Below are 56,981 nucleotides of genomic sequence, written 5' to 3' on the forward strand. Positions count from 1 at the left end.
GTGCGCCTCGGGTGTACGCGGGTCCGGGCCGCCCCAGGAGACCCGGTGGTCGCGTTCGCCGCCGAAGCCGGTCTGGCGGGAGGTGTCCGCCTGCCAGGCGGTCGCGGGCCTGGGCCGGCCGGGGGCGACGTCCGCCTCACCCGTGCCTGCCCCGGCTTCCCCGCCGGGGGCGTCCGACGCTTCGACCTCGTCGAGGTACATCGGCCCGGTCTCGTCCACCGGGGCCTGCCGCTGCGGGGCGGCGTCCGCCGTCGGGGCGAGCGGCGCCGCCGGAGTCGTCTCGCCCTGCTGGGGCGCGGGCCGGCTGGTGCCGGGGACCCACGAAGCGCCGTTCCAGTACCGGACGTATCCGGGAATGGACGGGTCGGGGTAGTACCCCTCGCGGGGGCTTTCGTCACCGGGTGCCGGGGTTGGGGCGCTCATCACCGTGGTCCCGTATCTCTTCGAGGCCTCAGGCCGGCCGACCGTCGGGGGGTGCGTCGCAGATCTGGTCACCCACCCCCCGACGGACGGCCGACCTCAATACAAGGGTCCACATCTATCAGACCGCCGAGCACCCCCGGGCCGGTCCTGTCGTTTGGACCACTTTCAGGGTCCAGGGAAGTTTTTCTGGGAAGTCGCGTCATAGACGTCCGTGAGGGCGCTCTCTCCTTGTGCGGACCGGTCACGGGACCGGGCCCTACGAGCATCGGAAGGTCGTGCACCCTCATGCAGAACGCCGTGGAACGCGAACTGGAAGTGAAGCTGGTCCTGTCGCCCGAGCGGTCCGTCCCCGTACCCGCGCGCCTCTCCTACTTCACGGACGACCCGTACGCCGTGCACATCACCTTCCACATCGGCTCCGAGTCGCCCGTGCACTGGACGTTCGCCCGCGAGCTGCTGGTGGAGGGGGTGTTCCGGCCGTGCGGGCACGGGGACGTACGGATCTGGCCGACCAGGGTCGAGGACCGGGGCGTCATCTGCGTCGCGCTCACCTCACCCGACGGCAACGCCCTCCTGGAGGTGCCGTCGGGCGCCGTGTCCGCGTGGGTGGAGCGCACCCTGCGGGTGGTCCCGCCGGGAACCGAGAGTTCGCTGCTCGGACTGGACGGCGCCCTCGCCGAGTTGCTCACCCCGCTGCCTGCGGACGACCTGTGGCTGAGCGACCCCTGGTCCCAGGACGAGCCGCAGGACGGGGAGGCCTGAGCGGTGGCGTGGGCGGTCGTCAGAACAACTTGCCGGGGTTGAGCAGCCCGAGCGGGTCGAAGGCGGCCTTGATGCCGCGCTGCAACTCGACCCCGACCTCGCCCAGTTCGCGGGCGAGCCACTCCTTCTTCAGGACGCCGACCCCGTGTTCGCCGGTGATGGTGCCGCCCAGTTCGAGGCCGAGCGCCATGATCTCGTCGAAGGACTCGCGGGCCCTGCGGGACTCGTCGGCGTCGGTGTGGTCGAAGCAGACGACGGGGTGGGTGTTGCCGTCGCCCGCGTGGGCGCACACACCGATGGTGAGCCCGAACTTCTCGGCGACGGCGGCGGTGCCCTCGATCATCGCGCCGAGCTGCGAGCGCGGCACGCACACGTCGTCGATCATCGTGGCGGACTTGACGGTCTCCAGAGCGGGGAGGGACATCCTGCGGGCCTGGAGCAGGAGTTCGGACTCGGCCGCGTCGTCGGCGGGCACGACCTCGGTGGCCCCGGCCGCTGTGCACAGTTCCCCGACGGCGGCCAGGTCGGCCGCCGGGTCGGGCGTGTCGAAGGCGCAGAGCAGCAGCGCCTCGGTGGTCTCGGGGAGCCCCATGGAGGCCATCGCGTTGACGGCACGCACAGTCGTACGGTCCATCAGTTCGAGGAGTGACGGAGTGTGCCCGCGCTCCATGATCCGGCACACCGCGTCGCAGGCCGCCGCCGCCGACGGGAACTCGGCGGCGAGCACGAGCTGCTGCGGCGGCTGGGGCCGCAGCGCGAGGACGGCCTTCACGACGATGCCGAGGCTGCCCTCAGAACCGACGAAGAGCCGGGTGAGGTCGTATCCGGCGACACCCTTCGCGGTGCGGCGTCCGGTGTTCAGCAGCCGCCCGTCGGCCAGGACGACCTCCAGGCCCAGGACGTATTCGGCGGTGACGCCGTACTTCACGCAGCACAGCCCGCCGGACGCGGTACCGATGTTGCCACCGATCGTGCACATCTCCCAGCTCGACGGATCCGGCGGGTAGTACAGCCCGTGCTCGTTGACCGCACGGGAGAGCGTGGCGTTGACGACGCCCGGCTCGACGACCGCGATCCGGTCCACCGGACTGATCTCCAGGATCCGGTCCATCTTCACCAGGGAGAGCACGATGCAGCCGTCGGAGGCGTTGGCCGCGCCCGAGAGTCCGGTCCTCGCGCCCTGGGGGACGACGGGGACCCGCAGGGCGGTGGCGGTCCTCATGACGTGCTGGACCTCCTCGACCGTGCGCGGGAGCACCACGACGGCGGGGGCACCGGCGTCGCAGAAGCTCGCCATGTCGTGGGCGTACGAGGCGGTGACGTCCGGGTCCGTGATCAGCGCCTCGGCAGGGAGACCTGCGCGCAGTCGTTCGAGAAGGGGATCCATGATCCAAGCGTGGCACCCGGGGCCAATGGTGTGAACCCGTCTGCGTCACCCATCGCGGAGCGCGATGTGATCTTCATACTGACGCAGAGTGATGACCATGGATGCCAAGCCGCAGCAGAACCCGGAGCCACTCCCCTCCACCCTGCCGCCCCAGGGTGCGACGTCCGTCCCACCGCCCCCCGCGCCGATGCGCACGACGCTGCGCCGGGCGGCGTTCGGCGCGGTGGCGGGAGCCGTGCTCGTGGCCGGTGCGGTGATCGCCGTACCGGACCACGACGAGGTGGCCGCACCGCCCACGCCGGGGCCCGTGGCCCGGGCCGAGGCCGCGGCGGCGGCGGGTTCCCCGGCGTCCCTGTCCGACCTGACGGCCCTCATCGGCGACCGGCAGAAGTGGGTCGAGACGCACCCCGCGGACGCCCCGTCCTGGGCGGTGCTCGGCACGGCGTACGTGGAGTGGGGCCGACGGTCCGCGGACACGGCGTACTACGCCCGGGCCGAGCAGGCCCTCCAGCGTTCGCTGGCCGCGCAGCCGGGTGAACGAGGGAACGTGCAGGCCTGGGTGGGGCTCGGGACGCTCGCCAACGCCCGTAACGACTTCCTCGCCGCGAAGAAGTGGGGCGAGACGGTCCGCACGCGGCAGCCGAAGGACTGGACGGCGTACCCGGTGCTGATCGACGCCTACAACGGCCTCGGCGAGTACGCGGCGGCGGCCAAGGCCACGGAGAAGTTCGGCACCCTGCGCAAGGGCGCCCCCGCCCTGGCCAGGACGTCCGACATGTACCGCAACCAGGGCTGGCGCGAGGACGCCCTGGCCACCGCCCAGGAGGCGGCGGACCACGCCGGCACGCCGGCCGCGAAGGCGGCGGCCCTGCACCGCCTCGGGGACCTCGCAGGTGAGCGCGGGGAGCCGGCGGAGGCCCTCGCGCAGTACGACGCCGCCCTGCGCACCGACCGCGGCCACCTCGCCTCCCTCGCGGGACGGGCCCGCGCCCTGGCGGCCCTGGACCGCACGGACGAGGCGCTGGCGGACTACAGGACGGTGACGACGAAGCTCCCCCGCCCCGAGTACGTGCTCGAACTGGCGGAGCTGTACGAGTCCCTGGACCTGGACGGCGACGCGCGCACCCAGTACACGGAGCTCCGCGACCTCCTCACCCGGGCGAGAACGGCCGGGGTCGACGAGTCCCTGACCGAGGCCCGGTTCGAGGCCGACCACGGTGACCCGGAGGCGGCGGTGGAGCTGATGCGCACCGAGTGGGCGGCGCAGCGCCGCAGCGCGGCGGTGTCCGACACCCTGGCCTGGTCGCTGCACCGGGCGGGCCGGAGCGAGGAGGCCATGCAGTACGCGGAGCGGGCGGTGGAGACCGGCGTACGGGATGCCGCGTACGCCTACCACCTGGGCGTGATCGAGAGTGCGCTCGGCCAGGACGGCCCGGCCCGCGTTCATCTGGAGGAGGCCCTCCGCACGAACCCGGACTTCTCCCCCCTGGCCGCCCCGCTGGCGCAGGAGGCCCTGGACGCGCTGGGTGAGCCGGCGGCGGGCGGCCCCGCGGCGGTGCAGCCGCCCGAAGCGGAGCCCGCGCAGGAGCCCGGGAAGCCGGAGGGGGCCGGGAACGAGCCCCGGACGGAACCCTCGCCGGAGCCCTCGCCGGAAGCCGACAAGGAAGCCGACCAGGAGGCCGCGAAGGGTGCCGGGGAAGCCGCCCGGCCGGAGCCCGCACCGTCGGCTTCGGCCTCGGCTGCTACGAGGGCGAAGCCCGGCGCCGCCGCGACGACCCCGTAACCGCACGCCGAAGGGGCCCTACTCCTGCCAGGAGTAGGGCCCCTTCGGCGTTGTGGCTACAGGTTGCCGCGCTTCTCCTGCTCGCGCTCGATCGCCTCGAACAGGGCCTTGAAGTTGCCCTTGCCGAAGCCCATCGAGCCGTGCCGCTCGATCATCTCGAAGAAGACCGTCGGGCGGTCCTGGACCGGCTTGGTGAAGATCTGCAGCAGGTAGCCGTCCTCGTCGCGGTCGACGAGGATCTTCAGCTCGCGCAGCGTCTCCACGGGCACGCGGGTCTCGCCCGCCCATTCCCCCAGGGTGTCGTAGTACGAGTCCGGGGTGTCCAGGAACTGCACGCCGGCCGCCCGCATCGCCTTCACGGACGCGACGATGTCGTTCGTGGCGAGCGCGATGTGCTGGACGCCGGCGCCGCCGTAGAACTCCAGGTACTCGTCGATCTGCGACTTCTTCTTCGCGATCGCGGGCTCGTTGATGGGGAACTTGACCTTCAGCGTGCCGTCGGCGACGACCTTCGACATCAGGGCGGAGTACTCGGTGGCGATGTCGTCGCCGACGAACTCCTTCATGTTGGTGAAGCCCATGACCTTGTTGTAGAAGGTCACCCACTCGTTCATCCGGCCGAGCTCGACGTTGCCGACGCAGTGGTCGATGGCCTGGAAGGTGCGCTTGGCCGCCGGCTCGACGATCGGGTCCGCCGCCGTGTAGCCGGGGAGGTAGGGCCCGTCGTAGCCGCCGCGCTCGACCAGCGTGTGGCGGGTCTTCCCGTACGTCGCGATGGCGGCCAGGACGACCGTGCCGTGCTCGTCCTTGACCTCGTACGGCTCGGTGATGCCCCGCGCGCCGTGTTCGACGGCGTACTCGTAGGCCGCGCGGGCGTCGGGGACCTCGATGGCGAGGTCAACCACGCCGTCGCCGTGGGCGTGCACGTGGTCGGCGAGGAAGGTGCCCCACTCGGTGGACGCCTTGATGACGGAGGTGAGGACGAAGCGGGCGGAGCCGTTGGTCAGGACGTAACTCGCGGTCTCACGGCTGCCGTTCTCCGGTCCGGAGTAGGCGACGAGCTTCATGCCGAAGGCGGTGGAGTAGTAGTGCGCCGCCTGCTTGGCGTTGCCCACAGCGAAGACCACCGCGTCCATTCCCTTGACCGGGAAGGGATCGGCCTGCCGGGCGGTGTCGGGGGTGGTGTGCACAGTCTCAGTCATGTCCGAAGGTTCCCGCCGCTCCGCAAGGTGCGCAACAGTTCGCGGATCCACTGGTCAATCTGTACACCCGGACGCCAGGATGGGCGGGCTGTCCGTACAGGCTGACCATGGGGAGACGGATCATGGCGATCGATCGACTGGACGGCCGGCTCATCGTGCTGCTGGCCCGGGAGCCCCGTATCGGTGTGCTCGAGGCGTCACGGCGTCTCGGGGTGGCGCGCGGGACGGTGCAGGCGAGGCTGGACCGTCTTCAGTCCAATGGCGTCATCCGCGGCTTCGGCCCGGACGTGGACCCGGCGGCGCTCGGCTACCCCGTCACAGCGTTCGCCACGCTGGAGATCAAGCAGGGGCAAGGCACTGACGTACGAGCCCATTTGAGCAGCGTGCCGGAGGTGCTGGAACTGCACACGACGACCGGTCACGGGGACATGCTCTGCCGGCTCGTGGCCCGCTCGAACGCCGATCTCCAGCGGGTGATCGACCTGGTCCTCGGCTTTGATGGCATCGTCCGGGCCTCCACGGCGATCGTCATGGAAAATCCGGTGCCCCTGCGTATTATCCCGCTGATTGAGCAGGCTGCAGAGGACACCGACTGAGCCGAGGGAGCAACATGTGAACTTCTGGGAGTATTTGGGCACGAGGCACCAGCAGTTGCTCACGGACGCGTTCCAGCACGTCAGCGCCGTCTTCCAGTGCATGGTCATCGCCACAGTCCTCGGTGTTTTGATCGGTGTCGTCAGTTACCGCAGCGGCTGGGGCGGTGCCCTGGCGATCACCTCCACCTCCGCGATCCTGACCATCCCGTCACTCGCGGCGATCGGTCTGCTGATCCCGCTGGTCGGCCTCGGGGTCCCGCCCACCGTGATCATCCTGACCCTGTACGGGCTGCTGCCCATCGTCCGTAACTGCATCGTCGGGCTGCGCGGGGTCGACCCCTCCCTCGTCGACGCGGCGAAGGGCATCGGGATGTCCCGCACGAGGCGGCTGCTCAAGGTGGAACTGCCGCTCGCGTGGCCGCCCATCCTCACCGGCATCCGGGTCGCCACCCAGATGCTGATGGGCATCGCCGCCATCGCCGCGTACGCCTCGGGTCCCGGTCTCGGAAACGAGATCTTCCGCGGACTCGCCTCACTCGGAAGCGCCAACGCCATCAATCAGGTCCTCGCCGGCACGATCGGCATCGTCATCCTCGCCCTGCTCTTCGACGCCGCGTACGTACTGCTCGGGCGGCTCACCATCCCTAGGGGGATCCGTGCCTGAGACCGCCACCGGGTCGACGGAGTCGGCCCCGCCCCGCCCTGCCACCTCGGGCGCGACGATCCAGCTGGAGAACCTCAGCAAGTCCTACCCCGGGAACCCCAATCCCGCCGTGGACAACGTGTCCATGGACATCAAAGCCGGTGAGACCGTGATTCTCGTGGGCCCCTCGGGCTGCGGGAAGTCCACCACGCTCAAGATGATCAACCGTCTGATCGAGCCGACGTCCGGGCGGATCAGGATCAACGACGAGGACGTCACCGACATGGACCCGGTGAAGCTGCGCCGCAAGATCGGTTACGCCATCCAGTCCTCCGGTCTCTTCCCGCACATGACGGTCGCGGAGAACATCGCCCTCGTCCCGAAGATGACCGGCTGGTCGAAGTCCGGGGTGAAGGACCGGGTCGAGGAGATGCTCGATCTGGTCGGTCTCGACCCCCGGGAGTTCCACGGCCGGTACCCGCGCCAGCTCTCCGGCGGCCAGCAGCAGCGTGTGGGCGTGGCCCGGGCACTGGCCGCGGACCCGCCGGTGCTGCTGATGGACGAGCCGTTCGGGGCGGTCGACCCGATCACCCGCGATCACCTCCAGGACGAGCTGATCCGGCTCCAGCACGAGCTGCACAAGACGATCGTCTTCGTCACCCACGACTTCGACGAGGCCATCAAGCTGGGCGACCGGATCGCGGTGCTGCGGGAGCGGTCGCACATCGCGCAGTTCGACACCCCCGAGGCCATCCTGACCAACCCGACGGACGACTTCGTCTCGGGGTTCGTGGGGGCGGGCGCGGCCCTGAAGCGGCTCAACCTCACCCGCGTACGGGACGTGGGGATCGCCGACTTCCCCACGGTGACCGTCGAGGACCCGCTCCAGTCGATCTTCAACAAGCTGCGCGAAGGCCAGCACAACGAGCTGCTGATGCTGGACCGCCGCAACCGTCCGTACAAGTGGCTGCGGCGCGGCGACCTGATGCGGGCCAAGGGCTCGCTCGCCAGGGCCGGGCAGCTGGTGCACGACACGGTGACCCGGGACGCGACGCTGCACGACGCGCTGGAGGCGGTGCTGACCGACAGCGGCGGCCGGGTCGCCGTGACGGGACGGCGCGGTGAGTTCATCGGCGTCGTCGACATGCACACGCTGCTGAATTCCGTGCAGGAGCTCCTGGAGGCCGACCGGCTCGCCGCGATGGAGCACCGGCACGACCTGGAGGAGTCCCGGTCCCACCAGACGGACCAGGAGCTCGAAGGCGGTGGCAGCGGGCTATGACCCCCAGCCGTCAAGCATCCCCGAAGGACGCACGGCCACCCGGCGAGCACGACGTCCAGGGCCATGCCTTCCGTGACGAGGAGTCGGAACCCAGCCCGCCGCCCTCGGGCCCGGCGCGCAGGGTCACCTGGCAGAAGCTCGTGCTGGTGCCGGCCGTCCTCGCGGTCGTCCTGGTCGCGACCTATCTGTGGATCACCAACGTCGACCTCGACTCCGTCGCGGAGAACTCCCTGGCCGGCGACACCGTGCAGCTGCGCTGGTGGCAGCACGTCAAGCTGACCGCGATCTCCACCTTCTGGGTGCTGATCATCGCCATCCCGATCGGCATCGCGCTGACCCGTCGCGGGCTGAAGAAGGCCGCCCCCTGGGTCACGGCCCTGGCCAACATCGGTCAGGCGACGCCCGCGATCGGATTGCTGGCACTGCTGGTGATCTGGCTGGGCATCGGCCCGTCGACGGCGATCATCGGGATGGTGATCTACGCGGTGCTGCCGGTGCTCTCCAACACGGTGGCGGGACTGAACGCGATCGAGCCGACGCTCGTGGAGGCCTCCCGGGGGATCGGGATGTCGGCCATGGGCACCCTCACCCGGGTCGAACTGCCGCTCGCCGTCCCGCTGATCCTGGCGGGCGTACGCACCGCCCTGGTCCTCAACGTGGGCACGGCGACCCTGGCGACCTTCGGTGGCGGCGGCGGGCTGGGCGACCTGATCACATCGGGTATCCAGACGCAGCGCATGCCCGTGCTGGTGCTCGGTTCCGTACTGACGGTGGTGCTGGCACTGCTCGTGGACTGGCTGGCGTCGCTGGTCGAACTGTGGCTGACGCCGCGCGGACTGGAGGAAGCGTGAGGGTACGTACGGGCCTGGCATCGGCGGCCGCGCTCGCCCTCCTGCTCACGGGGTGCGGGCTGAAGAGCGGATCGCCGCTGGTGGACGAGGTGGAACCGGGGTCGGTCGGACAGGGGCAGCCGCTCAAGGGCGCGTCGCTGACGGTGACCTCGAAGAACTTCAGCGAGAACATCATCCTCGGGCACATCATGGGCCTGCTCTTCAAGGCGGCAGGCGCCGAGGTCCTGGACCGGACGAACCTGCCGGGGTCGATCAGCGCGCGCGAGGCGGTCGTCAAGGGCGAGGCCGACGCCCTGTACGACTACACGGGCACGGCATGGATCACCTATCTGGGCCATGCCGAGCCGGTCGTCGACCCGCAGAAGCAGTACGAGGTAGTTCGCGACGAGGACAAGGGCAACGGGGTGACCTGGCTCCCGCCGTCCACTCTCGACAACACGTACGCCCTGGCCATCAGCAAGAAGAACAACGCCAAGTACAAGCTGAAGACGCTCTCGGACGTGGCGGCGCTGGCCAAGAAGGACCCGAAGGCCGTGACGATCTGCGTGGAGAACGAGTTCGCCTCGCGCGACGACGGGCTCCCCGGCATGCAGAAGAAGTACGGGATGAAGCTTCCGGCCGCGAGCATCCAGAAGATGGACGCCGGGATCATCTACACGCAGGTGTCGGAGTCCAACTCCTGCCTGCTCGGCGAGGTGTACACCACCGACGGGCGCATCAAGGCGATGAATCTGGACGTCATGGAGGACGACAAGCAGTTCTTCCCCAACTACAACGCCGCACCCGCCATCCACTCGGCGACCCTGAAGAAGTACCCGGAGATCGCCGGAATCCTGGCCCCGGTCACCGAGAAGCTGACGACACCGCTCGCGCAGGAGCTCAATTCCAAGGTGGACGTGGACGGGCAGGACCCGCACGAGGTGGCGAAGGACTGGCTGGTGGAGGAGGGGTTCATCCAGGTGGGCTGAGCAGAACCAGGAGTTCCAAAGAAGTCGTTGCAAAAACGTGTTGCAAAGCAGTCTTTGCAACTCTATGGTCATGGCATGCCACCGAACGAGCCCGAAGACCGGCCGCTCCCGTACGCCGACGACCCGAAGATCCACCACGTCAACGCCCGCACCCTGCGCGGCCTCGCCCACCCGCTGCGCATCCGGCTGCTGAACACCCTGAGGGAGTTCGGCCCCGCCACTGCCTCTGGACTCGCCGAACGGCTCGGCGAGTCCAGCGGGGCCACCAGCTACCACCTGCGGCAGCTCGCGTCGTACGGCTTCGTCGAGGACGACCCGGAGCGCGGCAAAGGGCGCGAGCGGTGGTGGAAGGCCGTCCACGCGGGCACGATCTTCGGGCGCAGTGAGAATTTCCTGCAGCACCCCGACCCCGAGGTGCGCGGAGCCATCGGAGTCGTGCTCCACGAGGTGGCGACCACTCATGCCCAGGAGCTGAGCACCTGGCTCGGGACGATGCACGAATGGCCCGAGGCGTGGCGTCAGGCGTTCGACCTCAGTGACTTCAAGCTGCGACTCACCCCTGAACTCTCCATGGAGCTCGCGGAGAAGCTGCAGGAACTGGTGAACAGCTACCGAGGCCGCGTCCCCGACGACGCCGAGGGGTCGGCCGTCGTCCGCACCCACCTGCACATGTTCCCGCGTCCCACCGACTGAGGGGATCATCGTCATGCACAGCGACGTCCACTTCCTGCTGCACACCTACCGTGCCGCCGAACTCCGCCGTGAGGCGGCGGAGTTCTCCCCCGCACGACCCGGACTGCGCCACCGGATGGGCTGGACCATGGTCGAGCTGGGCCTCCGGCTGGCCCAGAGCACGCCTCCCCCGGCCCGCGCCGTACGAACGGCCTGACGGTGGACGGGGGGAAACAGCCGCGGGACCGCACGCCGCTCACCGCGGTCCTGGCGGCCAACTCGATATCCACGGCGGGCACTTCGCTCACCCTCATCGGCGTGCCGTGGTTCGTCCTGGAGACCACGGGGAGCGCCGGCCGGGCCGGTGTCGTCGCCTTCTGCGCGACCCTGCCGATCGTCGTCGCCGCCCTGATCGGCGGCCCCGTCATCGACCGGATCGGCCGGCGCCGGGTCTCCGTCGCCTCCGACACGGTCTGCGGCGCCGCCGTCGCCGCCATTCCGCTGCTGCACTACGCGGGAGCGCTCCACTTCTGGATGCTGTGCGCGCTGATGGCGCTGAACGGACTGGTTCACACGCCCGGGAACACGGCGCGCTACGTCCTGGTCCCGGACCTCGCCGAGCACGCGGGCACCACGCTCGCCCGCGCCGCCAGCCTCTTCGACGCGGTGTCGCGGGGCGCCCGCATGGTCGGCGCGGCACTGGCGGGCGTACTGATCGCCTTCGCCGGCGCCGAGACCGTGCTCCTACTGGACGCCGCCACGTTCGCGCTGTCCGCCCTGCTGGTCGCGGCGGGCGTGCGAGGCATCCGCGCGGCCGAGCCGAGCAAGGCCGCGGTCCCCGTGTCACTGCGCACCTACCGCGCCGAGCTGCGGGAGGGCTACGCCTACCTGCTGGGAAACCGGCTGCTGCTCGCCGTGGTCGTCATGGTGATGTTCATGAACGGCACCGACCAGGGCTGGAACGCCGTCCTGCTCCCCGTGCACGCCGAGGGCGAGCTGGGCGGGGCCACCGATCTGGGGATGCTGACCGCACTGTTCGGAGCGGGCGGACTGACCGGCGCCCTGCTGTACGGGGCGGTGGGGCACCGCTTCTCGCGGCGGGCAGTGTTCACGGTGTGTGTGGTGCTGTGCGGCGCCCCGAGATTCGTGGTCGCCGCACTGACCGGGTCCGCTCTGCCGCTCGCGGTCACGATGGCGCTGGGCGGCATCGCGGGCGGCATGCTCAACCCGATCCTGACGACGGTGACGTACGAACGCGTCCCCGAGGAGCTGCGCAGCAGGGTCTCGGGGGCCCTCACGGCGGGCTGTGAGCTCGCCATGCCGGTGGGCGGGCTGGCGGCGGGCCTGCTGGTCGAGGGGATGGGCGCGACGGGGGCACTGCTGGCGATGGGCGGGGTGTACTTCCTGGCGACGCTGAGTCCGCTGGTCTTTCCCGCGTGGCGCACCATGGAGGGCCCGGAGCCGCAGGTCAGCAGCCCGGAACCTTGCCCCCCTCGTCCAGGGCCCGTAGCGAGGACACCGCGCTCTTCAGCGTCGTGACGGAGATCAGCCGCAGGCCGTCGGGCCGCTCGGCCTTCGCCTGCTTGCACTCGGCCTTCGGCACCAGGAAGACGGTCGCGCCGTCCCGCCGGGCGGCCTGCGTCTTGAGGCTGACCCCGCCGACCGCGCCGACCGTGCCGTCGGCCTCGATCGTCCCCGTACCGGCGATGGTGCGGCCGCCGGTCAGGTTGCCTCCGGAGCCGTTGTCGGAGAATTTGTCGATGATGCCGAGAGAGAAGAACAGGCCCGCGCTCGGCCCGCCGACATCGGCGAGGTGCAGGGTGATGTCCACCGAGCCGGGGTTCATGTCCAGGTAGTTCAGGGCCGCGTCGACTGCGACGTTCTGCGACTCCTTCATGTCCTGGAGGTTGTGCTGCTCGATCTCCTTCTCGGAGTCGCCGGTCGGATAGACGGAGTCCCGAGGCATGACCGCCCGGTCCGTCCTGAACCAGCTGTCCACCACGTCCCCGACGCCGACGTCGGCAGTCGGCGACGTCGCGAGGATCGTGGTCATCAGCAGCTTGCCGTCGGTGGGGTGGGTCGGCGCGCCCTTGACCGTGATGACCGGTGTCCCCTTGTCGTCCCCGAGGACGTCCGCGGTGGTGCCGGGCTGCGCCACGGTGAACGGCAGCGGCGCGAAGGCGGCCGTACCGAACAGGGCGAGGACGGGCAGCGCGCAGAAGGCGAGAAGGCGGGGGCGAGAGAGACGAATGGCCACCCGCCCAATCTATCCGCCGCGCACCTCAGGCTCCGACCGCCCCGGCGCCACAGGGGCGGTCGGGCCCGCACCGCGGGGCTCGTACCGACGCACCGCGGGTGCCCCTGCTGACCTCGCACTGACGCAGCGCGGGCGCCCGTGCTGACGCAGCGCGGGCGCTCGTCCTGACGCACCGCGGGCGCCCGTGCTACCGCAGCGCGTCAGCGACCTCACGAGCCGCGTCGAGGACCCTCGGCCCGACCCGTTCCGGTACGGCGTCCGCGAGCATGACCACACCCACGCTGCCCTCCACGCCCGATACCCCGACCAGCGGCGCCGCCGCCCCGCAGGCACCGGCTTCGAGCTCGCCCTGTGTGAGGGTGTAGCCCGGGTGGTCGACCGTCTTCTGCCGGGCGGTGAGGATCGCCCGGCCCGCGGCACCCCTGTCCAGGGCGTGACGGAAGCCGGCCCGGTAGGCCACGTGGTAGTCGGTCCAGGTCGGCTCGACCACGGCGACCGCGAGCGCGTCCGACCCGTCGACGAGCGTGAGGTGGGCGGTGGCCCCTATGTCCTCGGCCAGGGAACGCAGCGCGGGCAGCGCCGCCTCCCTGACGAGCGGGTGCACCTGACGGCCAAGGCGCAGCACGCCCAGACCCACTCGGGCCCGGCCGCCCAGATCACGCCGGACGAGCGCGTGCTGTTCCAGGGTGGCGAGCAGTCGGTAGACCACGGTGCGGTTGACGCCGAGTTTGTTCGACAACTCGGTGACGGTCAGGCCGTGATCGGTATCGGCGAGCAGTTTGAGGACACGCAGTCCCCGGTCGAGCGTCTGAGAAGTCTCCGCGGTCACGACGCCCTCTCCCTCGTGGTGAGCGGGGCGGTTGTCTCTCCGGGATGCCGACGCCGGTCCCACGGCGACGCACCGAGAGGCCGCCGACTGGCCATGGCACCGGCTGCGCTCCGCGGCCACACTGCCACGGGGCGTTCATGTTTCGGGGACATTAGCGAGAGGGTCCGCTCAGCGGAAGCCCTCGTCCAGAATCCGGTCTCCCTCCGGAGTCGCACGACATAACCGCCGGTCAGCGGGAGACCGTCCGGAACGCGAACATCTACGCGCGTTCAAGTCGGGTGACGCCTCGGCAACGCTGCGTACATGACGCGTGAACGATTGTTAACACACCGTGAAATAAATGTCGCAAAAAATTCCCGCCCGCAGCGCCCGCGGTACTGTCACGCGCCCCTCGGGGAATGGCGAGCGCCCCTCGCGGAACCGCCCGCCGACGCCCGGCGTCCGGCCCGGATCACACCGCGGCCCCGGTGCACGGGCGGCGTGATCCGCGCGTGCGCCGGGGCCTTCGGAAGCAGGAATCACCGCATCCGGGTGGCCCACTCCTGAACCTTCTTGATCCGGTCCTGGATCTGCCCGGCGGTCGCCTCCGCGCTGGGCGGGCCTCCGCACACCCTCCGCAGCTCGGTGTGGATCACACCGTGCGGCTTGCCGCTCTGATGCGTGTACGCCGACACCATCGTGTTGAGCTGCTTGCGCAGCTCCAGCAGCTTCTTGTGCGTGACCACCGGCCGGTTCTCGGCCGCCTTCTCCAGCAGGTCCGCCTCTTCCGCCGGCTTCTGCCTGCTGTGCGCGATCTGCCGGGTCTGCCGCTTCTGGAGCAGCAGCTGCACCTGGTCGGGTTCGAGGAGGCCGGGGATGCCCAGGTAGTCCTGCTCCTCCTCGCTGCCCGGGTGCGCCTGCATGCCGAATTCCGCGCCGTCGTAGAGCACCCGGTCGAAGACCGCGTCGGACTCCAGAGCCTCGAAGGGCAGCTGCTCCTCGGTCTCCTCGTCCTCCAGCTTCTCCGCGTCCGCGAGGAGCTGGTCCTCCTCGGCGAACGGGTTCTCCTCGTCGCTGCCCTTCTTGGGCTTGTCGAGCACGTGGTCGCGCTCGACCTCCATCTCGTTCGCGAAGTCGAGGAGCATCGGGATGGTCGGCACGAAGACGGAGGCGGTCTCGCCCCGGCGCCGCGACCGCACGAAACGGCCTACGGCCTGGGCGAAGAAGAGCGGCGTCGAGATGGTCGTGGCGTACACGCCGACCGCGAGGCGCGGGACGTCGACACCCTCCGACACCATCCGGACCGCGACCATCCAGCGCGACTCGTCCTGGCTGAACTTGTCGATCTTCTTCGACGCAGCCTTCTCGTCGGAGAGGACCACGGCCGGGGACTCGCCCGTCACCTTCTTCAGGATCTTGGCGTACGCGCGCGCCGACTCCTGGTCCGTCGCGATGACGAGCCCGCCCGCGTCCGGAATCCCCTTGCGCACCTCGGTGAGCCGCTTGTCGGCGGCGGCCAGCACGTTGGGGATCCACTCGCCGGTGGGCGCGAGCGCGGTGCGCCATGCCTGCCCGATGGCGTCCTTGGTCATCGGCTCGCCGAGCCGGGCGGCGATCTCGTCCCCGGCCTTGGTGCGCCAGCGCATGTTGCCGCTGTAACTGAGGAAGATCACGGGGCGGACGACCCCGTCGGCGAGGGCGTTGCCGTAGCCGTAGGTGTAGTCGGCCGAGGAGCGGCGGATGCCGTCGTTGCCCTCCTCGTACGCGACGAAGGGGATCGGATTGGTGTCCGACCGGAAGGGCGTACCGGTGAGCGCGAGCCGTCGCGTCGCCGGGTCGAACGCCTCCTGGCAGGCCTCGCCCCAGGACTTCGAGTCACCGGCGTGGTGGATCTCGTCGAGGATCACGAGCGTCTTGCGCTGCTCGCACCGGTTGCGGTGCAGCATGGGGCGCACACCGACACCGGCGTACGTGATCGCGACCCCGTGGTACTCCTTGCTCACGGGGCCGGCGCTGTAGTCCGGGTCGAGCTTGATGCCTATGCGGGCCGCGGCCTCCGCCCACTGCTTCTTGAGGTGCTCGGTGGGCGCCACGACGGTGATCTGCTGCACCACGTGGTGGTGCAGCAGCCATGAGGCGAGGGTCAGCGCGAAGGTGGTCTTCCCGGCGCCGGGTGTCGCGACCGCGAGGAAGTCGCGCGGCTGCTCCTGGATGTACTTCTCCATGGCACCCTGCTGCCAGGCGCGCAGCTTCCCGGCCGTCCCCCAGGGGGCGCGGCCGGGAAAGGCGGGTGAGAGGTGGTGGGAGGCGGTAGTAGTCACGGTCTCCGGTTCGGGGCACTCGGGTACGTGGGCGGCTGCCGATACGACAACCGGGCCACCCTACCGGCGGGCGGCGCGGAACCCGCCCTGGACGACGCCGCCCCGGAGGATAATGCGACAGCTGTCACACCTCGGCGACGACACCACGATCCCCTACCGAGATTGCACCCGACTCGCGACCCACACCCCCACCAGCGCCACCGCCGCCATCGGCAGGAACACCACCGTGAAGGCCCCGGGATGCGCCGTGGCCGTACCGCTTTCCACGGCCCCGTGGGCGGCCTCGCCCACCGCGCCGCCGCCGAGCGCGGCGAATGCCGCACCGCCCGCGGCGAGCAGCAGCGCGTTGGACAGGCCGTCCGAGATCTGGAGGGCAGCCGAGTTGGCACCCGCCTCGTGCGGCGCCGACAGCTTCAGCAGCAGCACGCTCGTCGACGCGATCACGATGCCCATGCCGAAGCACCCGACGCCCCAGACCACGGCCAGCGTCCACACCGGTACCGCCTCGATCAGCACACTCGGCGCCGCGACGATCGCCAGGGTCACGAGCACCATGCCCACCACCATGAGCGCCCCGCGGTGGGGCTCCAGCCGGGGCCGGGCCAGGACGTACGAACCGAGCGCCCAGGTCAGACCCCCGGCGGCCAGGGAGAGGCCGGCCAGCGTCGGGGAGAGGCCGCGCTGGGTCACGAGCATCAGCGGGACGAAGGACTCCGCGACGATGAACGAGCCGGCCGATATCCCCCGCAGCAGGATCACGGCGGGCAGTCCCCGCGCGGCCCGCACGGTCCCCCGGGGCAGCAGCCCGCGCACGGCGGGGACGAGTAGCGCGGCACCGGCGAGCGCCGGGACCAGAGAGACCCACCGCAGCTCCTGCCCCGCGTACTGAAGCAGCCCGGCACCGGCCGAGATCCCGAGCGCGAGCCGGATGCGGCGCCGGTCGAAGGGCTCCGCCGCGGCCTCCGCGTCCGCGGCCCCTCCCGCCATCCGCCGGATCGCGGGCAGCGCGAGGCCCAGCGGCAGGAGGATGAGAACCGGGATGCCGACGAAGACCCAGCGCCACCCGAGGTGCTCGGTCACGGTGCCCGAGGCCAGCGGGCCGACGACGGACGGGACGATCCAGGCCGCGGAGAAGCCGGCCATGATGCCCGGCCGGATCCGCTCCGGGTAGGCCCGCCCGATGACGACGTACAGCGCCACGATGACGAGCCCGCCGCCGATGCCCTGGACGGCCCGCCCCAGGATGAACGTCCACATGTTCGCCGCGGTCCCGGAGAGCAGCAGCCCCGCCCCGAAGGCCCCGATCCCGGTGGCGAGCGGGGCGAGGGGCCCGCGCCGGTCGGCCCACTGCCCGGAGAGCACCATGGCGAAGAGGCTGGTGGTGAAGTACGCGGAGAAGGCGAAGGCGTAGAGCGGGATGCCCTGCAGCTCACGGGCCGCGACCGGCATCGCCGTACCCACGGCGGTCGCCTCGAAGGCGATGAGCAGGACGACGGAGACGATGCCGATGCTGAGTGCCCGGTAGGTCCGCCCGAGGACACCTTCCGCCGGCTCGGCGACGGTGGTCTCGACTATGGCGGCGGTGACCTCGGCGTCACGGGGTTCCAGGGCAGTCATGAGCCCCAGAGTAAGGGCCACACCCCCCGGTGACCCCTGTCGGTGGGCGGAATCCGGCTGGTCCCTTCGCCGTAGGACCAACGGCTCGCCAGGACCGCGAACATGAACGCGGTATGGCAGTCACGTTGCGGCCCGCCCGCATCCCTTGGCCGGGCCCCGGCGGGCCCGTACGGTCGACAGCAGATCAACAACGCACGGCCGTGTGCCCGAGAGGCTCAGGGGCTCGACTGCAACTCGAGTTACACCGGTTCGAATCCGGTCACGGCCTCCATGGTTCCCCGTCGCGCACACGCGGCGGGGAACCGGTCTTTCCTGCCGCCAGCGTGCCACCCCTTGGCGAAATTCACACCGGGCACCGCTCAGGCGCACTTCAATTCCTTCTGCGCGAAAACGACGAACTGCTCCAGCAAGGTGCGAAAAATGCGACGGTTCTTCGTCGCCTGGGCACCCTTGCTCGGCCGGTCATAGGCATGGAGACTCAGCTCGATGTATCTGCCCGGACTATTGGGCCCCTTCGAGGGCTCGCAAACAATGTACGAGGCGGCCCCGCTGTACCAGAGAATCCCCTCCTTTCCGACGTCGATCGACTCAGGTTCCAATTTCTCCCAAGAGGTCCAGTCGATATCACTCTCGAAGTCGAAACGGTGACCACCAGCCTGAAACCTCACTGCACCGTCAATTTGCAGCGAGCACAGCGAGCTTGAGTCCGGGTAGAACGCATGGTGACTATCAGCAATGAACTTCGCCTCCTTACCCGAAGGCAGAAGCGGCGATACCTCCTCCGAGGTGAAGACGTCCCAGCACATTCGTTCGGGCAGATCCGGGACCGCCTGAGCCTCCTCGGAGCACCCGGCGAGAAGTGCAACCAGCGATGCCGAAACCGACGCCACCGCCAACGCCTTGGTAAATTTCCGCACGCCTACTTCCCTTTCGGATGAGAGCTATCGATCATGCCGCGCCCGATGGAGTGCGCTGCCGCCGCCTCCGTTGAAGCCGAACCCTTGTAGTCCTGCGCTCCGCCCGCTCCACCGCGCCCATCAGCGACTCCGAGATCAGCAGTTGCTCCGCCGCTTCCTTCTGTGTGTGACCCGCCCGCACCCGGTGGATGCGGGGGCTCCAACTCCGCCTCATCGGCATTCACTTCGACGCCATCCGGCTGCGCGGCGTCCGGGGCGAGGCGGTGCTGCACCACCTCGCCACCCTCACGGACGGCGATCCGGGGCCCGTCGTGCGGGAGATCGCGGGGGCGCGGTGGACGTACTTCCTGCTGGAACCCGGCGCGAGCCAGGATTTCGACTGGCCGCCCGGCGCAAAGTGCTTCGGCCCGGCGGCCCGCGACCAGTACGTGGGGATTCCGGCTGCCCACGGCAACACGTATCCGCTGAGCTGGCGGTGCGGACCCCGCAGGACGGGGACTTCGTGGACGCGGAGCTGCTGTACGGGCTGGTGATGGCCCAGCTCGCCCCGACACATGACTGCTCAGGGGGTGCGCATCAGGTTGCGAAGGCTCGCGACAAGGGCAGGGACGTCGCGTTCGACCTCGGCCGGGGCTGCGGCCGATGACGATTCCCCCGGCTGGTGTGCGGTCGCGCAGGGGCGGCAGAGGCCGTCCGGGAGCGCTTCGGCCGGGCCGGGGCGGCCACAGTCGGCGCACTCGACCAGGACGCTGCGGACGGGGGTGGCGGAGAGGCCGCCCTGGTTCGGTGCGGGTGCCGTGGGCAGGTGGGGTGGCATCTTGTCGGTGAGGCGGCGGCGTACCAGGCCGATGGGCGATCCGATGCACTCGGGCAGTCCGGCGGTGAGCGCCGAGGTCAGGTAGTCGGCGCCGACACCTCGCGTGAACCATGCGGCGGCGAGCGGTTCCAGCGCGGCGCAGTCGGCGGCGGAGAGCGCCAGGCGGGGTTCGCTGCGGCCGAGTTCGGCGAGGGTGAGGTAGGCGGGGGAAGGGGCCGCGACAGCCGAGGAGGCGCCTACGCCCGGCTCCTCTTGCGGCGCCGGGGGCGGGTTGGGGCCAGGCCGCTCCGCAGTGCGCTGTCGGGGCACGACCGCCGGTTCGGCGGAGGGTGCGGGCGCCTGCTCCGGGCCAGCGGCAGCCTCACCTGCGAGCCTGGCGATCCACCACTCGTTGTCGTGAGCGGTCCGGGACCAGTAGGTGAGCGTCACCCACCGGCACTGACCGGCCCCTTCCACCCGGCAGCGCACGCGACGCAGATGCCCAGCCACGGCGAGGGCGCGCAGTGCGGTGCCGATGGCCATCTGGCCGTACAGGGGCAGGTCCTTGGCCAGCGACTTGATGTCCATGGCGGCGCCGTCGGGGAGGTGGTCGACATACCCGGCGACGTAGCGTTCACGCTCGGGCAGGTAGGCGAAAGCCACTGCACCGGAGGGGTCTTGAGCCGGGACGGTTTGCTTGCCGTAGCCGGTGTGCGCCTTGCGGTACGGGCGCGAGGCTGCGGGAGCGGGCGGGGCGGAGCTAGGGTGCTGGATAGCCACGAGATCGTCCTTCTTGGGTGCGCGATCTTGGGTCAGACCCCGGCCGGTGCGGCAAACACCCGTCGGGGTCGTCTCGTCGTGGGCACCGTAAGCAGCCGCGACTCTCCGCTGCAACTCGATCACGATTAGTCATACTTGCTGGCCGTGGCGGGGTGGGGAGGGAGGGGAGGTTTCCCCAAAAGCCCTTACCTACGCCCCGGATGAACAACACCGCTCGAACCTCGGTCCTCGCGTCTCAGCCCTCGAAGCCCGAAGCTCAAGCGTCGGCCCGCAGGCATCCCCCGATCCCCCGAACGAATGACAGGGCCCGCACCCGGCGCTCGGCCCCCGAGGCTCGGGGCCCGAGCGCCGGGGTCAGTCAGCGTCAAACGTCGGCCGGGGCTCCAGGCCGCCGTCGTTCTCGCAGGTCAGTTCCTTCGCCATGGCCAGGGCGAAGGAGTGCGCCACGGTCGCGTAGGCATCCTTCAGCGCCTCGGCGTCGCCTTCGGGTTCCGTGGGTAGGGCCCCGTAATTGACGTGGACGTCGACGTGGGCCGGCGCCGCGCCTGGCAGTTTCCCGCTCCGACAGGCGAAGGTGACGAACGCGCGGTCCGGTGCCGTACCTGCCAGCTCCCCCATATCCAGCGCCGTGTATCTCGGATCCAGTCCCCCCTTCGGAGCGCTGCCGGAGAGACGCCAGGTGATCCGCAGATCAACGTCGGGCACGCCGACGGGGGTGAAAACGCGGCAGACATCCCCGTGGCCCGTGACGGAAGAAGTGAACTGGTCACTCAGGTCCTTCGCGGCGTCGGCGACCGTGGACGTACGTCCCGACGCCTCGAACCGCGAGGAACCCGTAATCATCTCCAGCGCCTCACCTGCCCGGGCGGACACCGCAGCGCCTCCGCACAGTCGGTCGGGAGACACCGACTGCTCCCAGGCCTCTTCGGCGCGGCTCTTCTCCTCACCACAGCCGACGACACCGGCCAGCAGCAAAACGGTCGCCCCCAGGCCCACACTTGCCCTACGCATGGGAGCACCTCAGGAACTGTGCGTGTTCTTCCTCATCTGCCACACACCCGGCTCCCAGGGGCACCGCCAGTTCAGCAGCTGTAAGCCATCGCTTCACCACGTGCCCTCGCTCATCGCCTATGTGGCCGCAGGCAGTACGGAGGGAATGACAGGAGGCGTCGCACACCCCATCTCCTCCGTCACCGACTGAGCGAACGCCCTCAGCAAATCCCACCGGAGTTCCGCTCCAAGACTCACACCTGACGCCTCGAACTGGAGAGGCAGGCCGGACGACTGCGCGGCAGTCGCTCCGGGCACCGCACACGCCGCAATCAACTGCATCCGGGCCGGGCCAGGTTCCGGTGCCACGTACACCAACTCGTTCACCCGACGCCATGTCCGGCTGTTCTTCGGATCGTCCATCAACCCGAGCGAGAGAGAGGACCACTTCACCGACACATCAACCGTGCCGCTGAGCTGGTCTCCCTCGAACGCATCCATGCGGCAGCCGGTGTAAGAGTTGTGCAGCAGGTCCGACTCCTGCCACTGCTTCGCCTCCTTTGCCAGGCCTGTTGCCAGGACATCGGCCTGAGGCGTTCCGCTCACCTCGACATCGCTTCCGCCCGTCGTCTTGACGGCAGCCTCCACGTTTTCGGCGCCGAGCAAGGACTTGCATCGATCCAGCTTCGGGGATTCCGCTTCTGTACGATCTTCGCCCCCGGAACATCCAGAAAGAAGTCCGCCGAGGACCAAGACCACGATGACGGTCAGCTTGTTCGCGTTACGCCGCACCTTCACTTGACCCTCCCCTGATCACTGGCCGCGGTTTTGCCGTTGCCGTAGTAGGTCTCGATGTCCAAAGCAAGCTGCCGCTTGTCGTCTGCCGACATGCCGACCTCGTCCGCGTAGTTGAGCAGCGGGGTAACAGCACCTTGCTCCCCTACAGCCTTGAACTTGTCAATCCCCGTCAGGGCGTCATCATTGTTGTCATATTCGCGCTCCTTCAGGTATTCCATCGTCTCACCAGCGTATCCAGTGTCAATTGCCGCAGTCGCGGTTTCCATGACGAGAGGGACTGCTGTAGCGGCCACTACGCCTGCAGCAGGACCCAGGACTACCGCAGTACCGACACCCACCACAGCGCCTACGCCAGAACTGACGCCGAATTTCCTCCACTCAGCGCTCTTTTCCATCTCAAGTATTTTGGCATCCTCTTCGCCCTTGAACTGTTGATGGATCCCGTCAATGCGCGATTCGTCGAGGATTCCGTGCACCTTCGCACCGTTGGACCCGAAGATCAATGCGGAATCCTGATGCTCGGCTCCGAATGCCTTCAGCCCGCTCGCCTCGTAGACCTGTTGTGCTGATGACAGTGACTTCCAACCCTCTTCATCAGCCGCCACCACACCCATGAACCGGCGACTCGCGGCCTCGCCGAAGTCGGTGCGCTCCGAGCCATCACTGCTGTTCGCAAACAGCGAGTCACGCCCGAGTTCGTCTCCGGACGAACCGAAGTTGTACGTGGAGTAGTTGAGGTCGTCGATATATGCGGCCCCCATACGCCCCAGGTTGTCCTTCAGCGCTTCGTGCCGGCCCAGCAGGTCCGAATCCGAACCATAACTGTCGATGACCTCCTTCATGATGCCCGCCGTCACCTCGTCCCGCTTCAGAGTGGGCGTGGGGTCGTCCCAGGCATGTCCGGTGGTAGCTGCCTCCAGGGCTTTTCCTAGCGCATCGGGCATGTACGCCATCGACTTCTTCGCGTCATCCTCGTCGTGACCCACGATGTCGTAGAACGGTTCATAGTCCTCGTTCTGGAAGAAGTCCAGATAGCTCGTTATTGTCTCCCCATCCTTGTTCTTACCGAGGTCCGCAGCTCCGCCCTTCGGAGTGCCGTCCTCGTTGTAAGCCGTGGGCTCGGCGGAGAAGAACTGCTTCGCGGCCTCCGGACTGTGCCCCAAGGCTTCCATCATGCTGGTCACCGGGTCGTAACCGGAGCCGTTGATACCCGAGGGGTTCAGCGGATTCTCGGGACCGCCGGGCAGACCCTTCGAATCGTAGAAGAAGTCGTGGTCCTTCTGCCGCAACTGGACCACGTGCTCGGCAATGGGGTTGAGGAACTTCGGGTCGTAGTTCCCGTACCGCATGATCCCGCCGAGCAATTGGTATCCGAAGGGGCCGCCGTAGTCGTTCTTGGCCAGCGGGATGCGTTCCGTGCCCATCTTGCGGAGCTCTGGGCCCCACTCTGCGGTAAACGCCTTGTCGTGGGAGGCGGTGGCCAGGTTGAGGCCCAAGTTTTTCTGCAGCGCCTGGACGTCCTTGAGCCGCTGCTCATCGACTTCGGTGTACTCGTTCGTGTCCCGGGCGAGCTGCCCGAAGAACGCAAGGGACTTTTCCGGTCCTAGGTTCTCGTAGAAGTTCTTCGAGAACTCCACCGAATTCCTGTTTTCCTTCAACAGCTCGTTGAGAGCCTGAAGTTCCTTGTGCGTCAGCTCGCTGCCCTTGGCAGCCAGGTCGGCGGCCCGGGCGGCCTCCTCCTGGTCCATCTTCGTGTACTTCGGGGCGTTGAAATCCTTGCGATCGGTGACGTTGGCTTCGAGGGAATTCTTGAAGGACACGTCGGTGTCGTTGCAGTTGTCGACGATCAGGTCGATCTTCTTCTGCCAGGAGGCGATGTTCGCCTTCTGCTGCTGCACCAGTGCGGGGTAGTCGGGGTCGTGCGCCTTCTGCTGGGGAGGCATGTCCTCCACAGGATGGCGTGCGGTGACCTTGCCGTAGCCGTCAACTTTGATCCCTGCCGCAGGCCCGTCGTGGTCCCGAATGTTGATCAGGTCGTCCTTGGCCTTCTTGATGGCGTTGTGGCCCTCTTCGAGGATCTGCTTCACGCCCTTGGCCTCGGCCGCGGCATCCGCGACCTCCTTGACCGTCTTGCCGATGAACGGCTTCGTGACACCGGCGTTGAGGCCGTCCCAGTCGGCCTTGTCCGCCTTGGCCTGCATCCCGTCACGGGCCTCGGTGGCGAGCCTGTCCAGATCGCCCGCCATCTTCGACCAGTCGTCGACCGCGGTCTTCAGCTTCACCAGAGGGGCGTCGACTATGTCCTCGTACTTGAGCGTACCCATGTTCCCCGCCCCCTACTTCATGTATTCCGAAAGCGCGGAGATCGGCGCCAGATCTCCCTGGATCTTCACGTCGTCATTCGAGTGCTGGGCCTTGGTGTAATCCAGGTGATTCGAAATGTGCGCAAGAGAATCCAGCAGCGTCTTCAGGTGCGTGTTCCAGCGGTCATGCACCTTGAGCACCGCCGAACCGCTCGCGAAATTGCCGTTGGTGAGCGCGATCGCTGCTTCGAAGGTGGCAGGCCGTGCGTGGTCGCCCTGCCGGGACACCTTGGTCCGCAGATCATAGGCGTCATTTCCGATACGGCCGAGGTCGTCCCGATTGACCACCAGATCACCGGAACTGCCCCCGCCGCCCTCGGCCGGGACACTGTTGATCCGCATGGCGCTCCGCGCGGCCGCAGCCGCGCGGAGTTCGGCCCATTCCTGTTCGAAGGTCACGATTTTCCCTAAGTCCGTCCTTACAGACCGCTTCGTCCGAGACAGGCGGCCACCGACCTGCTCACCGTATCGGTTTCGTCCTCGCCGGCAACGAGCGGACGGGAATTCCGAGGCTCGACCGCAACCAGGGTCGCGCCGGTTCCGGCGAGTAGCATCTGATCCCTTGTCCGGGCACCGATTCAGCGGGGGAGTGCGCATGGCCGCAGTCGTCTTCTTGTTCGCCATCGCCGCCGCATTCCTCGTCATCGCACTGGTCGGCCCGTACTGGTTGTACTGGCGGGCCCGGCTGCACGCTCAGCGGCAGCCGTCGGACGCGGCTCTCGCGCTGGGGCGGGTCGCCGCGTTCGGGGTGGCCGGGGCATTCGTCTTCGGGGGCTGTTCGGTCCAGGAAGGCGTCGACAAGAGGACCTGGACCGCGAGCGAGGTCAGGGAGGCCGCCGAGGACGCGGCCGGGTCCATGGCCGCCGACACGCAGATTCGCCGTGACCCGACGGACGGCTACACCTCGCTGGTCGAGGCGGCCGTCCTGAAGGCCGGCGAGGACCAGGGGCCCTCGTACAAGGTCTCCGTGGAGCGAGCCGGTGAGGGGCACGACTACGAGATAACGGCGGGCAGTAGCGACACCACCGTCTGCATGCACGTCACGGAGGAGGAGTCCTCGGAGGGCGGGGTCTTCGTCCCGGGAGCGGACGGCGGCAACAGCAGCTCGATCCCTGAGTACGACCTGGCCGCCACCGTCGACGACGGCGCCTGCTGAGCATTCGGGCGGGCCGGTGTTGCGACGGCCCGCGGGTGCGGTCAGCCCCTGACCGCACCCGCCAGGAATGCCGTCCAGGTGCTTGGGGCGACGGCGAAGGTGGGGCCGTCGGTGACCTTGGAGTCGCGGACGTGGACGTCGGTATCCCCGCGCCGGACGGCAACACGTTCCCCCTGAGCTGGCCTTGCGGGGCGCCGGAGGAGGGTGAGTTCGTGGACGCGGAGTTGCTGTACGGGCTGGTGATGGCCCAACTGGCTCCGCAGGAAGGGTGAGACGGGAGGCCCGCCCTGGTGGACTTCAGGCAGTCGGGCCCGGAGGGCCCCCGTACGGCGCGTTGGATCCAGGACCACCGGGCGGGGGGCCGTACTGTGGGTACGGAGGCTGAGACTGCTGCTGGTGCGGATACGGGGGCTGGTACGGCTGCGGGGCGGCCGGGGCTGCGCTTCGGCGGCGGGAGCGGACGACCAGGACGGCCGCGGCGACTCCGATGAGGGCTGCTGCGCCGATGCCCAGGCCGATCCAGAGGGCGGTGTTGCCGCTGTCGTCGGTGGCCGGTGCTGCGGCGGCCGGCTCATCGCTCTTTTCGGAGCCGCCCGTGGCCTTGGACGGCTCGGCGGAGGGCTCCGGGGACTCGGCCACCGCGAGATCCGGGAGCGGGTACTCGTCGGCGGGGCCCGGGTCGCCGGGCGTCTTCAGGGCGATCCGGGGTCGGACGATGCCGTAACCGATGTCGTCCACACGCTCCTCGCCGGTCGTGGGGCCACCGGCCGTGTTCAGCAGCACTCGAAGGACCTGGTTGTTGGTCCAGTCCGGGTACTTGGACCAGATCAGTGCGGCGGAGGCGGAAGCGAGGGCTGTGGCGTCACTGGTGCCGTGCGAGGTGCAGAGGCCTGTCTCGCTCTTGCAAGCGTGGATCATCTCCTCGCCCGGTGCGGAAAGGTCTACCTGGGGGCCGAACTGGGATTCCTCTGTCCTCTGCAGGTTCTTGCCGACGGCCGCCACGCCTACGGCCCCTGGAGTTGCTCCCGGGTACTTGACACCATTGGCGCGCTCGGCATCGTTACCCACACCCGCGAAGACCAGCGATCCTTTGCCAAGCGCGTACTTCACCGAGTCCGTCAACTGCTGTGAGCCTTCGCTCGCAGCCAGCGAGATATTAATGACCTTGGCGCCCTTGTCAGCAGAATACCGAATAGCCGCAGGCACCGCAGTATTGAACTGTTCAATATCTTCAGCGAGGTTGGCGGCCTTGTCGGGGACCCTGACAGGAAGAATCTTTACGCCGGGCGCCAGTCCAAACGCCCCGTCTCCGTTACGACCGTCGCCTGTCCCTGCGATCAGGCCAGCCATCCCCGTACCGTGACCGTCGTAGTCGGAGTGCTCATCACCAGGCTCACCCGGAGCGAAGTCCTTCCCGTCGAGCACCTGCCCTTGCAGATCCGGATTTGACACATCGATCCCCGAATCGATTACAGCAACCGTGATGCCCTTCCCGGTGCTGCTCTGCCACATCCCCTCGGCCTTCATCGATGTCAGGTGCCACTGGTGCGAACGAACCGACTCTGCATGGGCAGTCCCTGCCGTGACGGCCACCAGCAGTGTTCCAAGCGCAGCCGAAATGGTGGCCCTTGTCCGGCCCCTGTGCACACCGCTGGCAAGCATTCGCGTCCCTATCCGGAGTCGTTCCATCAGTCGATGACAGGCGGCACTGCGCGACGTCCGCCCTGCTTCCATGTCTCTTCATCTTCGATCAAGTAGTCCGGACGCTCGCCGCCCTCATCGCGGTGGGCGTCTCCAGGCCGACGGCTTGACGGTGCCCGCAATCCACCTGCCGCCTGTCCAGCAACACGCCCGCTTTCGTTGCCCCGAACAAGGCCGGTGCCACCAGGCGTGAAGGGACGTTCACCTGAACGCCCTGCCTGCCGGGGCCGACCACCGACGACTCCGCTGTTTCCGCCCGCCGGGGGACGCCCGCCCATGGCCCCGCTCCGAGCGGCGCCGCCGGCACTCATCCCGCCATGCCCCATGGGGCCCCGTCCTTGCGTCCCCTCACCGCCGACCACCGTTCCGCCAGGAAGCCCTCGGCCGGTGGGTTGGGCTACCGGACGGCCACCGGTGATGCCCGTATCACGAGGCGCACGGCTTGCCGAGCCCGAACCGGGCACGCCCTGGCCGGGCAGCGTCGGTGGGCGGACACTCAGCCCTGAGTTCTTCGCGCTGCCGAAAGGGCCTGGAACCGACCGTGAGCCGCCGCCGAACGCGGGCGGCATGGTAAGCCCAGAAGGCAGACCACTGTCCGGCCTACCCGTCACCGGGGGCCCCGGCTGTGACACCGAAGGCGTGGACGAAGACTGCGGCAGAGTCGCCGTGCTGTTGACCTCCATGCTGACCGGGGTTCCCAGGTCGGGCGGCACGCGGACCGCTGACGAATCAGGAGTGCCCTGGCTTCCTGAGCCCGTTGCCTGCGAGGACTCGGAGTGCGTGGTCACCCCGCGAATCGCGCCTTCGCCCTCTACGCCAGCCCTGCCGCCACCTGGCCCCCATGTCTGGGCGTCATCGATGCCACCGGAGCGCTCCGGCACGATCACCCCCGGCGGAGGCGGAAACGCCGGCTTCTCCAAGCCGTCCAACTGCGAAGCCGACAACGCGTACGACTGCGCCAGCTTCCTCATCTCCGCCGCAGCCTCCTGGCGATTCGCCTCCTTCGCGGCGATCAGAGTCTCAGCGGACTTCTGCGCCACTGCGGACGCATCCGGGTCGTTCCGCGCCGCCCGCGCCGCGTCCAGGTTCGCCTGCGCCCCCGCGTGCGTACGCGGGATGGCCACCTGCGCCGAGGCGAGGGAGTCGGAGGCCCGGGCCAGCCACTTCGATGCGCCCTCGCTGTAGTCGCCGAGGCGCAGGGTCGCGTTCGCCAGATCCGCGCTCCAGGTGCGGAACGCGTCCGCGCCCTCGCCCTTCCACTCAACGGTCTGCGGGCGGACCTTGATCTCCTCTGCGATCTTGCGGATCTCCTCCGCCGCGCTCACCAGCCGGTCCGACGCACCCTGGATCGCTCCACTGTTGGCCATGTCCAGCCAGGCCAGCATGGTCTCGTGGGTCATGCTGTCGAAGGGTGTGCCCTGCCCTGCTTCCCCGTGGTCCATCCCTAGCCCCCTTCCATCCGCCGTGCCGTTCTGGCGCACGTCGCCATCATCAGATCGCTCCGGTGGTCGGCTCCGGCTTGGGCATGTCCGGAGTCGCCTGCCCGTTTCGCTGCCCCGTCGGGTCGTACTCGCCGCCGTAGTGCTTCTTCGCCTCGTCCGAGATCGCGAGCATGCGGCGCCGGATGTCTACATCCAGGTTCTCGTAGCCGTTGTGCGACGCCAGGACCGCGATGCTCATGCCCTCTATGCAATCCGAAAGGGTCTTCGAAAGCGTTTCGAGCTCGGTGATCACCGTCTGGTACGACACGAACAGGCTGGCCGCTTCGGCCCAGTGGTTGTCGCCCCCGCCGAACTGGGCGCGCTTCACCAGGTCCTGGCCGATCTGGCCCGCGTCGGCCGGTGACTCCTTGAGCGCCACCAGTATCTCGTCGATTCGACTACGGAACTTCTTGAAAGACGTGAGTTCGGTGGCCAGCCCGACGGCGGCAGCCGCCGTTGTGACACCCATGAACGGCACGCCCACCATGCCCGCTCCGGAACCCTCACTCGGCAGCACAGCACCCTCCCCCGGATACAGCCGATTACAGCTTCAGAGTCACTGTAGCCAGCACCGATGGCACACCGCTCCCCTGGTTGCAGGGCGGTGCTCCACTACATCCGAAGCGTTAAGCCTTGGGCGTGGCCACCGCCGCCTGGGGCCGGATCGGCAGCCGGTTGACCGGGCGGCCCGTCGCGGCGCGGACCGCCGAGGCCACCGCCGCAGGGGATGTCACCACCGGGGCCGCCGAGGCCGGCTTGGCGCCGAAGGGGGCCACCACGTCGCGTTCCTCGACCAGTTTGACGATGTGGATGTCCGGCGCGTCCAGGGACGTCGGGAGTGCGTAACCGGTGAGGTCCGGGTGACGGATCAGACCGCGGGCGGTGCGGAGGTTCTCCGTGAGGGCCGCGCCGATGCCCTGGGTGACGCCCGCCTCGATGCGGGTCGCCAGCTGGGACGGGTTGAGGATCCGGCCGACGTCCTGGGCGACCGCCATCTCGACCACCCGGACCGAGCCGAGTTCGATGTCGACGTCGACCACCGCGCGGACCGCGCAGAAGGCCAGGCCCACGAACGCGTCGCCCTGGCCGGACTCGTCCAGGGGCTCGGTGGGGTGCGGGCGGCACTGCGCGGTGGCCCACAGTTCCTTGCCCTCCATCGCCTCCGTGACCGTCGTGGACAGCACACCGTCGTACGAGGTGATCTTGCCGTCGGCGATCTGGAGGAGCTCCGTGGACATCCCGAACTTGTGGGCCAGCGGCTGGAGGAGCTGGGTACGGACCATCTTGGCGGCGCGTTCGATCGCGCCGCCCGAGACCCAGGTGTGGCGGCCGTGCGTCGCCGGGCCCGCCGGGGGCTGGTCGGTGTCCACCGCCGCCACGTGGACCTCTTCGACGCCCAGGGTCTCCTGGACGATCTGGCGGGCGAGGGTGGTGAAGCCCTGGCCCGTCTCGACGGCCGCGCAGATCACGGTGGCGACGCCGTCATGGACCCGCACCGTGGCGGTGGAGACCTCGTCGGCACCCTCGGCGCCGAGCATGTGGACCATGCCCAGGGCGTAACCGACGCCCCTGCGTACGGCTCCGGGTTCCCCGGCGCCCTCCGGGCCCCCCGGGAGCAGCCAGTCGCCCTCCGGCGTGTCCTTGGGGAGCGCGGGGAGCGGGAACTCACGGAGCGCGCCGAGGAGTTCGGCCACGGGCGCGGGGCAGGTCACGGTCTGGCTGGTGGGCAGGATGTCGCCCGTGGAGAGGGCGTTGCGCAGGCGGAGCTCGACCGGGTCGATGCCCAGCTTCGCCGCCAGCTTGTCCATCTGGCCCTCGTACGCGGCGCAGACCTGCATCGCGCCCTCGCCCCGCACATGCCCGGAGGGCGGGTTGTTCGTACGGACCGCCCAGCCCTCGATGAAGGCGTGCGGGACGACGTACGGCCCGCAGGCGAAGGCCACGGCGGCGGCCAGGGACTCGGACGAGGAGTCGGCGTAGGCGCCCGCGTCGAGGAGGATCTGCGCCTCGACCTTGACCAGTCTGCCCTCCGCGTCCGCGTGGTGGCGGTAGCGCAGCAGGGTGGGGTGACGGTGGGCGTGCCCGAGGAAGGACTCCTCGCGGGTGGCGGCCAGTTTGACGGGGCAGCCGGTGCGCAGGGCGAGCAGGCCGAGCGGGATCTGGAAGCCGGGGTCCTCCCGGTCGCCGGTCGCTCCGGGGACACCGGTCACGACGACCTTGACCCGCTCGGGGTCCAGGCCGAAGCAGGCGGCGGCCAGATCGCGGTCGGTGTGCGGGTCGGTGGAGGCCGTGTAGAGCTCGACGCCCCCGTCGGGGCGGGGCACGGCGAGGCCGGCTTCCGCGCCGATCGGGGCGGGGTCCTGACGGCCGATGCGGTAAAGGCCCTCGACGATGACCTCGCCCACGGCGTCCGGGTCACCGTAACGCAGCGGGATGTGGCGGATGAGGTTGCCGTCGGGGTGGAGGGGCTCGGCGGCGAAGGCCTTCTCGGGGTCGGTGACCGGTTCGAGGACCTCGTACTCGACGGTGATCGCCGCGGCGGCCAGCCGGGCGGTGTCGGGGTGGTCCGCCGCGACGGCGGCGATCGCCTCGCCGTGGTGGCGGACGAGCTCGGAGGCGAACACGGGACGGTCGACCACCCGGCGGCCGTACGAGCCGTCCCCGGGGATGTCCTCATGCGTGACGACCGCGCGCACCCCGGGCATGCCGGCGGCGGCCGCCGTGTCGATCGAGACGATGCGCGCGTGCGGGTGCGGGGAACGGAGCAACGCGGCCCACAGCAGCCCCTCGGCCCAGAGGTCGGCCGCGTACGGGAAGGTGCCCTCCGTCTTGGCGCGGGCGTCGGTCGGCGGCAGCGAGGCGCCCAGTCCGAGCGCGGGCGGCTCCTGGTCCGGGGCGGGGCCCTCGGGCGGCGGTGTGGTGTGCGTGGTGCTGGTCGCGGTGGCTGCGTCGCTGGTCACGCCGCCTCCTTGTCGTTCGCTCCGCTGCGGCGGCTGGTGGTGGTGGGGATGACCGGTGGTGCGGGTGACGGCGCGGTGTTCACCGGACGTCTCCCTCGTGTGCCTGGACGCTGCCCGCGCCGGGGGCGGCCTGGTGCGGGATGCGCGGTTCGGCGTCGTCCGCAGCGGTCGCCGCCGCCTCCGCGGTCGCCTCCCGGCCGGCGACGACGTCGCGTACGGCGTCGAGCACACCCCGGTAGCCGGAACACCTGCAGAGGTTGCCGCACAGGGCCTGACGGGTCTCCAGCTCGCTGGGGGCGTGGTTGCCCTCCAGGAGGTCGTGGACGGTCATGGCCATCCCGGGGATGCAGAATCCGCACTGGACGGCCCCGCACTCGGCCAGGGCCCGCTGGACGTCGGACGGTTCGCCGTCCACGGCGAGCCCCTCGACGGTACGGACCTCGCTGCCCGCCGTCGTGGCGGCGGGAACCAGGCAGGAGGCCACGAGGCGGCCGTCGACCTGGACGTTGCAGGCACCGCACTCGCCCTGCGAGCAGCCGTCCTTGGCGCCGGCCAGGCCGAGGCGCTCCCGGAGCACGTACAGCAGCGATTCGCCGATCCAGGCGTCGCTGACGGGGCGGTCCACGCCGTTCACATGAAGGACGTACGAGGCCGAGGGGTGCTCGCTGGGGCCCGCCGGGGGGGCCGGGTCGGCAGGCTCCTCCGTGGACACGTGGCCGTGTTCGAGGGTGGGTTCGAGGGTGGATTCGAGGCCGTGCCCGGCCTCGGCCGCGTCGGTCCCGGGCGCCTCGGCCGCGGCTTCCGGGGCCACGGCTGCGGGGGCAGCGGCCTCCAGAGGCTCTTGCGGCTCGTCTGCGGCCTCCACGACGGCCTCGGAGCCCGCGAGGGGCTCTTCCTCGGTCTCGTGGCTCTCCGGGGCCTCCACGGGCTCCGAGGGCCCGGCCTGGGCCTCCTCGGGGGCGGCCTCGGGCTCGGGGGCGCGCTCCTGCGTCGCCCACGGCGCGGACGCGCCGCCGGGCAGCGTGGCCGGGGGCGGGTCGGCGTACCACTGGGAGGCCATCGCCGACGACGCGAACTCGCCGGACTCCTCCGGGAGGTCGCCGTTGGCCACCGGGATCGTCCACTCGCCGGTGTGACCGGCGGGCTCGGGAGCCGGTTCGGGCTCGGGCTCCGCGGGGACGGCCTCGGTGAAATGCCACTGCGCCGTCGTGGACGACGTCTGCGCGTACTGCGACGTGTCCGGGTACGGCTGCTGGTACGGGTCCTGCTGCTGGTTCGGGTCGGGCCAGTGCACCGCCTCCGGGGCGGACTCCGTGCCCGGGGAGTGGCCGGCCGCCCGCTCCTGCTGGCTCTGCGTCTGCACGACCCAGCTGCCGGTCGCCGCCGGGTCGAGGCCCGCGGCCGGGGTCAGCGGCAGGATCATCGGCGGGACGTAGCTGTGGCCGGGGGCGGCCAGCGGGTCGCTCCCGAGGTCGGCGAGGTCCTCCGGGGGCAGGTGGACGAAGGCGGTCGCCTCCGCGTCGTACTCCCCGCTCTGCGGGGTCGGCTGCCAGCCGGCGTACGGGTCGGGCTGCCCGTGCTGCTGCTCGGGGTTCTCTTCATTGCTCACGACAGTGCCCTCCCCAGTGCGCGTCGGGCGAGCGCGGCGACCGTGCGCCGCAGGTGCAGGACGGCGGGCGACAGCGGAGGTGCCTCTCCTCCGTCGTCCGGTGGAGCCTGGTCAGGGATGCAGGCCGCCGCGACGTACTCGCCGAAGGCGGCCAGCGCGTCGGGGGCCAGGCCGCGTTCGCCGTCCCAGTCGATCAGGGAGGCGATCCAGCGTTCGGCCTCCAGGGGCCGCAGGGGCATCGGGGCGATCGCGCCGACGGCGCAGCGCACCCCGCGCCGCGCCGGGTCCAGGACGATCGCCACGGAGGCGGTGGCGCGGCCGGGACCGGTGCGGCCGGTCGCCTTGAGGAAGACCTGGGGGGCGTGCAGCAGGGGCACGCGGACGAAGCCGATCAGCTCGGCGGGCTGGAGCATCTCGCGGCCCGCCAGCAGGTGCGAGACGGGGATCTCACGGCGGGAGCCCCCGGGGCCCGCGATGACCAGCTCGGCCTCCAGGGCGGCCAGGGCCGGCAGGGCGTCGCCGGTCGGCGCCGCGCTGGCGATGTTCCCGCCGAGCGTCCCGGCGTTACGGATCTGGGGCGGGCCCGCGGCGCGCGAGGAGGCGGCCAGCGCGGGGATGAGGGCGGCGAAGTCGGGCCGCCCCATGCGCGCGTGGGTGAGCCCGGCGCCGAGCAGGGCGTGGCCGTCCTGGTAGTGCCAGCCGCGCAGCTCGCTGATCCGGCCGAGGCCGACCAGTCCGGAGGGGCGCAAAAGGCCCTTGTTGACGGCCGACATGAGGTCCGTGCCCCCGGCGACGGGGACGGCGGCAGGCATGGCGCCGAGAGCCGCCACGGCCTCGTCGAGCGAGGCCGGGAGCGTCACCGACTGCATCGCCTGCGGTGCGTGCGTGGTCAACCCAGCTGCCCCTTCCCGGTGTCCCGGCAGTCCCGCCTGTCCGCCGTACGGTACGTGCTCACGGCCGGGACGTGGCAACTCTGGCACATCTTCCGGGCTCTCCGACGCGAGGGTCCGCGAAGGGTGTTTCCACCCCCGACCAGGGGAAAAGTCACTTATGGCAGTCCTTCTGCCCGACGCACGAAATGACGCTCTTCAGCGGGTTCGTACGACTTATTCGGTTCCCCTGGCCGTCGGGCGGGGCGGCGGTCACACGGTCGGGGGCGGTCCCTCGATCGGGCGACCCAGGACGCCGGGCCGGCGTTGCCACGGGTGCGGGCCGGCCTGGGACCGGTAGCCGACGCCCAGGGCGTCGAGCCGTGCGTAATGCGTGTCCATCCGGCGCTCGAAGCCGGCGAAGTCCCGCTCATCCGGGGCCGGGAGCCGCGACCAGGCGACCTCGGCGAAGGCGGCGAGCCTCGGGAACACCTGGTAGTCGACGCGGTCCCGGTTCTGCATGACCTCGGTCCATACGTTGGCCTGGGTGCCCATGATGTGCCGGGCCGCCTCCTCGGACAGACCCGGGGGAACGGGCTCGAAGCGGTAGACGTCCTCCAGGGTGCGGACGAAGCCGATGGGCATCGGTTCGTCGGGGCCGCCGTCCTGACGGTGGTCCAGGTACACCTGCTGCTCGGGGCACATCACGACGTCGTGCCCGGCCTCGGCGGCCGCGATCCCGCCCGCGTAGCCCCGCCAGGACGACACCGCGGCGCCCTCGGCGAGGCCGCCCTCCAGGATCTCGTCCCAGCCGATTAGGCGGCGGCCCCTGGCGGTGAGCCAGCGGTCGAAGTGGCGGATGAACCAGGACTGGAGCTCGTCCTCGTCGGCCAGGCCGGCCTCGGCCATGCGGGCCTGTGCCGCAGGTGACGCCTTCCACTGGTCCTTGGGGCATTCGTCGCCGCCGACATGGATGAAGGGCGAGGTCTCGGCGGGAAAGAGGTCGAGCAGTTCCTCGAAGACCCCTTCGAAGAAGCGCAAGGTGTTGTCAGTGGGGGCGAGTACGTTCGGATTGACGCCCCAGGTGTCCCACACGGAAAGCGCGGAGGTGTCGATGACATCGGTGTTGCCCAGTTCCGGATACGCGCTGATCGCCGCCTGCGAGTGGCCCGGGATGTCGATCTCGGGGACCACCCGGATATGCCGCTCGGCGGCGTACGCGACGATTTCGCGGATGTCGTCCTGGGTGTAGAAGCCGCCGTGCGGAGTCTCGTCCCACAGTTCGGATGCGCGGTGGCCGTATTTGGTGCGTGCGCGCCAGGAGCCCACTTCCGTCAGCCGGGGGTGGCGTTTGATCTCGACGCGCCATCCCTGGTCGTCGGTGAGGTGGAAGTGGAAGACGTTCAGTTTGTGGGCGGCCAGCAGATCGAGCATGCGCAGCACGCCGTCCTTGGGCATGAAGTGCCGTGCCACGTCGAGCATCAGGCCGCGCCAGCCGAAGCGGGGGCCGTCCTCGATCTCCGTGAAAGGGATGCTCCTCTTCGCGCCCGGGTCGGCCGGCGCGCGGCGGAACGCCTCGGGACCGAGGAGCTGACGGAGGGTCTGCGCTCCCCAGAACACTCCGGCCGCGCTTCCGCCGGTGATGCGTACGCCGTCGGCGGGCGCGACGGACAGCCGGTAGCCCTCGGGCTCCAGGGTGGCGTCGATCCGCAGGTGGACGGTGTTGCCGGCCTGGTCCGCCGGGGTGCCCGGGGCCAGCGGCAGACCGAAGGCGGCCCCCAGGGTGGTGCGCAGCCAGCGTTCCGTGTTCTCGGTCCCGGAGCCGGCATCGAAGGTCGTGGCCCCGTCGAGGAGGAATGCGCCGCTGCCGTCTCCGCCGGTGCGCACCGGCGCGGGAATCAGGTTGTCCATGTGTCAGTCCTTCACCGCTCCGCCGAGCCCGGAGACCAGGCGGCGCTGTACGAGGACGAAGAAGACCAGTACGGGAATGGTCATCACCGTCGAGGCGGCCATGATCCCTCCCCAGTCGTTCTCGTCGGGTTTGAAGAAGACCAGCAGCGCCATGGGAAGCGTCGACTGGGAGGTGTCGCTGATGATGAACGATTTCGCGAAGAGGAAGTCGTTCCAGGTCGAGATGAACGAGAAGACGCTGGTCGCCACGAGGCCGGGAAAGACGAGCGGGAAGAGGATCTGCCACAGGAAGCGGGTGCGGCTCGCCCCGTCGATGTAGGCGGCCTCCTCCAGGGCCTCCGGGACTGCCTTGACGAATCCGCGCAGCATCCAGATCGCGAACGGCAACGAGAAGGCGAGGTGCGGCAGGATCAGTGATCCCAGGGTGTTCAGCTGACCGAAGTCCCGCATCAGGAAGAACAGCGGGATGGTCAGCGCCTCGACCGGCACCATCTGCGCCACGAGGAACATGATGAGCAGCGTGGTGCGGAACCTGAAGCGGAAGCGGGTCACCGCCGTCGCGGCGAGGAAGGCGATCAGCGCGGACGCGATGACGACCGTCCCGGCGACGACCAGGCTGTTGAGGAAATACCGGCCGAATTCCTGTTGTTCGAAGACCCTGCGGAACGAGTCGAGGGACGGGGCCAGGGTCCAGGGGCGGGCCTCGGTGGACTGGATCTCGCCCGCCGGCTTGAAGGCGGAGAGCACCATCCAGTACAGCGGGAAGGCGACCACGACGGCGATGACGAGGGCCGCGGCCTCCGCCGCGAGCCTTCCGGGCCGGCGGACGCGCAGCAGCGTGCGTGCGCTCACAGTTCCTCCCCCTGGCGCCGCACCAGGCGCAGATAGACCAGCGTCACAGCCAGCAGGATCACCAGCATCACGACGCCGATCGCCGATCCGAGGCTGTACTGCGAGGACGCGAACGCCTTCTGGTACGCGTACACGTTGAGCACCAGGTTCTGGCCGGCGATGCCGCCGCCGTTCGTCATGACGTAGATCTGGGTGAAGACCTTGAAGTCCCAGATGACCGACTGGATGGTGACGACGATCAGGATCGGCCGCAGCATCGGGGCCATGACCGACCGCCAGATCCGCCACTGCGACGCACCGTCGAGCGAGGCCGCCTCCAGCACCTCGGTGGGGATCGCGCGGATGCCCGCGTACACGGTCACCATCACGAACGGGAACGAGCACCAGAGCACTTCCAGGAGCACCAGCGCGAAGGCGCTGTAGCGCCCGTACGTCCAGGAGAAGTCGCCGAGGCCCAGCACCTTGTTGACCGGGCCGAAGTCCGGGTCGAAGAGGAAGACCCAGACGGTCGATCCGGTGATGGCCGGGGTGGCCCAGGCCCCCAGCGCGGCCATCATGAGCGCGAGCCGGGGCAGGGCGCGGATCCTGGTCAGCAGGACGGCCAGGGCGCAGCCGACGAACAGGGTGGCGAGCACGCACGCCGCGGCGAAGACCACGGTCGCGAGGAGCACCTGCCAGAACTGGCTGTCGCCGAAGAGGGTGGCGTAGTTGCCGAACCCCTGGAAGGTGGTCGGTTCACCCCCGCTGACCTGGGCCTGGGTGTACTCCAGGAAGGAGATCAGGCCCAGCTGGTAGATCGGGTAGACGAGGAGCCCGCCGAGCAGGACGAGCGCCGGGAGCAGATAGAGCCAGGGGGTCCAGCCGGAGCGCCGCGCCGGCGACGCCGGGCGGCGCCGGGGCGTGCGGGCCGGCGCCCCGCTCGCCCCGGACACGGAGGGGACCTTGAGCGGTGCGGTGTCGGCGGTCATCGTCAGCCCGCTTCGGCGAACGCCGCGTCCATCTTCTTCGCCGCGTCGTCCGAGGCGGCGGCCACGTCCTTACGGCCGCTGACGATCTCCTGGAACATGGTCGGCAGGACCAGCGAGGCGTCGATCTGGCCCCAGGCCGGGGAGGCCGGGACGAACTTCGCGCCCGCGCCGAGCGTGTCGACGAAGGGGCCGACGAAGGGCTCCTTCGTCGCGGCGGTGTCCAGCACGTCCGTGTACGTCGGCAGGAAGCCCATGGCGTCGAACATCTTCGCCTGCGTCTTCTTGCCGGTCAGGGACTTCATGAGGTCGACCGCGAGGGTGCGGTGCGAACTGCTCTTGAGTACGCCGATGTTGTTGCCGCCGGCGAACGCCGGGGCGATGGAGTCCTTCTTCACACCGGGGAGCGGCACGACGGCGTACTTGCCCTTCACGCTGCCCGCCTCGACCGCGGAGTGGCTGAAGTCGCCGCCGATCGCCATGGCCGCCTTGCCGGACGCGAAGGCGGTCACGGTCGCGTTGCCGCCCATGGCCGCGCACTTGGCGGCCGGGCAGTTGTCGTCGCCGAAGAGCGAGGTGTAGGCCTCGATGCCCTTCCGGGCCTCGGCACTGTTGATGGAGGACCGGTAGGTCACCCCGGTCTCGTCGGCCAGCTCGCCGCCCTGGGCCCAGATGAAGGGCATCGCGCCGTAGGTGTACGCGCCGCCGACCGCGAGGCCGTACAGGTCCGGCTTCTCCTGGTGGATCTTCCTGGCGGTGGAGATCAGCTCGTCCTGGGACTTCGGGGGCTCCATGCCGAGCTCCTCGAAGACATCGGTGCGGTAGTACAGCGCCCGTACGCCGACGAAGAGCGGTGCCCCGTAGACCTGGCCGTTCACCGTGACGGACTGCTTGGCCGTGGGGTCGGTGTCCTTGGCCTCGTCCCAGGCGGCGAACTCCTTGCTGACGTCGGCCAGTCCACCGTCCTTCACATATCCGGCGGTGTCGGTGTTGCCGTACTCGATGAGGTCGGGGGCGCTCTTCGGGTCGTTGAAGGCGGCCTTGATGCGCTGGGCGCGGGTGTCGACGGGTATGTACTCGACCTCGACCTCGGCCCCCTCGTGGGACTTCTCGAAGTCGGCGACGGCGGCGTCGACGACCTTCTCCTTGGGCTTGTTGCCGACCTCCTGGAAGAGCCAGACGCGGAGCGTCCCGGACTTCTTGTCGCCCTCGGCGCCGGTGTCGGAGGTCTGCGGCGCGCAGGCGGTGACGGTGAGGCCGGCCAGCACAAGTGCCGTGGCCGGAGCGGCGATTCGGGCAGAAAGCTTCATCCGGGACCCCTACCGGTCAATCGTTGCATTCCATGCAACGTGCGTTTCGTTCTGCACAACTCGCAGGAGACTAAGGGCGCCCCAGCACGCCGACAAGTGGTCTCAACCACTCTGTGACCTCGCGGTGCAGCCCGTGCAACGCGGGCCCACGCCCCAGCCGAGCCGGGGACGGACACGTTGGGGCTCCGCGGCATGCGAACGGCCCCCGGGGCGCGCGTCTCCGCGCGTCCCGGGGGCCGGGGCCAGGGTCCGAGATAAAAGAGCTAAGGGGTGATAAGAGCGGGGCGGGCTACTTCTTGCCGCTGTTGTCCTTGCCGCCCTTGCCCTTGTCCTTGTCGCCGCCGGCGCCCATGGACTCGTAGATCTCCTTGCACATGGGACAGACCGGATACTTCTTCGGGTCGCGTCCGGGAACCCAGACCTTCCCGCACAGCGCCACCACGGGAGTACCCTCCAGGGCGCTCGCCATGATCTTGTCCTTCTGGACGTAATGGGCGTAGCGCTCGTGGTCACCGTCGCCGTTCGACACCTGCGGCGTCGGCTCTACGAGGGTCCCCGTACCTGCCCCACGCTCGGGCTCAAGAGTGCTCATAACTGCCAAGCGTACTGAAAGCTCCGCGCATCAGTTCAGCGAAGGGTCGTCCGGATACGTCGCGATCATCGCCAGTTCGCTGCGCTGCCGCCGCAGAACCGCACGCCAGAGGTTCTCCGGGCGTGGCGAGGAGACGTCGCCCGGCTCCGACTCGACCACGAACCAGGCGCCGTCCGTCAGCTCCGTCTCCAGCTGACCCGGCCCCCAGCCCGCGTATCCGGCGAAGATCCGCAGCGAGCCGAGCGCCGCAGCCAGCAGCTCCGGCGGCGCGTCCAGGTCCACCAGGCAGATCGCCCCGTGCACCCGGCGCCAGCCGATGGGGGCCGGAGAAGGTCCCTCGTCCCCCGGGATCACCGCCACGCCCAGGGCGGAGTCGAGCGACACCGGACCACCCTGGAAGACCACGTCCGGCTCGCCGGTCAGGCCTGCCCAGGACGCGAGGATGTCCGCGACGCCGACCGGGGTCGGACGGTTCAGGACCACACCCAGCGAGCCCTCCTCGTCGTGGTCGAGGAGCAGCACCACCGCACGGTCGAAATTCGGGTCCGCCAGGGCGGGTGCGGCCACGAGCAGCCGTCCTGTGAGCGAGGACACCTCCGTCATGGCACAGATGATCCCGCATCTCGGCCCTCCGCGGGGACCAAGTGGCGCGAACGCTCCCGGCCCGCACCCCTCCGCAGCTCAGGGCGCACGGACGCCGCACGGGCGCACGGGGAGCGCACGATCGGGGGGCTGCCGGACGGGCCGTACGGACGGTGACCCTCCGCAACGAACGGGGAGCAGAACGTGTTATGGCGGATTCATGACGTTCGTACACCCCCCGGCGCCTTACGGAAGGGGGGCGGAAGCCCATTACCCTTTTGATGGCCCCCTGCCCGACCACTCCGGAACGCGAGATACATGACCGGCACAGACGATGTCCTGCTTGTCCACGGCGGCACCCCGCTGGAGGGCGAGATCCGCGTCCGAGGCGCCAAGAACCTGGTGCCGAAGGCAATGGTCGCCGCGCTGCTCGGCAGCGGGCCCAGCCGGCTCCGCAACGTGCCCGACATCCGCGATGTGCGGGTGGTCCGGGGGCTGCTGCAGCTGCACGGCGTAACCGTCCGCCCCGGCGACGAGCCGGGCGAACTCATCCTCGACCCGTCGCACGTCGAGAGCGCGAACGTCGCCGACATCGACGCCCACGCGGGCTCGTCGCGCATCCCGATCCTCTTCTGCGGCCCCCTGCTGCACCGTCTGGGCCACGCGTTCATCCCGGGCCTCGGCGGCTGCGACATCGGCGGCAGGCCGATCGACTTCCACTTCGAGGTGCTCCGCCAGTTCGGCGCGGTCATCGAGAAGCGGGCCGACGGCCAGTACCTGGAGGCCCCGCAGCGGCTGCGTGGCACGAAGATCCGGCTGCCGTACCCGTCGGTGGGCTCCACCGAACAGGTGCTGCTGACCGCGGTCCTCGCCGAGGGCGTCACCGAGCTGTCCAACGCGGCTGTCGAGCCGGAGATCGAGGACCTCATCTGCGTACTGCAGAAGATGGGCGCGATCATCTCCATGGACACCGACCGGACCATCCGGATCACAGGTGTCGACAAGCTCGACGGTTACACCCACCGGGCGATCCCGGACCGCCTGGAGGCCGCCTCCTGGGCGTCCGCGGCGCTGGCGACCGAGGGCAACATCTACGTGCGCGGCGCCCAGCAGCGCTCGATGATGACCTTCCTCAACACCTTCCGGCGTGTCGGAGGTGCCTTCGAGATCGACGACGAGGGCATCCGCTTCTGGCACCCGGGCGGCGCGCTGAACGCCATCGCCCTGGAGACGGACGTGCACCCCGGCTTCCAGACCGACTGGCAGCAGCCGCTCGTGGTGGCCCTGACGCAGGCCGCCGGACTGTCGATCGTCCACGAGACGGTCTACGAGTCCCGGCTCGGCTTCACCTCGGCGCTCAACCAGATGGGTGCGCACATCCAGCTCTACCGCGAGTGCCTCGGAGGCTCCGACTGCCGCTTCGGGCAGCGGAACTTCCTGCACTCGGCGGTCGTGTCCGGGCCCACGAAGCTCCAGGGCGCGGATCTGGTCATCCCCGACCTGCGCGGCGGTTTCTCGTACCTGATCGCCGCCCTGGCGGCCCAGGGCACGTCCCGGGTGCACGGGATCGACCTGATCAACCGCGGCTACGAGAACTTCATGGACAAGCTCGAGAAGCTCGGCGCGAAGGTCGAGCTTCCCGGCGGCTCGCTCGTCTGACACCCCACGCCGGCGCGCTCCGGCGTACGCACGGTGCTGCCGCACACAGCATTGCGCACCAGCGCACCACAGTCCGCCGCCCCGGCCCCCACGAGGGACCGGGGCGGCGGGCTTTTCCGTCGCCCCGGCACCGGGCATCGGCCCAGGCGCCGCAGAACGCCCGTACAGAGCCGCACAGGGCGCCCTGCCCTCCCCGGGGCCGCCGGAGGGCGCCGGGGCTCCGCAGACCGCCTCACAGCGCCCGCACGGGCGGTGTGCGCCGGGATGAAGACCCCCGGACTCGGTCACGGACATGCCGAAGGGCGGCCGCCCCGGTCAGGACGGCCGCCCTTCATTGATGCCTTGGGGCCTTACTTGCCCTTGGCGGCTTCCTTGAGCTTGGAGCCCGCGGAGACCTTCACGCTGTAGCCGGCCGGGATGTTGATCGGGTCGCCGGTCTGCGGGTTACGAGCGGTGCGAGCGGCACGGTGGGTGCGCTCGAAGGTCAGGAAGCCGGGGATGGTGACCTTCTCGTCGCCCTTGGCGACGATCTCGCCGACGGTCTCGGCGAGGGCGGCCAGAACGGCGTCGGCGTCCTTGCGGGTCACCTCGGCACGGTCGGCCAGGGCGGCCACCAGCTCACTGCGGTTCATGTTTGTACTCCCGTGTTCTTCTTGCCTGTGAGGCGTGAGATCGAAGCCGATGCTGCCAGGGCCCTCTGACAGTCCCCGGACCCGGGTCTGCTGTCAGACCCTCGCGCCCGAATACGCATCCTGCCCCCACCTGCGGCGCTAACGCCAATCCGGAACCCCTCGTCGTCACACGAAAAGCACCACCGATTGCCTGTGATGACGTTCCGTCGACTTGTTGGAGCGGTCCGCAGCGGATGCCGGGCCTGTGGGGCTCGCTGCCCGCCCACCCTAAAGGGGCGTTTGGGACGCCGCGACACGCGACGCGCCGTACGGGCCGCCCGGACGTGAGCTACGGCACCGTCCGCCGGAGTCGTGGCCGACCCCCGCGGACGGCGTGTGGCAGGGCCGTCAGGGCAGAAAGTTCCTAGGCGGGGTCGGACGCCGCCTCGGCGACGCCGGCCGCTTTGGCCGCGTCCCGGACGGCGCCCGCGACCGCGCCCGCGACCTTGTCGTTGAAGACCGAGGGGATGATGTAGTTCGCGTTCACCTCGTCCTCCGCAACCACGTCGGCGAGGGCGCGCGCCGCGGCGAGCATCATCTCCGTGTTGACGGTGCGGGACTGAGCGTCCAGCAGACCGCGGAAGACACCCGGGAAGACCAGCACGTTGTTGATCTGGTTCGGGAAGTCGGAGCGCCCGGTGGCGACAACGGCCGCCGTCTCGCGAGCGATTGCCGGGTCGACCTCGGGGTCCGGGTTCGCGAGCGCGAACACGATCGCGCCCTCCGCCATGGCGGCGACGTCGGCGCCGTCCAGGACGTTGGGAGCGGAGACGCCGATGAAGACGTCGGATCCGGCGACGGCCTGCTTGAGGGTGCCGGTGACGCCCTCGGGGTTGGTGTTGTCGGCGATCCAGCGCAGCGGCGAGTCCGGGGTGGCGTCCACCAGGTCCTCGCGGCCCGCGTGCACCACGCCGTGGATGTCGGCGACGACCGTGTGCTTGACCCCGGCCGCGATGAGCAGCTTCAGGATGGCCGTACCGGCCGCGCCGGCGCCGGACATGACGACGCGTACGTCACCGATCGCCTTGCCCACCACGCGGAGCGCGTTGGTCAGCGCGGCCAGGACGACGATCGCGGTGCCGTGCTGGTCGTCGTGGAAGACGGGGATGTCCAGGGCCTCGCGCAGCCGTGCCTCGATCTCGAAGCAGCGGGGTGCGGAGATGTCCTCCAGATTGATGCCCGCGAAGCCGGGGGCGATCGCCTTGACGATCTCGACGATCGCGTCGGTGTCCTGCGTGTCCAGGCAGATCGGCCAGGCGTCGATGCCGGCGAAGCGCTTGAAGAGGGCCGCCTTGCCCTCCATCACGGGGAGCGACGCCATCGGGCCGATGTTGCCCAGGCCGAGCACCGCCGAACCGTCCGTGACCACCGCGACGGAGTTGCGCTTGATGGTGAGGCGGCGGGCGTCCTCGGGGTTCTCGGCGATCGCCATGCAGACCCGGGCCACACCGGGGGTGTAGATCATCGAGAGGTCGTCACGGTTGCGGATGGGGTGCTTGGACGCCATCTCGATCTTGCCGCCGAGGTGCATCAGGAACGTACGGTCGGAGACCTTGCCGAGGATGACGCCCTCGATGTCGCGCAGACCTTCGACGATCTCGTCCGCGTGTGAGGTGGAGGAGGCCGCGATCGTGACGTCGATCCGCAGCTTCTCGTGGCCGGATGCGGTCACGTCGAGGCCGGTGACCGAACCTCCGGAGGACTCCACGGCCGTGGTGAGCTGGGAGACCGCTGTGCCGCTCGCGGGCACCTCCAGCCTGACCGTCATCGAGTACGAGACGCTGGGCGCCGTTGCCATGGCCGAGTCCTTCGCTTTCCTGAGCTTCGTTGCCGCACGCAGATGGGGCTCGGCCCCGTACGTGCGTTCCGATCGTCGCACCTACCGACCGGTAGCAGGTAATGACTGCCACCTTTCGGAAACTTTCTTCCACCATACGAGAAGTAGTGGTGATGCGTAACCCGTAAACACAAACAGACCCGCGCCACCAACAGGTGACGCGGGTCTGTCTTCTTCGAGTCAGGTGACACCGGCCCGCCATGCTCGCCTCGCGGCAAGTGGTCGCTCGAAGCGACTAAGGTTGGGCCCGGGGGCTTGGATCGAGCCGGTGCCGACACCAGGCTAACAAACACCCCGGAAAAGTGATTCCCGTGCGACGGGTTGACTCCGGGAAGCACTCCTCCCTCAGTCCCTCAGCAGGTCCGGAACCCCGTCCTCGTCCGGCATGTCGCGCTCCCCGGAGACCACCGTGAGCTGCTGCGTCGCGCGGGTGAGTGCCACGTACAGCACCCGCAGCCCTGCCGGGGACTCGTCGGCGATCTCCGCGGGTGAGACGACCACCGTGGCGTCGTACTCCAGGCCCTTCGCCTCCAGGCTCCCCAGCGCCACCACACGCTCGCCGAGCTCCGCCAGCCAGGCACGGGCCTCGGCGCGGCGGTTCATCGCGACGACCACACCCACGGTGCCGTCCACCTCGCCGAGCAGCCTGCGGGCCTCCTCGCGGACGGTCGAGGCGAGGTCGCCGTCCCGCACCGATTCGAAGCGCGGCTCGACACCGGTCGAGCGGACCGCCGCCGGGGACTCCATCCCCGGCATGGCCAGCGCCAGCACCTTGGCCGCGAGCTCGGCGATCTCCGCCGGGTTGCGATAGTTCACGGTGAGGGTGAACCTGCGCCGCGGCCGGTTGCCGAGCGCCTCGTCACGGGCGGCGGACGCCTCGTCCGGGTCCGACCAGGAGGACTGCGCCGCGTCACCGACGATCGTCCAGGTCGCGTGCCGGCCGCGGCGGCCGACCATCCGCCACTGCATCGGCGTCAGGTCCTGCGCCTCGTCGACGATGACGTGGGCGTACTCGGTACGCTCCGCCGCCAGCCGCTCGGCCCGCTCGCGCTGCGTCTCCTCGCGCTGCGGCATCAGCTCCTCCAGACCCGTGAGCTGGTCCAGCGGGTCCGCCTCCCGCTGCCTCTTCGGGCGGGCCGGGGTACCCAGAAGGGTCTGCAGCTCGTCCAGGAGCGCCACGTCGTGGACGGAGAGCGGGCCCTTGCCGTCCTCGTCCAGCCGCTTCAGCGAACGGGCGAGACGGCGCACCTCGCCCTGGTTGAGGATCCGGCGCGCCCATCTGCTCAGCCGCCGCTCGTCGGACATCGCGGCCAGCACCTGGCGAGGGGTGAGCTCCGGCCACCAGGCGTTCAGGAAGGTGAGGAACGGCGTCTCGGTGGACACGTCCTCGTCGAACGAGGAGCGCAGCTCCGCGGCCAGCTCGGGGTCGGTGTAGCGCCCCCGGCCGGACGACTTGTTCCACAGGGCGTCCAGGAGCAGCTTGCGGGCGCGCGGGCGCAGCAGGTTGACCGGCGCCGTGCCGCCGAGGACGTTGTGCCGGATCCGCCGGAGCTCGTCGGCCTCCAGCTCGACGCGGGCGCCGAAGGCCACCACCCGCAGCCGGGTGGGGGTCCCCGCCTCGGCCGGGGCTTCCCCGAAGTCCAGCTGGCCCTCCTGCGGGGCGGGCCGTGACGCGGGCTGCTCCAGCGCCCCGCGGGCCGCCTTGCGCACCACGTGGAGCATCCGGGACGAGCCCTTGATCCGGGCGACGGCAGGCTCGTCGTACGTGGTCGCGCCCTCCACGCCCGCGGCCTCGTCGGACAGCGAACCGACGGCGCGGATCGCGACCTGGCCCTCCTCGCCGAGCGAGGGCAGGACCCCTTCGGTGTACGCGACCAGGAGCGGGGTCGGCGAGACGACGAGGATGCCGCCCGCGTACCGGCGCCGGTCCTGGTAGAGGAGGTACGCGGCCCGGTGCAGGGCCACCGCCGTCTTGCCGGTGCCGGGGCCGCCCGAGACCTCGGTGACGGAGGCGGCGGGAGCACGGATCACCAGGTCCTGCTCGGCCTGGATCGACGAGACGATGTCCCGCATCGTGTGACTGCGGGCCTGGCCCAGCGCGGCCATCAGGGCGCCGTCACCGATGACGGGCAGCTCGTCGCCCTTCAGCCGTGCGGTCAGCTCCGGACGCATCAGGTCGTCCTCCACCCCGAGGACCCTGCGGCCCTTGGAGCGGATGACCCGGCGGCGTACGACCCGGCCCGGGTCCTTCGGCGTCGAACGGTAGAACGGCGCGGCGGCCGGCGCACGCCAGTCGATCACCAGCGGTGCGTAGTCGGAGTCGAGCACTCCTATACGGCCGATGTGAAGGGTCTCCGCGATCTCGGCGGTGCTGTCCTCCCCCACGGCGTCGTCCGCCGCCTCCACGGAGGTGAAGGCGCCGTCCGGGCCGCGTTCACCGTCCTTGCCACGCAGCAGATCGATCCGCCCGAAGAGGAAGTCCTCGAACTCGCTGTTCAGCCGGTTGAGGTGGACGCCGGCACGGAAGACCTGGGCGTCCCTTTCGGCGAGTGCCCCGGGGGTGCCTACCTGGCCCCGTTTACTGGCGTCCTGCATGAGAAATTCCGCCTCGTCGATCTTCTCTTCGAGACGGCGGTAGACCCGGTCCAGATGTTCTTGTTCGACACCGATTTCCCGGTCCCGCAACGAATCGACAGCGGCATCCTGCGCGGCCACCGAGGCCCCCTTCTGACGTGCATCGGGCAGCCGTCAACCGTACGCGAAAGGGGGCCCCGAGCGCACCTGCCACCCGGATAGCGTTTTGGGTATTTCGTCCGGTTCAGGCGGGGGCCGCGTCGATCTCCACCAGCCGCTCGCCGTCGAAGGTGCGGACCTCGAAATGGTCGATGTCCGCGCGCGCCATCGCGGTGCCCCCGTGCACATACAGCGGGTGGCGCGCGTCCGGGTGGGAGGAGCCCTCGATCCCGTATCCCCATTTCGGTACGGACCAGGAGGTGACGACCTCCTCGTCGCCCGTCCTGGACACGGCGACCAGGCTGCATTTCTCCGGGCCTTCGACGTTCTTGAGCTCCAGGACCGTGTGCGTGCCCCAGGCCTTGGGCTCCATGCCGACCGTGGCGTCGACCCGGGTGGCCGGGTCGGTCGCCGTCAGCTTCTCCGGCATGTGGTGGAAGAAGGCGTCCTCGGCGGGGCTCGTGGGATGCGGGTCGGCCGCCTCGACCTGCCGGCCCGCGTCCTCGCCGGCCGTGGCGGTGACCGCGACCACCGGGCCGCCGATCACGAGGACGGCCGCGGCGGCGATCAGATACCGGGCACGGCGCCGCCGCTGCGAGCGGTTCCGCGCGACCTCGTCGACGAGACCGGCCAGCACCCGGGGCGCGGGGGGCTCAGGGACGTGCGGCACCGGGCGCGCGCCCGGGACGGTGGCCGGCGACTCCGCGAGCATCGCCAGCATGGGCTCCATCCCGGCGAACTCGTCGAGCTGGGCGGCGCACGGGACGCAGCCGGCCAGATGGGCCTCGAAGGCGCTCGCCTCGGCGTCGTCCAGGATGCCCAGCGCGTAGGCGCCGGCGGCGTCGTGCCCCGGGCCCGGCGCGGGGGGCGCGAAAGGGTCGTCCGGAGGACCGGAGTCGCCCGGGGGGCGCCGGGGACCGGCCGGCCGGGGACCGAAGGGCTGCCATTCCTGGTCGCTCATGCCGTGATCCCCCTCTCCTCCAGTGCGAGCTTCATGGAACGCAGTGCGTAGAACACCCGGGACCGCACGGTCCCGCTGGGGATGCCGAGCACCTCCGCGGCCTCGTTGACCGTACGGCCCCTGAAGTAGGTCTCGACCAATGCTTCCCGGTGGGCAGGGGTCAAATCGTCGAGCGCGTCCGAGAGCGTCATCAGCCACAGCGCCTTGTCGATCTCGTCCTCCGCGGGGATGACCTCCAGCGGCGACGGATCGACCTCGCGGGGCCGGGCCTGCCGGCTGCGGTGGCCGTCGATGACGATGCGCCGGGCGACCGTCACCAGCCAGGGGCGGACGGAGCCGGTGGCCCGGTTGAGCGAACCGGCGTTCTTCCAGGCACGGATGAGCGTCTCCTGCACCACGTCCTCGGCCCGCTGACGGTCACCCGCGACGAGACGGAGGACGTAGGCCAGCAGCGGACCGGCGTGTTCGCGGTAGAGCGCCCGCATCAACTCCTCGTCGGGGACGTCGGAGGGAGGGCGGGGCGGTGCACTGCGATGTCGAGCCCTGTGCGGACGGTCATCGGCCACGGCCGCATCCTTGCGCACCCGAACCTCCCGGTCGAGACCCTGTGGAGCTCTGTGGCCATCGGTACGGATGCGGGCGCCGGTTCATTCAGAATCCGGGCAACTTTCTTTCAGGAGCGGGCATTCGGGACCATTCAGGGCCTCACGTCACCGCCCTCACCCGGCGCCGGTGCCGGGCCACCCGCTCCCGGTTGCCGCAGACCTCGCTGGAGCACCAGCGGCGGCGACGCCCCCGCGACGTGTCCAGATAGAGCCGCCGGCAGGCATCGCCCTGGCACCGGCGCAGCCCCGCCCGCGCGACCGGGTCCGTCAGCAGGTCGACGGCGTCCCGGGCCACCGCGGCGAGCAGCTGCCCACACCCCGGGTCCGCGATCGGCGCCCGTACGAGCGCTCCGCCCTGGTCCCGGACGGCCCGCAGCCCCGGCGGGGCGCCCGCTGCCAGCGCGTTGACCCGCTCCAGGGCGCTGTCGGCGCTCCCGCCGGTCAGCTGAGCCGTCATCAGCCGGTCGATTCCCGTACGCAACTGCCGGAAGCGCGCCACCCAGGTCGCGTCGACCGCCGCCAGTGGCGTCCCGCACGGGACCAGTCCCGCGGCCACCAGCCACTCGGCGAGGCGCGCCGGGCAGTCGAGCCGCTCGCACGCGCCGGAGGCCGGCCCCGTCGCCGCCAGGTCCAGACAGACGCGCCCCGAGTCGAACCGCCGGTCGTACGCGCCCGTGCCCGCCGCCATGAGCCTGTCACCGCCTCGGGGGCCAGCTGTGGAAGGAGAGTCACTCCCAGAGTGCCCGCATCCGGCCCGGCCCGGAACCCCTCCGGACACCGCCGTACTGTGTCCGCATGAACGACGCCACAGTCACGCTGACGGCCGGAACCCTGCTCCTGCGCCCCTGGCGGCGGGACGACATGCCGGCCCTGCTCGCGGCGTACGACGACCCGGCGATGCGGCGGTGGCTGCGGACACAGGTCTTTGACGCCGGGGAGGCGGAGCGCTGGCTGACCGTGCAGGAGGAGGGGTGGGCGTCGGGCAGCCGCTTCAGCTTCGCGGTGACCGACACGGCCGGTCAGGGAGACATAGTCGGCCACCTCGCGCTGAACCGTCCCTCTCCCGGGGCGGAGAGCGCCCAGGCCGGTTACTGGACGACGGCGTCGGCGCGCGGCCGGGGCGTGGCCCCGCGCGCTCTCGGGGCGCTCACCGACTGGGCGTTCGCCACATTCGCGGAGGACGGGCTCCGGCGCCTGGACCTGTTCCACGCCGCGGGCAACGAGGCGTCCTGCCGGGTCGCCGAGAAGACCGGCTTCCCGCTGGCCGAGCTCGTCCCCGCCCGGCCACCGCGCTACCCCCTGAACGGCCACCGGCACTCCCGGGAGGCTCCTCTCAGCGCTGCGGCGGGCCGTCGTGCAGGATGCGCTGGAACATCCGGTGGTCCTGCCACGAGCCGTTGATGTGGAGATAGCGCGGCGCCGTGCCGTAGAGCTCGAACCCGCACTTCGCCAGTACCCGCTGCGAGGCCGTGTTGTCCACGACCGTCCCGGCCTCGACCCGGTGCAGTCCGAGCCCGTCCCGTGCCAGCTCGCAGACCCGGGTCACGGCGACCGTGGCCAGACCCCGGCCCGCCCGGTCGACGTCGATCCAGTAGCCGAGCCGGGCGTTGCGGAACGGCCCGCGCTCGATGGAGGCGAGCGTCATCGCCCCCACGACCCGGTCCTCGTCGTCGGCCAGCGCCCAGGGCATGACGCGCCCCGTGTCCCGGTCCGCCAGCAGCGCGGTCAGCCGCTGGAGCTGGCCCTCAGGGGTGTAGAAGGCTTCGGGGCGCACGGGATCCCAGCGCCGCATGTACGCGCGACTGCGGGTCAGGGTCTCGGCGAACGAGGCGGCGTCGCCGAGGGCCACGGGCCTCAGCCGGACCCCGTCGGCCAGGGGATGGATGTCGTTGATCATCCCCGCACCGTAGCGGCCCGTCAGGAAGCGTCGTACTTGGTGTCCGCCGAGGGGTCCAGCGCCAGCCGGTAGCCCCGCTTGACGACCGTCTGGATCAGCCGGGGCGCCCCCAGCGCCGTACGCAGCCGGGCCATCGCCGTCTCCACCGCGTGCTCGTCGCTGCCGCTGCCCGGCAGGGCCCGCAGCAGGTCGGCGCGGGAGACCACCCAGCCGGGTCGGCGGGCCAGCGTGTGCAGCAGGGCCATGCCGGCCGGTGGCACCGGGCGCAGGGCTCCGTCGACCAGCACGGCGTGACCCCGGATCTCGACGTGGTGGCCGGCCACGGGGAGCGCACGGGCCCGGGCGGGCAGCTGGGTGCAGAGCACCTGGACGAGCGGCCCCAGCCGGAAGCGCTCGGGCTGGACGGTGTCGATTCCCCTGGCCTGCAGCGGCAGGGCCGTGACCGGCCCGACGCAGGCGGTGACGACGTCATGACTCAGGGCGTCCAGCACCTCCGGGAGCATGCCGCGCGTCTCCGCCCGGTTCAGGTAGGACGCGGCGGCGGGGGCGCTGGTGAAGGTGAGGGCGTCCAGGCCACGGGCGACGGTGACGTCGAGCATGCGGTCGAGCGGGGTGATGTCCTCCGGGGGCATCCACCGGTAGACGGGTACGCCGACGACTTCGGCGCCCGCCGCGCGGAGCGACTCGACGAAGCCGGGCAGCGGTTCGCCGTGCAGCTGGAGGGCGACCCGGCGGCCCGAGACGCCTTCGCCCAGCAGTCGGTCCAGCACCTCGGCCATCGACTCGGACTGCGGCGACCACGCCTCGGTGAGCCCGGCCGCCCGGATGGCGCCCTTGACCTTGGGGCCACGGGCCAGCAGCTCGATACCGCGCAGCAGTTCGAGCAGCTGGTCACCGATGCCCCAGCCGTCGGCGGCCTCCACCCAGCCCCTGAAGCCGATGGCGGTGGTCGCGATCACGATGTCGGGCGCGTTGTCGATCAGCTCCTTGGTGGCGGCCAGGAGTTCGCTGTCGTCCGCGAGCGGAACGATCCGCAGTGCGGGCGCGTGCAGGACCGCGGCGCCCCTGCGCGTGAGGAGCGTCCCCAGCTCCTCCGCGCGACGGGCTGCGGTCACCCCGACCGTGAAGCCCGCCAGGGGCCCGTGCTGTGCGTCGTCGTCGTGCATGGCGTGATACCCGGCTCTCGTCCCGCTGTTGCTCGATGATGCGGAGGACCGAGACTGTCAACCCTGCGTGACAGTCTCGGTTCTCCTGTATTTCCCGCCCGTTACGTCCTGCGACGCGCTGTGGTCATCCTCACACCTCCGCATAGCTGAGCTGCGGCTTCGTGGCGACTGCTTCGGTACGCCGAAGGTATACCGCCCACGTGAGGGTGAAGCAGACGGCGTAGAAGCCGAGGAAGCACCAGAACGCGGCCGTTCCGGCACCCGAGGTGGCGAAGGACTGACGGAACGCGAGGTTGATCGCGAGGCCGCCCAGGGCGCCGACCGCCCCGATGAGTCCCATGGCGGCCCCGGAGAGCCGGCGTCCGTACGCGGCGGCCTCCTCGCCCCGGAGCCCCTTGGCGATGCCCTGCGCGTGGAAGATGCCCGGGATCATCTTGAACGTGGAGCCGTTGCCGAGGCCCGTCAGCACGAACAGCGCGATGAAGCCGACGAGGAACACCGCCAGCGACTCGATGCCGGAGGCGTAGACGACGACACCGGTGGCCGCGGCCATGGCCGCGAAGTTCCACAGCGTGATCCGGGCGCCGCCGTACCGGTCGGCGAGCCAGCCGCCCGCGGGCCGGATCAGGGAACCGAGCAGCGGGCCGATGAAGGTGAGCGAGGCGGCCTGCAGCGGAGTACGGCCGAACTGGGTCTGCAGGACGAGTCCGAAGGCGAAGCTGTAGCCGATGAACGAGCCGAAGGTGCCGATGTAGAGCACCGCCATGATCCAGGTGTGCGGCTCGCGTACGGCCTGGAGCGCCGCCCCGGTATCGTTCTGGACGGGCCGGAGGTTGTCCATGCGCAGCGCGGCGCCGAGCGCGGCGACGACGATCAGCGGTACGTACACCCCGAGCACGATCCGCGGGTGCGCGGCGCCCGCCGTGCCGATCACCAGCAGTCCGATGAGCTGGACGACCGGGACGCCGATGTTGCCGCCGCCGGCGTTGAGCCCGAGCGCCCAGCCCTTCTTGCGCAGCGGGAAGAAGGCGTTGATGTTCGTCATCGACGAGGCGAAGTTGCCGCCCCCGATGCCGGTGAGCGCGGCGACGACGAGGAACGTGGTGTACGAGGTGCCGGGCTCCATCACCCAGAAGGCGGCGAGGGTCGGCACCAGGAGCGACAGCGCGCTGAAGACGGTCCAGTTGCGCCCGCCGAACAGCGCGACCGCGAAGGTGTACGGCACCCGGACGATGGCGCCGACCAGGGTGGCCGTGGAGATCAGGAAGAACTTCCCGGCCGGGTCGATGCCGTACTCCGGCCCCATGAACAGGACCATGACGGACCACAGGGACCAGATCGAGAACCCGATGTGCTCGGAGAGCACGGAGAACCACAGGTTCCTCCGGGCGACCTTCTCGCCCGTCTCTCGCCAGAAGGTCTCGTCCTCCGGCTCCCACTGCTCGATCCAACGACCGGCCATCACGCGCCTCCACAGGGGTCGGGGTGTTGTCCTGCCGACGCTAGGGAGTCCGCGTTTCGGTGCGGTGCCGTGAGGTGACCGGTGCGCAACCTTGCTCTCACTCGGCCGCCGGGGGTGCGGTGAGCCGGGCCCGCCGCACCCCTGTCGTGCGGATCAGGCCCTGCGCGACCCGCCCGCCCGGACCGCCCCGTTCGGCCACAGGCGCGGCCGGCGCTTGGCGGCGACGTCCTCGACCCAGCCGAAGGCCAGGATGGCGAGCCCTATGAGCGGCCAGATCGCGATCAGGATCAGCACCTCGTACGACTGTTCTATATACGTACCGAACGTGTCGCCGAACCACGGGATGTTCCAGAGCTCGTCCACGACGTGCGCGGCCGCCATCAGCAGCAGGTTGTGCCACAGGTAGATCGTCACGGCCCGGTTGTTGGCCAGCGTGACCAGGCTGTCCCAGCCGGCGAGCCTGCCGGGGAGCTTCTTCCAGGACGGGGCGTAGACCAGGAGGATCGCGCAGAAGCCGAGGGACCAGGTGGCCTGGGCGAGCGGGATCTCGTCCAGGTTCCAGCCCTCCTCGGTGAGGTGCCCGGACGCCCACCACAGGCCGAAGCCCATGACGATCGCGGCGGAGGACACCGCCAGATAGCGCGGGATCTCCTTCAGCAGTCCGTCGTTGTGGGCGAAGCCCAGGACCCAGCAGGATCCGAACACGGCGAAGTCGAGGAGCCCTTCGCCGAAGGTGCCGGGGACGGTCACGAGGCCGGTGCCGATCACGGCCGTGAGGGCGACCGGGGCGAGCAGCGTGGCCCACGGCAGCCTGCGGAACGCCTTGAGCAGCAGCGGCGAGGCGAGCACGAACCAGAGGTAGGCCCGGATGTACCAGAGGGGTCCCGCCGCCTGGTCCGCCCAGCTCAGCTCCAGCCACCCGCCGGTGGAACCGCTCTCCTCGGGGTACGGAGGCGAGCCGAGCGGGAAGAGGTAGCTGCCGAGCTTGATGAACCACCACAGCCCCTCCTCCCGGACGGGCTTCCAGCTCAGCGCGAACATCACCGGCACGACGACGAGCGAGAACGCCCACATCGGAGGGAGCAGCCTGCGCAGCCGGCTGCGGACGACGCTGCCCGCCGGCCGGGCCAGCGAGCGGGCCATCAGCGAACCGGCCAGGGCGAACATCACGCCCATGGACGGGAAGAGAACGGTCAGCCAGGCCCAGCCGAAGAGGTGGAAGACCACGACGCGGACGAGGGCCACCGCCCTGAGCAGATCGAGGTAGCGGTCACGCCCGGGCTTGGCGCGTGGCGCGGGAGCCTCCCCCACGGCCTCCGGGGCGGCGGGGACGTGCTCCGGGTACGCCGCGGGGGCGGGTGGGACGGGCAGCGGCGCGGTGTAGGCGGCACCCGCCGGTGCGTGCCCCTGGTCGGGGAAGGTCATGCCACCGGCCTCCGGTCCTTGTCCGTGTCCTTACGACGGTTCTGTGTGCCGCCCGGTGCCTCCACCACGCCCGTACGCCGCAGCTTCTGCCAGCGCAGCCGGCCACCGGTGAGAGCGGTGATCCAGGACTGGAGCAGCACGACGTACATCAACTGCCGGTAGAGGATCTGCTGGAGCGGCAGGGAGATCAGATGCGTCATGCGCTCCCGGTCGAGCCGGAAGGCGTACGCGGCGCAGACGGCCTGCACCAGCAGGACGCCGAACCAGGCCGCGACCGTCTTCCCCGTCGGGCCGAAGACCAGTCCGTAGAGCAGGAAGACATCGATGAGGGGCGCCAGCAGCGGGGCGACGACCATGAACAGGGAGACGAACGGCAGGCCCACCCGTCCGAAGCGGCCCGAGGGCCCCTTCTCGATGACCGCACGGCGGTGCTTCCAGATGGCCTGCATCGTGCCGTAGGACCACCGGTAGCGCTGCGACCAGAGCTGCTGCACGGACTCGGGAGCCTCGGTCCAGGCGCGGGCGTTCTCCGCGTAGACGACGCGCCAGCCGTCGCGGTGCAGCGCCATGGTGACGTCGGTGTCCTCGGCGAGGGTGTCCTCGCTCATGCCGCCGATCCGGTCCAGCCCCTCCCTTCGGAAGGCGCCGACCGCACCGGGGATGGTGGGCATGCAGCCCAGGAGGTCGTACATCCGGCGGTCGAGGTTGAAGCCCATCACGTACTCGATGTGCTGCCAGGCGCCGATCAGCGAGTCGCGGTTGCCGACCTTGGCGTTGCCCGCGACCGCTCCGACCCTGGGATCGGCGAACGGCTGCACGAGCTCGCGCACGGTGGAGGGTTCGAAGACCGTGTCGCCGTCCATCATCACGACGATGTCGTAACGGGCGTGCGCGATGCCGTTGTTGAGGGCCGCGGGCTTGCCGGCGTTGCGCTGGCGCACGACCCGGACGTTCGGGATCCACATCGCCTCGACGAGGTCGGCCGTGCCGTCCGTCGAGCCGTCGTCGATGACGACGACCTCGATCGGGTAGTCGCTCGCCACCAGCGACCGGACGGTCGCCTCGATGCACTCACGCTCGTTGTACGCGGGGACGAGGACCGAGACGGGCCGGGTGAACTCCTCGCCCCAGCTGAAGTTCCTGCGGCGCACCTTCCTGGCATGCAGGAAGGACAGCAGCAGCATCAGACCGAAGCGGACCATCACCAGCACGCCGATGACGGCGAGGCCCACCACCAGGACGCCGGTGATGTGTTCGGAGATCTCGACCGCTCCTACGAACGCCTTGCCCTTCCACAGCGCGAATCCGGTGACCGGGGTGTGCGCGCTGGGGGCGCCGAGCGCCGACGTCAGGTTGGTGAAGTCGTAACCCCGCTCCTGCATCTTCGGCAGGAACTTCCCCAGGGCGGCCACGGTCTGGGACCGGTCGCCTCCGGAGTCGTGCATCAGGATGATCGCACCCTTGCCGTGCTGCGGTGTGGCGCGCTCGATGATCGCGTGGACGCCGGGGCGCTTCCAGTCCTCACTGTCGGTGTTGTTCACGACGGTGAGGTAGCCGCGGCTGCCGATGTACTGCGTGACAGGCCAGGACTTGTTGTCCATGGCGTCGGAGAACGAGGAGTACGGGGGCCGGAACAGCGACGTGCGGATGCCGGCCGCGCCCGCCAGTACCAGCTGGTTCTGGGAGAGCTCCCAGTCGATGCGGCTGGTGGACTGGAAGGAGAGGTCGGGGTGGTTGAAGGTGTGCAGCCCGACCTCGTGTCCCTCGTCGACCATCCGCTCGACGAGGTCCGGGTAGCGCGAGGCCATGGTGCCGGTGACGAAGAAGACGCCGTGCGCGTGGTGCTTCTTGAGCTCGTCCAGGACGCGCGGGGTCCAGACCGGGTCGGGGCCGTCGTCGAAGGTCAGGACGATCTTGTGGTCGGGTATCCGGAGCGTCTCGGCTTCCTCGCCCGCCGCGCGGGCGTCGATGACCGGGCCGCCCTCGAGCACCTTGTCGGGTACCTGGGTGGTGGGGGCGGGTGGCTGTACACGGTGGTCGGCGAGGATCTCGCTGTGCACGTATCCGCGCAGCATGAGCATGGCGAGCAGAGCCACAAGAAGGAGTGACGGAAGCAGATAGCGCATGGGAAGTCTGCGCCTGACGGTCCGCTTCTTCTTCCGGTTGTGTCTGCCCCGCGAAACGGGGGTTGTCATCTACTGAGCGCCTTCTTGTGGTTGCACCGGTGATTCCGAGGGGTCCGGGGACGCCGGCGGACTGTCGTCGACGGACGGCTCGGTGGTGGCCGGCGGCGACGGGTCACCGGTCGGCTGCTGGGTCACCGAGTCTCCCGGGACGACGGGAGCCGAAGAGCTGCCGGTC

The 56,981-nt window shown here is 70.0% G+C and carries 52 protein-coding genes, 1 tRNA gene and 1 pseudogene (2 of these 54 cut by a window edge); 16 read left to right on the forward strand and 38 right to left on the reverse strand.

Translation table 11 applies throughout. The features are described 5' to 3' along the window. A protein-coding gene (locus OG379_RS15225; protein ID WP_405663037.1) for an RDD family protein crosses the window boundary here: on the reverse strand, positions 1-423 show its start. The gene continues 1,101 nt to the left of window position 1, outside the view; the window shows 423 of its 1,524 coding nt (coding positions 1-423); its start codon is at positions 421-423; its stop codon lies off the left edge, out of view. 285 nt (positions 424-708) lie between these two features. Between OG379_RS15225 and OG379_RS15230 the strand changes: the two genes are divergently transcribed. Then, complete coding sequence (locus OG379_RS15230; protein ID WP_393766313.1) at positions 709-1,185, forward strand: SsgA family sporulation/cell division regulator; 477 nt, start codon at positions 709-711, stop codon at positions 1,183-1,185. A gap of 19 nt (positions 1,186-1,204) precedes the next feature. On the opposite strand, the gene OG379_RS15235 is transcribed toward OG379_RS15230, so the two are convergent. Then, positions 1,205-2,572 carry an FAD-binding oxidoreductase gene (locus OG379_RS15235; protein ID WP_405663040.1) on the reverse strand — a complete coding sequence of 456 codons (1,368 nt, stop codon included), beginning with the start codon at positions 2,570-2,572 and terminating at the stop codon, positions 1,205-1,207. Positions 2,573-2,669: 97 nt separating this feature from the next. Between OG379_RS15235 and OG379_RS15240 the strand changes: the two genes are divergently transcribed. Beyond that, a complete protein-coding gene (locus OG379_RS15240; protein ID WP_405663042.1) occupies positions 2,670-4,355 on the forward strand; it encodes a hypothetical protein in 1,686 nt (561 codons plus the stop codon). 56 nt (positions 4,356-4,411) lie between these two features. On the opposite strand, the gene hppD is transcribed toward OG379_RS15240, so the two are convergent. After that, positions 4,412-5,557: a 4-hydroxyphenylpyruvate dioxygenase gene (hppD, locus tag OG379_RS15245; RefSeq protein ID WP_405663045.1), complete on the reverse strand. Its 1,146-nt coding sequence runs from the start codon at positions 5,555-5,557 to the stop codon at positions 4,412-4,414. A gap of 122 nt (positions 5,558-5,679) precedes the next feature. Between hppD and OG379_RS15250 the strand changes: the two genes are divergently transcribed. The 8 genes from OG379_RS15250 to OG379_RS15285 all read left to right on the forward strand — a co-directional run bounded on the left by OG379_RS15250 (position 5,680) and on the right by OG379_RS15285 (position 12,108). Next, the gene (locus tag OG379_RS15250) at positions 5,680-6,153 is read left to right on the forward strand and encodes an Lrp/AsnC family transcriptional regulator (protein WP_393766317.1); all 474 of its coding nucleotides are present in this window, start codon (positions 5,680-5,682) and stop codon (positions 6,151-6,153) included. Between the two features lie 16 nt (positions 6,154-6,169). Continuing rightward, on the forward strand, positions 6,170-6,817 hold the full coding sequence (locus OG379_RS15255) for an ABC transporter permease (RefSeq protein ID WP_389199931.1): 648 nt from the start codon (positions 6,170-6,172) through the stop codon (positions 6,815-6,817). Next, positions 6,810-8,078 (forward strand): ABC transporter ATP-binding protein, encoded by a 1,269-nt coding sequence (locus OG379_RS15260; RefSeq protein WP_405663048.1) that lies wholly within the window; start codon positions 6,810-6,812, stop codon positions 8,076-8,078. The genes OG379_RS15255 and OG379_RS15260 overlap by 8 nt, the downstream gene beginning before the upstream one ends. After that, a complete protein-coding gene (locus tag OG379_RS15265; RefSeq protein WP_405663049.1) occupies positions 8,075-8,929 on the forward strand; it encodes an ABC transporter permease in 855 nt (284 codons plus the stop codon). The genes OG379_RS15260 and OG379_RS15265 overlap by 4 nt, the downstream gene beginning before the upstream one ends. Further along, positions 8,926-9,897 (forward strand): glycine betaine ABC transporter substrate-binding protein, encoded by a 972-nt coding sequence (locus tag OG379_RS15270; RefSeq protein WP_393766320.1) that lies wholly within the window; start codon positions 8,926-8,928, stop codon positions 9,895-9,897. Before OG379_RS15265 ends, OG379_RS15270 begins: the two co-directional genes overlap by 4 nt. A 75-nt stretch (positions 9,898-9,972) precedes the next feature. Next, positions 9,973-10,590: an ArsR/SmtB family transcription factor gene (locus tag OG379_RS15275; protein WP_405663051.1), complete on the forward strand. Its 618-nt coding sequence runs from the start codon at positions 9,973-9,975 to the stop codon at positions 10,588-10,590. A gap of 13 nt (positions 10,591-10,603) precedes the next feature. Next, entirely contained in the window at positions 10,604-10,786 is a 183-nt protein-coding gene (locus OG379_RS15280) for a hypothetical protein (protein WP_405663053.1), read from the forward strand. A 2-nt stretch (positions 10,787-10,788) separates the two neighbouring features. Next, entirely contained in the window at positions 10,789-12,108 is a 1,320-nt protein-coding gene (locus OG379_RS15285; protein ID WP_405663055.1) for an MFS transporter, read from the forward strand. On the opposite strand, the gene OG379_RS15290 is transcribed toward OG379_RS15285, so the two are convergent. From OG379_RS15290 to OG379_RS15305, 4 genes are all read right to left on the reverse strand, one after another. Beyond that, positions 12,038-12,826, reverse strand: a complete 789-nt coding sequence (locus OG379_RS15290) for a S16 family serine protease (protein WP_405663058.1) — start codon at positions 12,824-12,826, stop codon at positions 12,038-12,040. The genes OG379_RS15285 and OG379_RS15290 overlap by 71 nt on opposite strands. 187 nt (positions 12,827-13,013) lie before the next feature. Continuing rightward, on the reverse strand, positions 13,014-13,655 hold the full coding sequence (locus tag OG379_RS15295) for an IclR family transcriptional regulator (RefSeq protein ID WP_104786256.1): 642 nt from the start codon (positions 13,653-13,655) through the stop codon (positions 13,014-13,016). Positions 13,656-14,173: 518 nt separating this feature from the next. After that, positions 14,174-15,955, reverse strand: a complete 1,782-nt coding sequence (locus OG379_RS15300) for a DEAD/DEAH box helicase (protein WP_393766325.1) — start codon at positions 15,953-15,955, stop codon at positions 14,174-14,176. Positions 15,956-16,108: 153 nt separating this feature from the next. Next, the gene (locus OG379_RS15305; RefSeq protein WP_405663061.1) at positions 16,109-17,572 is read right to left on the reverse strand and encodes an MFS transporter; all 1,464 of its coding nucleotides are present in this window, start codon (positions 17,570-17,572) and stop codon (positions 16,109-16,111) included. A 196-nt stretch (positions 17,573-17,768) separates the two neighbouring features. Between OG379_RS15305 and OG379_RS15310 the strand changes: the two genes are divergently transcribed. Further along, a tRNA-Cys gene (locus OG379_RS15310) sits at positions 17,769-17,843 on the forward strand. Positions 17,844-17,931: 88 nt separating this feature from the next. Here OG379_RS15310 and OG379_RS15315 read toward each other — a convergent pair. Further along, positions 17,932-18,489 (reverse strand): hypothetical protein, encoded by a 558-nt coding sequence (locus tag OG379_RS15315; protein ID WP_405663063.1) that lies wholly within the window; start codon positions 18,487-18,489, stop codon positions 17,932-17,934. 188 nt (positions 18,490-18,677) lie between these two features. Between OG379_RS15315 and OG379_RS15320 the strand changes: the two genes are divergently transcribed. After that, positions 18,678-19,022, forward strand: coding sequence for a hypothetical protein (locus OG379_RS15320; RefSeq protein WP_405663065.1), 345 nt, complete (start codon positions 18,678-18,680; stop codon positions 19,020-19,022). Positions 19,023-19,051: 29 nt separating this feature from the next. Here the strand turns inward: OG379_RS15320 and OG379_RS15325 are convergent, their stop codons facing one another. From OG379_RS15325 to OG379_RS15345, 5 genes are all read right to left on the reverse strand, one after another. Next, a complete protein-coding gene (locus tag OG379_RS15325) occupies positions 19,052-20,065 on the reverse strand; it encodes a MarR family transcriptional regulator (protein ID WP_405663068.1) in 1,014 nt (337 codons plus the stop codon). A 354-nt stretch (positions 20,066-20,419) separates the two neighbouring features. Beyond that, positions 20,420-21,076, reverse strand: a complete 657-nt coding sequence (locus tag OG379_RS15330; RefSeq protein ID WP_405663069.1) for a hypothetical protein — start codon at positions 21,074-21,076, stop codon at positions 20,420-20,422. 117 nt (positions 21,077-21,193) lie between these two features. Next, positions 21,194-21,853, reverse strand: a complete 660-nt coding sequence (locus tag OG379_RS15335) for a hypothetical protein (protein WP_405663071.1) — start codon at positions 21,851-21,853, stop codon at positions 21,194-21,196. Beyond that, positions 21,850-24,177, reverse strand: a complete 2,328-nt coding sequence (locus OG379_RS15340) for a hypothetical protein (RefSeq protein ID WP_405663073.1) — start codon at positions 24,175-24,177, stop codon at positions 21,850-21,852. The genes OG379_RS15335 and OG379_RS15340 overlap by 4 nt, the downstream gene beginning before the upstream one ends. 12 nt (positions 24,178-24,189) lie before the next feature. Next, positions 24,190-24,615: a hypothetical protein gene (locus OG379_RS15345; protein WP_405663075.1), complete on the reverse strand. Its 426-nt coding sequence runs from the start codon at positions 24,613-24,615 to the stop codon at positions 24,190-24,192. A 196-nt stretch (positions 24,616-24,811) separates the two neighbouring features. On the opposite strand from OG379_RS15345, the gene OG379_RS15350 reads away from it, so the two are divergent. Then, positions 24,812-25,372, forward strand: coding sequence for a hypothetical protein (locus OG379_RS15350; RefSeq protein ID WP_405663077.1), 561 nt, complete (start codon positions 24,812-24,814; stop codon positions 25,370-25,372). 41 nt (positions 25,373-25,413) lie between these two features. Here OG379_RS15350 and OG379_RS15355 read toward each other — a convergent pair. Beyond that, positions 25,414-25,488, reverse strand: a pseudogene (locus OG379_RS15355) (hypothetical protein); the annotation flags it as partial. Positions 25,489-25,503: 15 nt separating this feature from the next. Here OG379_RS15355 and OG379_RS15360 point away from each other — a divergent pair. Further along, positions 25,504-25,644 (forward strand): hypothetical protein, encoded by a 141-nt coding sequence (locus tag OG379_RS15360; RefSeq protein ID WP_405668842.1) that lies wholly within the window; start codon positions 25,504-25,506, stop codon positions 25,642-25,644. A gap of 25 nt (positions 25,645-25,669) precedes the next feature. Here the strand turns inward: OG379_RS15360 and mycP are convergent, their stop codons facing one another. The 12 genes from mycP to OG379_RS15420 form a co-directional block, all read right to left on the reverse strand. Beyond that, positions 25,670-27,106 carry a type VII secretion-associated serine protease mycosin gene (gene mycP / locus OG379_RS15365; protein ID WP_405663080.1) on the reverse strand — a complete coding sequence of 479 codons (1,437 nt, stop codon included), beginning with the start codon at positions 27,104-27,106 and terminating at the stop codon, positions 25,670-25,672. Further along, positions 27,061-28,473, reverse strand: coding sequence for a translation initiation factor IF-2 (locus tag OG379_RS15370; protein WP_405663082.1), 1,413 nt, complete (start codon positions 28,471-28,473; stop codon positions 27,061-27,063). The genes mycP and OG379_RS15370 overlap by 46 nt, the downstream gene beginning before the upstream one ends. 91 nt (positions 28,474-28,564) lie before the next feature. Continuing rightward, complete coding sequence (locus OG379_RS15375; protein WP_405663084.1) at positions 28,565-29,041, reverse strand: hypothetical protein; 477 nt, start codon at positions 29,039-29,041, stop codon at positions 28,565-28,567. A 139-nt stretch (positions 29,042-29,180) separates the two neighbouring features. Further along, entirely contained in the window at positions 29,181-31,514 is a 2,334-nt protein-coding gene (locus OG379_RS15380) for a xanthine dehydrogenase family protein molybdopterin-binding subunit (RefSeq protein WP_405663086.1), read from the reverse strand. Between the two features lie 79 nt (positions 31,515-31,593). Next, on the reverse strand, positions 31,594-33,123 hold the full coding sequence (locus OG379_RS15385; protein WP_405663089.1) for a (2Fe-2S)-binding protein: 1,530 nt from the start codon (positions 33,121-33,123) through the stop codon (positions 31,594-31,596). Then, entirely contained in the window at positions 33,120-34,016 is an 897-nt protein-coding gene (locus OG379_RS15390; RefSeq protein WP_401512080.1) for an FAD binding domain-containing protein, read from the reverse strand. Before OG379_RS15390 ends, OG379_RS15385 begins: the two co-directional genes overlap by 4 nt. Positions 34,017-34,265: 249 nt before the next feature. After that, positions 34,266-35,903, reverse strand: coding sequence for a beta-N-acetylhexosaminidase (locus OG379_RS15395; RefSeq protein ID WP_405663091.1), 1,638 nt, complete (start codon positions 35,901-35,903; stop codon positions 34,266-34,268). 3 nt (positions 35,904-35,906) lie between these two features. Then, a complete protein-coding gene (locus OG379_RS15400) occupies positions 35,907-36,755 on the reverse strand; it encodes a carbohydrate ABC transporter permease (protein WP_362926990.1) in 849 nt (282 codons plus the stop codon). Beyond that, on the reverse strand, positions 36,752-37,723 hold the full coding sequence (locus OG379_RS15405) for a carbohydrate ABC transporter permease (protein ID WP_405663093.1): 972 nt from the start codon (positions 37,721-37,723) through the stop codon (positions 36,752-36,754). The genes OG379_RS15400 and OG379_RS15405 overlap by 4 nt, the downstream gene beginning before the upstream one ends. A gap of 2 nt (positions 37,724-37,725) precedes the next feature. Then, positions 37,726-39,030, reverse strand: a complete 1,305-nt coding sequence (locus tag OG379_RS15410) for an extracellular solute-binding protein (protein ID WP_405663095.1) — start codon at positions 39,028-39,030, stop codon at positions 37,726-37,728. A 289-nt stretch (positions 39,031-39,319) separates the two neighbouring features. Beyond that, positions 39,320-39,622 (reverse strand): DUF3039 domain-containing protein, encoded by a 303-nt coding sequence (locus OG379_RS15415; protein ID WP_042837321.1) that lies wholly within the window; start codon positions 39,620-39,622, stop codon positions 39,320-39,322. A gap of 30 nt (positions 39,623-39,652) precedes the next feature. After that, a complete protein-coding gene (locus OG379_RS15420; protein WP_393766343.1) occupies positions 39,653-40,225 on the reverse strand; it encodes a YqgE/AlgH family protein in 573 nt (190 codons plus the stop codon). 297 nt (positions 40,226-40,522) lie between these two features. Between OG379_RS15420 and murA the strand changes: the two genes are divergently transcribed. Further along, positions 40,523-41,863, forward strand: coding sequence for a UDP-N-acetylglucosamine 1-carboxyvinyltransferase (gene murA, locus OG379_RS15425; RefSeq protein ID WP_104786295.1), 1,341 nt, complete (start codon positions 40,523-40,525; stop codon positions 41,861-41,863). Positions 41,864-42,213: 350 nt separating this feature from the next. Here murA and OG379_RS15430 read toward each other — a convergent pair whose 3' ends face one another. The 6 genes from OG379_RS15430 to OG379_RS15455 form a co-directional block, all read right to left on the reverse strand. Further along, positions 42,214-42,495 (reverse strand): HU family DNA-binding protein, encoded by a 282-nt coding sequence (locus OG379_RS15430; protein WP_003968811.1) that lies wholly within the window; start codon positions 42,493-42,495, stop codon positions 42,214-42,216. Between the two features lie 403 nt (positions 42,496-42,898). Beyond that, positions 42,899-44,332, reverse strand: a complete 1,434-nt coding sequence (locus OG379_RS15435) for an NAD-dependent malic enzyme (protein ID WP_405663097.1) — start codon at positions 44,330-44,332, stop codon at positions 42,899-42,901. Between the two features lie 384 nt (positions 44,333-44,716). Continuing rightward, positions 44,717-47,086 (reverse strand): HelD family protein, encoded by a 2,370-nt coding sequence (locus tag OG379_RS15440; protein ID WP_405663099.1) that lies wholly within the window; start codon positions 47,084-47,086, stop codon positions 44,717-44,719. Positions 47,087-47,189: 103 nt separating this feature from the next. Continuing rightward, the gene (locus OG379_RS15445) at positions 47,190-48,065 is read right to left on the reverse strand and encodes an anti-sigma factor family protein (protein ID WP_405663101.1); all 876 of its coding nucleotides are present in this window, start codon (positions 48,063-48,065) and stop codon (positions 47,190-47,192) included. Next, on the reverse strand, positions 48,062-48,649 hold the full coding sequence (locus OG379_RS15450; RefSeq protein WP_104786301.1) for a sigma-70 family RNA polymerase sigma factor: 588 nt from the start codon (positions 48,647-48,649) through the stop codon (positions 48,062-48,064). Before OG379_RS15450 ends, OG379_RS15445 begins: the two co-directional genes overlap by 4 nt. Before the next feature lie 121 nt (positions 48,650-48,770). Then, on the reverse strand, positions 48,771-49,358 hold the full coding sequence (locus tag OG379_RS15455) for a CGNR zinc finger domain-containing protein (protein WP_405663103.1): 588 nt from the start codon (positions 49,356-49,358) through the stop codon (positions 48,771-48,773). A 107-nt stretch (positions 49,359-49,465) separates the two neighbouring features. Between OG379_RS15455 and OG379_RS15460 the strand changes: the two genes are divergently transcribed. Next, the gene (locus OG379_RS15460) at positions 49,466-50,071 is read left to right on the forward strand and encodes a GNAT family N-acetyltransferase (protein WP_405663106.1); all 606 of its coding nucleotides are present in this window, start codon (positions 49,466-49,468) and stop codon (positions 50,069-50,071) included. On the opposite strand, the gene OG379_RS15465 is transcribed toward OG379_RS15460, so the two are convergent. The 6 genes from OG379_RS15465 to OG379_RS15490 form a co-directional block, all read right to left on the reverse strand. Then, complete coding sequence (locus OG379_RS15465; protein ID WP_405663108.1) at positions 50,004-50,567, reverse strand: GNAT family N-acetyltransferase; 564 nt, start codon at positions 50,565-50,567, stop codon at positions 50,004-50,006. The two genes, OG379_RS15460 and OG379_RS15465, sit on opposite strands and share 68 nt — an antisense overlap. A 20-nt stretch (positions 50,568-50,587) precedes the next feature. Further along, positions 50,588-51,733 carry a uroporphyrinogen-III synthase gene (locus tag OG379_RS15470; protein WP_405663110.1) on the reverse strand — a complete coding sequence of 382 codons (1,146 nt, stop codon included), beginning with the start codon at positions 51,731-51,733 and terminating at the stop codon, positions 50,588-50,590. Between the two features lie 130 nt (positions 51,734-51,863). Further along, the gene (locus tag OG379_RS15475; RefSeq protein WP_405663112.1) at positions 51,864-53,195 is read right to left on the reverse strand and encodes a nitrate/nitrite transporter; all 1,332 of its coding nucleotides are present in this window, start codon (positions 53,193-53,195) and stop codon (positions 51,864-51,866) included. A gap of 153 nt (positions 53,196-53,348) precedes the next feature. Further along, positions 53,349-54,620 (reverse strand): acyltransferase, encoded by a 1,272-nt coding sequence (locus tag OG379_RS15480; RefSeq protein WP_405663114.1) that lies wholly within the window; start codon positions 54,618-54,620, stop codon positions 53,349-53,351. After that, complete coding sequence (locus tag OG379_RS15485) at positions 54,617-56,815, reverse strand: glycosyltransferase (protein WP_393765726.1); 2,199 nt, start codon at positions 56,813-56,815, stop codon at positions 54,617-54,619. Before OG379_RS15485 ends, OG379_RS15480 begins: the two co-directional genes overlap by 4 nt. Beyond that, a protein-coding gene (locus OG379_RS15490) for a hypothetical protein (RefSeq protein ID WP_405663117.1) crosses the window boundary here: on the reverse strand, positions 56,816-56,981 show its 3' portion. Its footprint extends 500 nt past the window's final position; only the last 166 of its 666 coding nucleotides appear in the window; the start codon falls outside the window, past its right edge; the stop codon is at positions 56,816-56,818.

This window comes from Streptomyces sp. NBC_01166, assembly GCF_045039765.1.
GTDB lineage: Bacteria > Actinomycetota > Actinomycetes > Streptomycetales > Streptomycetaceae > Streptomyces.

What these genes read in the sequence shown, in the direction of transcription:
- OG379_RS15230 (WP_393766313.1), top strand. Translation starts at nt 709, where the DNA reads ATGCAGAACGCCGTGGAACGCGAACTGGAAGTGAAGCTGGTCCTGTCG.
- OG379_RS15235 (WP_405663040.1), bottom strand. Translation starts at nt 2,572, where the DNA reads ATGGATCCCCTTCTCGAACGACTGCGCGCAGGTCTCCCTGCCGAGGCG.
- OG379_RS15240 (WP_405663042.1), top strand. Translation starts at nt 2,670, where the DNA reads ATGGATGCCAAGCCGCAGCAGAACCCGGAGCCACTCCCCTCCACCCTG.
- hppD (WP_405663045.1), bottom strand. Translation starts at nt 5,557, where the DNA reads ATGACTGAGACTGTGCACACCACCCCCGACACCGCCCGGCAGGCCGAT.
- OG379_RS15250 (WP_393766317.1), top strand. Translation starts at nt 5,680, where the DNA reads ATGGCGATCGATCGACTGGACGGCCGGCTCATCGTGCTGCTGGCCCGG.
- OG379_RS15265 (WP_405663049.1), top strand. Translation starts at nt 8,075, where the DNA reads ATGACCCCCAGCCGTCAAGCATCCCCGAAGGACGCACGGCCACCCGGC.
- OG379_RS15275 (WP_405663051.1), top strand. Translation starts at nt 9,973, where the DNA reads ATGCCACCGAACGAGCCCGAAGACCGGCCGCTCCCGTACGCCGACGAC.
- OG379_RS15280 (WP_405663053.1), top strand. Translation starts at nt 10,604, where the DNA reads ATGCACAGCGACGTCCACTTCCTGCTGCACACCTACCGTGCCGCCGAA.
- OG379_RS15305 (WP_405663061.1), bottom strand. Translation starts at nt 17,572, where the DNA reads ATGACTGCCCTGGAACCCCGTGACGCCGAGGTCACCGCCGCCATAGTC.
- OG379_RS15320 (WP_405663065.1), top strand. Translation starts at nt 18,678, where the DNA reads ATGCGGGGGCTCCAACTCCGCCTCATCGGCATTCACTTCGACGCCATC.
- OG379_RS15330 (WP_405663069.1), bottom strand. Translation starts at nt 21,076, where the DNA reads ATGCGTAGGGCAAGTGTGGGCCTGGGGGCGACCGTTTTGCTGCTGGCC.
- OG379_RS15340 (WP_405663073.1), bottom strand. Translation starts at nt 24,177, where the DNA reads ATGGGTACGCTCAAGTACGAGGACATAGTCGACGCCCCTCTGGTGAAG.
- OG379_RS15350 (WP_405663077.1), top strand. Translation starts at nt 24,812, where the DNA reads ATGGCCGCAGTCGTCTTCTTGTTCGCCATCGCCGCCGCATTCCTCGTC.
- mycP (WP_405663080.1), bottom strand. Translation starts at nt 27,106, where the DNA reads ATGGAAGCAGGGCGGACGTCGCGCAGTGCCGCCTGTCATCGACTGATG.
- OG379_RS15370 (WP_405663082.1), bottom strand. Translation starts at nt 28,473, where the DNA reads ATGACCCACGAGACCATGCTGGCCTGGCTGGACATGGCCAACAGTGGA.
- OG379_RS15375 (WP_405663084.1), bottom strand. Translation starts at nt 29,041, where the DNA reads ATGGTGGGCGTGCCGTTCATGGGTGTCACAACGGCGGCTGCCGCCGTC.
- OG379_RS15395 (WP_405663091.1), bottom strand. Translation starts at nt 35,903, where the DNA reads ATGGACAACCTGATTCCCGCGCCGGTGCGCACCGGCGGAGACGGCAGC.
- OG379_RS15405 (WP_405663093.1), bottom strand. Translation starts at nt 37,723, where the DNA reads ATGACCGCCGACACCGCACCGCTCAAGGTCCCCTCCGTGTCCGGGGCG.
- OG379_RS15410 (WP_405663095.1), bottom strand. Translation starts at nt 39,030, where the DNA reads ATGAAGCTTTCTGCCCGAATCGCCGCTCCGGCCACGGCACTTGTGCTG.
- OG379_RS15415 (WP_042837321.1), bottom strand. Translation starts at nt 39,622, where the DNA reads ATGAGCACTCTTGAGCCCGAGCGTGGGGCAGGTACGGGGACCCTCGTA.
- OG379_RS15420 (WP_393766343.1), bottom strand. Translation starts at nt 40,225, where the DNA reads ATGACGGAGGTGTCCTCGCTCACAGGACGGCTGCTCGTGGCCGCACCC.
- murA (WP_104786295.1), top strand. Translation starts at nt 40,523, where the DNA reads ATGACCGGCACAGACGATGTCCTGCTTGTCCACGGCGGCACCCCGCTG.
- OG379_RS15430 (WP_003968811.1), bottom strand. Translation starts at nt 42,495, where the DNA reads ATGAACCGCAGTGAGCTGGTGGCCGCCCTGGCCGACCGTGCCGAGGTG.
- OG379_RS15435 (WP_405663097.1), bottom strand. Translation starts at nt 44,332, where the DNA reads ATGGCAACGGCGCCCAGCGTCTCGTACTCGATGACGGTCAGGCTGGAG.
- OG379_RS15445 (WP_405663101.1), bottom strand. Translation starts at nt 48,065, where the DNA reads ATGAGCGACCAGGAATGGCAGCCCTTCGGTCCCCGGCCGGCCGGTCCC.
- OG379_RS15455 (WP_405663103.1), bottom strand. Translation starts at nt 49,358, where the DNA reads ATGGCGGCGGGCACGGGCGCGTACGACCGGCGGTTCGACTCGGGGCGC.
- OG379_RS15460 (WP_405663106.1), top strand. Translation starts at nt 49,466, where the DNA reads ATGAACGACGCCACAGTCACGCTGACGGCCGGAACCCTGCTCCTGCGC.
- OG379_RS15465 (WP_405663108.1), bottom strand. Translation starts at nt 50,567, where the DNA reads ATGATCAACGACATCCATCCCCTGGCCGACGGGGTCCGGCTGAGGCCC.
- OG379_RS15470 (WP_405663110.1), bottom strand. Translation starts at nt 51,733, where the DNA reads ATGCACGACGACGACGCACAGCACGGGCCCCTGGCGGGCTTCACGGTC.
- OG379_RS15475 (WP_405663112.1), bottom strand. Translation starts at nt 53,195, where the DNA reads ATGGCCGGTCGTTGGATCGAGCAGTGGGAGCCGGAGGACGAGACCTTC.
- OG379_RS15480 (WP_405663114.1), bottom strand. Translation starts at nt 54,620, where the DNA reads ATGACCTTCCCCGACCAGGGGCACGCACCGGCGGGTGCCGCCTACACC.
- OG379_RS15485 (WP_393765726.1), bottom strand. Translation starts at nt 56,815, where the DNA reads ATGACAACCCCCGTTTCGCGGGGCAGACACAACCGGAAGAAGAAGCGG.